This window comes from Streptomyces globisporus C-1027, from assembly GCF_000261345.2.
In the GTDB taxonomy this organism is placed as follows: Bacteria; Actinomycetota; Actinomycetes; order Streptomycetales; family Streptomycetaceae; genus Streptomyces; species Streptomyces pakalii.
Window position 1 is genome coordinate 461,371 of sequence record NZ_CP013738.1, and the last position, 57,671, is coordinate 519,041.

Below are 57,671 nucleotides of genomic sequence, written 5' to 3' on the forward strand. Positions count from 1 at the left end.
CCGGGACTCCGCTGGGCCGTGATGGGGCCGATGCTCACGTTCGCGCTCGCGGGCGGCGAGGGCGGGATGGCCCACATGCTCGACCACTTCGGCCCGTCGCTGAAGTCGCCCTGGACCCGGCTCGAAGCACCCGAGCTCGACCGGGCCCTGTACGAGGCGGTGGTGGCCGGCTGCGACGAGGCCGCGGACGGCCGGAGCATCGCGGACCTGGTCGCGACACGCGACCGGGGCGTCATCGACATCCTGCGGGCGACAGGCCGCCTGCCCCGTTCCGCCGAGGAGGCGACCCGATGAGCGAGCAGCCCACGCACGCGGAGACCGCCGTGACCGAGCAGACCGCCGCGGCCGCCGACGACGACATCTCGCTCCCCCTGTTCCACCGGACCGTACGGCCCGAGTGGATCGACTACAACGGCCATATGAGCGAGGCGTTCTACGTCCTGGTCTTCGGGTACGCCACCGACGCGATGATGATCGAGACCGGTCTGCACGCCGGCTACCGGGAGAGCACCGGCTGCTCGCTCTACACCGCCGAGGCGCATGTGCGCTATCTCCGCGAGGTGGCCGCGGGATCCCATCTCGCCGTCCGTACCCGGCTGTTGGGCGTGGACGCGAAGAAGGCGCGCTTCTGCCACGAGCTGTACGTGGTCGGCGCCCCCGACGACGTACCGGAGCCGGAGGCCGTCCCGGTGGCGACGACCGAACTGCTGGCGCTCCATGTGGACCAACGGGCGGGCCGCACCGCCCCGTTCCCGGACACCGTACGGGAACGGCTGGCCTCGCTCGTCGAGCCCGCGCCCGCGTGGGCGGGCCGTTCGATCGCCGAGATCCCGGCGGTCCGCTGAACGCGCGCGCATGCCACGCCCCGCCCCACGGCCGGGGCATGGCATGCGCGTTGCCGCCGTATTGCGGGCCATGACGGGCCGTTGCGGGTTCGTGGCCAAGCGGGCGACACGCTTCCGAGGGTGCGGAGTGCGTCCTACGGTCCGTATTCAGCCCGTCACCGCCCCGTGCGAGGAACCACATGAGCCAGCCCCTCGACTCCGTCACCGCAGGCCACACCCCCGAGGACCAGGACCGGCAGGATCCCGGCGCCGCCTGGTCGTTCGAGACCAAGCAGATCCACTCCGGCGCGGCCCCGGACCCGACGACCGGCGCCCGCGCGGTGCCGATCTACCAGTCCACGTCCTTCGTCTTCCGCGACACGAAGCACGCCGCCGACCTGTTCTCGCTGGCCGAGCCGGGCAACATCTACACCCGCATCCACAACCCCACCCAGGACGTCCTGGAGCAGCGCGTCGCCGCGCTGGAAGGCGGGATCGCGGCCGTCGCGCTGGCCTCGGGCCAGGCGGCGGAGACGCTGGCGCTCCTGACCCTGGCCGGGGCGGGCGACCACGTCGTCTCCTCCTCGTCCCTCTACGGCGGCACCTACAACCTCTTCCGCCACACGCTTCCCCGCTTCGGCGTCGAGGTGACGTTCGTCGAGGACCCGGAGGACCCGGCGGCGTGGAGGGCGGCGGTCCGGCCCAACACGAAGGCGTTCTTCGCCGAAACGCTCGGCAATCCGCGCGGCGACGTGCTGGACGTCCGGGCCGTCGCGGACACCGCGCACGAGGCCGGGGTGCCGCTCATCGTCGACAACACCGTGCCCACGCCCTATCTGCTCCGGCCGATCGAGCACGGTGCGGACATCGTGGTCCACTCCGCGACCAAGTTCCTCGGCGGGCACGGCACGACGATCGGCGGCGTGGTCGTGGACGCCGGTACGTTCGACTTCGGGGCGCACGCCGGGCGTTTCCCCGAGTTCCACGAGCCCGACCCCAGCTATCACGGGCTGCGCTACTGGCCGGACCTCGGCCCGAGCGCGTTCGCGGTGAAGCTCCGGGTGCAGCTGCTGCGCGATCTGGGGCCCGCGCTCTCGCCGCACTCGGCGTTCCTGCTGCTCCAGGGCATCGAGACGCTGAGCCTGCGGCTGGAGCGGCACACCTCCAACGCGCTGGAGCTCGCCCGCTGGCTGGAGCGGCGCGACGAGGTGGCGGCCGTGCACTACGCGGGCCTGGAGTCGAACCGCTGGTACGAGGCCGGGCAGCGCTATCTGCCGCGCGGGGCCGGGGCCGTGCTGGCCTTCGAGCTGAAGGGCGGGGCCGACGCGGGCCGGCGGTTCGTGGACGCGGTCGAGCTCTTCAGCCACCTCGCCAACATCGGTGACGTCCGCAGCCTGATCATCCACCCGGCCTCCACCACGCACAGCCAGCTCACCGAGGAGCAGCTGATCGCCACCGGCGCCACACCCGGTCTTGTCCGGCTGTCGGTGGGGCTGGAGAACGTCGACGACCTCAAGGCCGACCTGGAGGCGGGTTTCCGGGCGGCGAAGGCGGCGTCCTGAACCGGAAGGACCCGCACCGCGCACTCCCCCTCCCGCCGGCCTCCGGTGGCCGGCGGGAGGGGGATCCGCCCGGTCGTCGCCGCTGGGCGGCGATCGAGGACCCGCTGCCCCTGGAGTCCGGGATCAGGCTGCCGGGGGTGCGCCTGGCGTACGAGACCTGGGGGCGGCGGGCCGCGGACGGGTCCAACGCCGTGCTGGTGCTGCACGCGCTGACGGGCGACAGCCATGTGGCCGGTCCCGCCGGTCCGGGGCATCCGACGCCCGGCTGGTGGGACGCGCTGGTCGGTCCGGGCCGGGCGCTCGACACCGACCGCTGGTTCGTCGTCGCACCCAACGTCCTCGGCGGCTGCCAGGGCAGTACCGGCCCCTCCTCCCCCGGGCCCGACGGCACTCCGTGGGGGTCCCTGTTCCCGTATCTGAGCGTGCGGGACCAGGTGACGGCGGAGGCGGCCTTCGCCGATGTGCTGGGCATCGACCGGTGGGCGGCCGTCATCGGCGGGTCGATGGGCGGCATGCGGGCCCTGGAATGGGCGGTGAGCAGGCCCGAGCGCACCGGTTCGCTGCTCGTGCTCGCCGCCCCGGCCGCCGCATCCGCCGACCAGATCGCCTGGGGTTCGGCGCAGATCGGCGCGATCCGCTCCGACCCGGGGTGGCGGGGCGGCGACTACCACCGCGCGCCGCCGGGCGAGGGACCGCACCGGGGCCTCCGGCAGGCGCGCCGCATCGCCCACATCACCTACCGGAGCGCACCCGAACTGGACTCCCGCTTCGGCGGCGAGGCGCAGCCCGGGGAGGAGCCCGCGCACGGCGGCCGCTACCGGGTGGAGTCCTATCTCGACCACCACGCGGACAAGCTGGTGCGCCGCTTCGACGCCGGGAGCTATGTGACGCTCACCGCGGCGATGAACGGCCACGATGTCGGCCGGGGCCGGGGCGGGATCGCCCGCGCCCTGGCCCGCGCGGAGCTGCCCGCCCTGGTCGCGGGCGTCGACTCGGACCGGCTGTACCCCCTGGCACAGCAGGAACGCCTGGCCGCGCTGCTGCCGGGGGCGGGCGCCGCGCACACCATCGCCTCGCCGTACGGGCACGACGGCTTCCTCATCGAGACGGAGCAGGTGGGGGCGCTCGTACGGGAGTTGCTGGCGCCGCTCCCGCAGCCTCGTGCCGCCCACGCCCCTTCCTCCACCCCCACATCACCCCTGAGCTGACCCACGAGGAGTTTTCATGAGCCCGGTGACGACCGAGGACGTCTACGACCGGATACGGATGCGGCAGTGGTCCCGCGGCCGGGCGCGTTCGGCCGGGATCGACCGCCGCGATCTGCTGAAACTCGTGGCGGCGGCCTCCGCCGCCGTGCCGCTGGCCTCGGTCGCCGCACCCGCCCGCGCGGCCGACGGGCTGCCCGGCGTGGTCAAGCCGCTGCCGTCGGAGCTGTTCACGCTGCGCGGCACCAACGCGGAGACGAACTTCGACGCCCTGCACGGCACCGGGCTGCTCACCCCCGCCGACCGGTTCTTCGTCCGCAACCACACCGCCACCCCGCGCATCGACCGGGCGGACTGGAAGCTGACGGTGTGGGGCGACGGGCTGCGGGGCGGGCCGGTGGACTTCACGTTCGGGGATCTGCTGGCCCTGCCGCAGGTGGCCCGTACCGCTTTCGTGGAGTGCGCGGGCAACGGCCGGAGCTACTTCACCTCGCAGCAGGGCCAGACGGTCAGCGGCACCGCGTGGACGCTCGGGGCGATCGGCACGGCGCGCTGGCGCGGGGTGCGGCTGGCGGACGTCCTGCGCCGGGCCGGAATCCGGCGGCACGCGGTGGACGTGCTGCCGCGCGGGCTGGACGCCGAGGTGGTCACCGACGGGGTGAACCTGGGCCGGGTGCGCCGCCCGCTGCCGGTGGCCAAGGCGCTGGACGACGTCCTGCTCGCGTACGAGATGAACGGCGAGTCGCTGCCGCCCGACCACGGCCATCCGGTCCGGCTGATCGTGCCGTCGTGGGTGGGCATCGCCAACATCAAGTGGGTAGGCGACATCGAGGTGAGCGCCGAGCCGCTGCTCACCCCGTGGAACACGGGCCTCTACCGGCTGTTCGGCCCCGGGCATCCGCCGGAGGGCAGCCCGCCGCTGACCCGGCAGTCGCTGAAGAGCGCCTTCGAGCTGGCCCCGGGGGCCGCTTTCCCCGCCCACCGGCGTGCGCTGCTGACCGGGCGTTCCTGGTCGGGCGGGGCGCCCGTACGGGCCGTGGAGGTCAGCACCGACGGGGGTGTGCGCTGGCGGGCGGCCCGGCTGCGGGACGAGCCGCGGGCCGGGAGCTGGGTGCGGTGGACGGCCGACTGGGTGCCGAGGGAGCGGGGGTCCACCGTGCTGCTGGCGAGGGCGACAGATCGTTCGGGGCGCAGGCAGCCGGTGGCCACCGCGCACAACACCCAGGGCTATCTGTTCGACGCGGTGGTGCGGCACCCGGTGACGGTGACCTGAACCCCTTCGGTGGTGGACCCGGCCCGTCACACGGCCGGGCGGGCTCCCGCCAGTACGGCGCTGTGCACGGCGCGGGCGATGCGCGCGCCCCAGGTGGAGCGGGGTCCGGCGAAGGGTTCGCCGCCGTCGGGCCCCGGTTCGGGGGCGGCGACGCACACGGCGTCGGTAGGGGTGCCCGAGCAGTCGAGTCCGGCGTCCAGGAGGGCCTGGACCTTGGCCTCGGTGGCGGTGGCGACGGCGTTGACGAGGGCGGCGTCGGAGAGCGCGGCGGGCAGGGTGACGACGATGTTGACCGTGCCCGGCCGCAACGCGGGCGCCCGGTCGTCGTCGGGCGCCGCCGCCCAGCCCCGTACGCCGAGGCCCGCCGTGACGGTCGCCGTGACGCCGCCGTCCCGGGCGGTCGTGTACGCGGCGACGTCGGCGGCGGTCATCAGCCCGGCGCCCGGGCCCGAGAGCCCTTCCGCCGCGGCGATCTCGGCGAGGTGACGGTCCGGGTCGAGGCGCGGGTAGCCGCCGGGGACCTGGGCGTTGAGAATCCAGTCCCGGGGGCCGATGCCCCCGCCGAGGACCGCGCTGCTGCACACCCGCACGCCCGGCCCCAGCCGCCACACGAGGTGGTGGAGGTGGTGCCCGTCCTCGCGCCGGTCGCGCAGTTCGCCGCGTTGCGCGGGCAGCCCGAGACGTACGGAAGAGATGGCGCACCCCTGGTGGCTCGGCGGGTCGGCGGTGGTCCGCCCTGCGGCCGCCGCGGTCCGCCGATCCTATGCGAGCCCCGGCGGCTCACCCGATTGGCCTAATGCCGTCCGGAGCGGCCCGGTACCGCCGCACGGGGCCGGGGCCCCGCACCGGGCTTGCCGGAGCCACGATCGGGGCGAGCGGGCGGTTGCAGCGTCCAAGCGGGTGAGGCGCGATGGAATCCGGACGCGCCACCTCCGGTGGAGCCAACCACAGGGCGTGCCCGAGAGGAGGAATCGGTTATGGGAGCCGCTGACGGTTTCACGGATTCCGGAGAACTCGACGGTCTGACCGTGTACGACAACGACGGCGAGAAGGTCGGCAGTGTGGGCCGGGTGTACGTCGACGACGACACCGGCAAGCCCGACTGGGTCACGGTCAAGACCGGCATGTTCGGTATGAAGGAGAGCTTCGTCCCGCTCGCCGGAGCCCGTCGAGTGGGTTCCGACCTGCACGTCGCCCATCCGAAGGAGAGCGTCAAGGACGCGCCCCGGGTGGACGCGGACGCGCACCTCTCCGTGGCCGAGGAAGAGGAGCTGTACCGGCACTACGGCCTGAGCAGGAAGTCCGGCAACCTCGGTGACAACCGGCCGGGCGGCATGGACGCGCCGACCGTCGCCGGGACCGGGGCGATGGGCGCGGCGGGTGCCGCCGGCGCCGCGGGCGCGGCCCGGGGTACCGGAACACCCCCCACCGCCAAGGCGACCGGGAAGGCGACCACCGCCGGGACGAGCGCCGGGACGGCCGGCGCGGGAACGACAGGAGCTGCGGGCATGGCAGGAGCAGGCAGCGGTACGGGCAGGCACCGCGACACGGAGGCCTCCACCACGGAACGCCCGCTGGCGGGCGCGGGTGCGGGCACGTCCCGGGCGGCCGACATGAGCGGCAAGGAGGAGATGATCCGCTCCGAGGAGCAGCTGCACGTCGGCAAGGAGGAGTACGAGAGCGGCAAGGCACGGCTGCACAAGTACGTGGTGACCGAGGAGGTCACCCGGACGGTGCCGGTCTCCCACGAAGAGGTGCGAGTGGTCCGTGAACCGCTCCAGCCCGGCGAGAAGACCACCGGGACCACGGACTTCGGCGAGCAGGACGTCGAGGTCACGCTGCACGCGGAGCGCGCCACCGTACGCAAGGAGGCCGTGCCGGTGGAGCGGGTCCGACTGGAGACCAACCGGGTCACCGAGCAGAAGGAAGTCTCCGCCGAGATCCGCAAGGAGAAGATCGACTACGCGGACGGCAAGGACATGGGCACCGGCAAGGACGCCGGTGGCGAGTTCGGCCAGGGGCGACGCCGCTGACCCGCACGACCTCAGGTGGCCGGAAGGCCGCTCCCACGTCCTCGGCCGCCGGGCGGGCTCGTAGCTTCGAGTCCGCCCGGCGGGCTGTCCGGGGGCGTTGTCCTTGTGCCCAGCCGGTCAGCGGCGCCGCAGGAACCGTACCGAGGGGCGGCCGTCGGGACCTTCCGGGGTGACGACCGCCCGCACTCCGTAGACGTCCCTGATCAGTTCCTCGGTGAGGACCTCGGCCGGGGTGCCTCCGGCGACGACGCGGCCGGCCTTCATCACGGTGATCCGGTCGCAGAACATCGCGGCCAGGTTGAGGTCGTGCAGCGCGACGACGCTGGTGACGGGGAGGTCGGCGACCAGGGCGAGCAGGTCCAGCTGGTGCTGGATGTCGAGGTGGTTCGTCGGTTCGTCCAGGAGGAGTTCGCGGGGCTGCTGGGCCAGGGCGCGGGCGATCTGGACGCGTTGGCGTTCGCCGCCGGACAGGGTGTGCCAGGACTGCCCGGCGCGGTCCGTGAGCCCGGTGCGCCGCAGCGCGTCGGAGACGGCGTCCTCGTCGGTGCTGTCGGGGGCGGACCAGGCGCGCCGGTGCGGGATGCGGCCGAGGCGTACGACGTCCAGGACGCTGAGGTCGACCTGGGTGACCGCGTGCTGGTCGACGACGGCGATCCGGCGGGCGACGGTGCGGCGGCCGAGACGGGCGAGGGGGTCGCCGTCCAGGGTGACGACGCCGGTGTCCGGGGCGAGGAGGCCCGCGAGGATCCGCAGCAGGGTGGATTTGCCGGAGCCGTTGGGGCCGAGGAGCCCGATGGTGGAGCCCGGCGGCGGGGTGATGTCGACGCCGTCGAGGATGAGCCGGCCGCCCGCCGCCCGGCCGACGCGCTCGGCGCGCAGGCCCGTGGAAACGCTCATGACGTGCTCCTGGTGCGGTACAGGACGAGGACGAAGGCGGGGACGCCGATCAGGGCCGTGACGACGCCGACCGGTACTTCCTGCGGGTCGAGGACGGTCCGGGCGAGGGTGTCGACCCAGACCAGGAAGACGGCCCCGGCGAGCGCGGTGACCGGGAGGAGCCGCCGGTGTCCGGAGCCGGTGAGGGCGCGGGCGGCGTGCGGCAGGACCAGGCCGACGAAGCCGATCGCCCCGGCCGCGCTGACCAGGGCGGCGGTCAGCAGGGCGGTCGTGCACAGCAGCACGATCCGGGTGCGGGCGACGTTCACGCCGAGCGCGGCGGCGGCGTCCTGCCCGAAGGCGAAGGCGTCGAGCGTACGGGCGTGGGCCAGGCAGACCACCAGGCAGACGGCGAGGACGGCGGAGCACAGGGCGACCTCGCTCCAGCCGACGCCGCTGAGCGAGCCGAGGAGCCAGAACAGCACCCCGCGGGTCTGCTCGGCGTCGGCGGAGGTCATCACGACGAAGGAGGTGAGGGCGGAGAAGAGCTGCATCGCGGCGACGCCGGAGAGGACGACGCGGTCGGTGGAGCCGCCGAGGGTGTGGCTGAGCAGCAGCACCAGGGCGAAGGAGAGGAGCGCCCCGACGAACGCTCCGGCCGACAGCGACACCGCTCCCCCGCCGACCCCGAGGACGACCACGACGACCGCCCCGGTGGAGGCGCCGGAGGAGACACCGAGGACGAAGGGGTCGGCGAGCGGGTTGCGCAGCAGCGATTGCATCACCGTGCCGCACACCGCGAGCCCGGCGCCGCACACGGCGGCGAGGAGGGTACGCGGCATCCGCAGATTCCAGATGATGCCGTCCCGGATCGGGCTGAGGTCACTCGCGCCGAACCCGAGGTGCGCGGCGACGGTCGACCAGACGTCGGGGACGGAGATCCGGGCGGGCCCGATGGTGACGGCGACCGCGACGGAGGCCAGGAGGAGGAGTAGTCCGCCGCCCCACAGCAGGACGGTGAGCGGCGCGCCGACCCGGGCGGGAACGTCCGGGCGGGCGGCAGGCGGCGCGTCGGCCGTCTTCGCGGCCGTACGGCTGTCGGTGCTCACCCCGCGAGCCCGAAGTCGCGCAGTCCGGCCGCGACACGCTCCAGTCCCTCGACGGTCCGGATGGTGGGGTTCATGGCCTGGCCGCTGAGCAGCACGTAGCGGCGGTTCTTGACGGCGTCCATCGTCTTCGTGACCGGGTTGGACTCCAGGAACTCGATCTTCTTCTCGGCGCTCTCGGCGGTCTGCGTCGTGCGGCTGAGGTCGCCGATGACCAGGACGTCGGGGTTGCGGTCGGCGACGGTCTCCCAGCTGATCTGGGGCCATTCGTCATGGGTGTCGTCGAAGACGTTCTTCGCTCCGAGCTCCTTGGTGATGACGCCGGGGGCACCGCAGCAGCCCGCGAGATAGGGGGCCTTGGAGTCGGAGAACCAGTAGAGGAGGGAGGCGTCGGAGGCGTCGATGCCGTCGGTGGCCTTCTCCACCCGGGCCCGGAGCTTCTTCACCAGGGCGTCGCCGCGTTCGGGGACACCGAACACCTGGGCCAGTTCGCGTACTTCGGTGTAGACGCTGTCCATCGTCAGGGGTGCGGTGCGGGCCCCGTCGCCGCTGCCGCTGTTGTCCTTGCCGACGCAGTCGGCGGGCGAGACGTAGGTCGGGACGCCGAGCTTCTCGAACTGTTCGCGCGGGGCGACGCCGCCCTTGGCGAGGGTCGAGGCGAAGGAGGCGGAGAGGAAGTCGGGCTCCTTGTCGAGGACCTTCTCCGAGGAGGGCCGGTTCTCCGATATCCGCTCGACGCCCGCGTTGGCCTTCTCCAGCCCCTTCATCACCGGGTCGCTCCAGGTGGCGGTACCGGCGAGCCGGTCGGCCAGGCCGAGCGAGAGGAGGATCTCGGTGGACCCCTGGTCGACGGAGACGGCCTGCTGGGGCGGCGCCTTCACCGTGACGGTGCGCCCGCAGTTCTTCAGGGTGAGCGGGAAGCCCTCGGCCTTCTTCCCGTCGGTGGCTCCGGTGCTCCCGCCCTCGCCGCAGGCGGTCAGCAGGAGGAGTCCGGCCGCGAGCAGGGCGGCGGTACGTATCGGAGCGGGGGTGGCCGTGGACAGCACGAAGGACCTCTGTGTCTCTGGGCCCAGCCGCGGAGCCCGTCGTACGGTTCCCGTGCCCCGGTGCGGGCGCGGGTGCCAGCAGGTCTTCGGACTCGGGTTCGTCCGGGCGGGACGCCTTCCCGGAGCACGCGTGTGCTCCAGTGGCCGTGGCCCCGCCCGTCCCCCTCACCGCTGCGCGTCAGTTCCGGATTCGCACCGGATTCCCTGACCCCGTCGCTGGGGTTCGACTGGCCCCGGCAAGCTATCACGCGTCTTCTCGCAGCTCGGGCGCGGTGCGGTGGGTCACGGCCGCGGGGCCGGTACGGCGCGGGGCCGGTACGGCGCGGGGTCGGCCCGCCGTACCGGCTGTGCGGATTCCGCTCGGGCAGGCCCAGGGCCTGGCGCCACCTTCCCGTCGTCGCCCGGCAGACGGGAAGGTGACGCCGGCCCCTACGGAGCCTGGAGGGCGATCACCGCGTTCTGGCCGCCGAAGCCGAAGGAGTGGCTGACGGCCCGTCGTACGGGGACCTCGCGCGGGGTCTTGGTGACACAGTCGATGGCGAACCCGGGCTCGGGGGCGTCCAGGTTCGCGATCGGCGGGATCACCCCGTGCTGGAGCGTGAGGATCGTCAGGCCCGCCTCGATGGCGCCGGCCGCCCCCATGCAGTGGCCCAGTACGCCCTTGGGGGCGGTGACGGGCGGCCGGTGCGGGTAGGCCCGGCCGATCAGGGCGGCTTCTGTGGCGTCGCCCTGCGGGGTCGACGTGCCGTGCGCGTTGACGTGGTCGACGTCCTCGGCCCGCCAGCCCGCGTCGCGCAGCGCGGCGTCGACGGCCGCCCGTGCGACCTCCCCGGCAGGGTGCGGGCTGGTGGGGTGATGGGCGTCGGTGGTGGCCCCGGCGCCCGCGATCAGCGCTCGGGGAGAGGCTCCTCGGGCGCGGGCCTCCTCGGCCCGCTCCAGGACCATGATCGCCGCGCCCTCGCCCATGACGATCCCGGTCCGGTCGGCGGCGAAGGGGCGGCAGAGGCGGGCGGGGTCGCCGTCCCGCGGTGCCGCGGCGCCGGAGCGCGCGAAACCGGTCATGGCGACGGGGAAGACGATCGACTCGGTGGCCCCGGCGATGGCGATGTCGCACTGGCCCAACGTGAGCATGTCCCGGGCCACCGACAGCGCGGTCACCCCGGACGAGCAGGCGGTACACGGGGCCAGACTCGGTCCGGTGGCCTTCATCGCGATGGCGATCTCGGCCGCAGGCATGTTCGGGATGGTCAGCAGGATGCCCGAGGGCGAGGTGGCCTCGGGGCCGCGTCGCTCCAGGGCGACGGCCTGTTCGGTGAGTCCGGCGGATCCTCCGCTGCTGGTGCCGACCACGACGGCGACCCGGGTCCCGTCCCAGTGCGCCGGGTCGAGCCCGGCGTCGGCGACCGCCTCCCGGGCGGCCAGGAGGGCGAACTTGACGTACCGGCCCATCCGGAACGCGGACCTGCCGCCGACCGCGTCGTCGAGGTCGATGCCGGAGACCGTACAGGCGAAGTCGACGGCGCAGCCTTGCAGTTCGGGGACGGTGCGGGCGGGTGAGAGGCCGGCGCGGACTCCGCCCCAGGTGGTGTCGGTGGTGTGGCCGACCGGGGTGATCATCCCCAGTCCCGTCACGGCGATGGCGGGTCGTTTCATCGGGTGTTGCTCACCGGCACCGTCGCCTCGGCCGCCGTGCTGCCGACGGCTTCGTCGATGTACGCGGAGATGTCGGCCAGCGTGGCGTCCTTGTAGAGCTTCTCGGAGTCGGCGTCGACGCCCAGGGTCTCCTTAATGATGACGGCGAACTCGGCGACCGCGAGGGAGTCCATCTCCAGGCTGTCCATGGTGGACTCCGGCAGGACCTCGTGGGCGGGCACCTTGAACGTCCCGGTCAGCACCTCGGTGATCTTGGGGTGAATGGTCTTCATGGTGATTCCTCTCATCGGGTTCGTCGAGATCGTCCGAGCGGCGGGGGAAAACGGTGCTGCCCACCTCCCGAAATAACTGGATGACGATCTTCCGGTTACGCCTTCCGGTGAACCGATTCATCTACGCTCACCTGCGGCTTCTCGAACCATCGGGAGAGCACCGATGTGGTTCCCCAGTACGCCAGGAGGACCCCACGGGTGCCGAGCGCCGCGACCTTCTCACGCAGCGGACGCCTCCGGCTGCCGCAGACGGGCCGCCGGAACTCCGCCGCCCGCCCCCGGATTCCCGCCCTGCGACTCCGGTGCCAGGCCGCATCGGGGTCGTCGTAGACGTCCGCGTAACGCGGTCCGGCGATCGGCCAGTCCGACATCAGCCGCTCGGGCAGGGCGAAGGACGCCACCAGGGCGGGGGTGTGTTCGGCCACGACGACGGTCGCCGCCTCCACCGCGTCGGGCAGAAAGGTGACCTGATCGGCGGTCAGCCGTCCGGCGGCGAGCAGGTCGCCGCCGTTGCGGGCGATCCACCGGAGGGCGAAGAGCCGGCGCAGCTCGGTGAGCCGTTCGCGCGCCGCGCCCTCGGGCAGGGTGGCGACGGCCTCGGCGTACGCTTCGTCCGCCTGCCGGTAGGCGTACGCCTCGACGCCGCGCAGCGCGGCCGACGACGCGGCGTTCCAGCGGCCGAGCGGGTCGCCGGGCGGGGCGGCGCTCATCCGCGCCCGGGCGCGGGCGAACCAGAGGTCCTCGACGGCCGCGAACAGCCGGCCGAGGAAGGCGGGGTCGTCCAGGTCTCCGGGGCCGTCGCCGTCGGCCGTGTCCCGGTCGGTGGCGCTGAAGAGCATCTCGGCGGCGGCCTTGGCGTGGACGGCGAGGTTGTCGCCCTCGGCGGTGATCGCGCCCTCGATGCCGGTGACCAGCTCGGTCATTCCGTTGTTCTCCAGAAGACCCTGGGCTCCGCATCGTTCGCGGCACTCGACGATGACGTCGCGGGCCTGCCAGGTGATCCACCCCTTGGTGACGGCGACCAGGCGTTCCGCTTCGTCCCGGTCGGCCCCGGAGGCCGACTCCCAGCCGTCCAGGGCCCTGCGGTGCAGGAGGCTCATCGCGTAGACGGTGGCCATCGCTCCGGCCAGCGGGCCGTGGTGGGTGCGGTGCGCGTACACCGGGATCCGCCGGGCGGCGCGCGATCCGGAGATCATCCGGTGGCCTGCGTACCGCACGGCGATGGCCAGGGTGACCCGGGCGGAGCCGACCGCGCAGGCGCTCATGGAGAGCTTGCCGGGGGTGACCCGGCCGATGGAGGTGAGGAACCGCCTTCTGCGGTTGGGGACTTCGCTGTGGAACCGGCCGTCGTCGCCGATCCGCCCCTGCTGTCCGGCGAGCAGCGCCTCGCGGGGGACGAAGCAGCGGTCGAAGGAGGTCAGGCAGTGGTCGACCGGGGAGCCCATCCGGGCGGGCAGCCGCCGCACCCGGACGCCGGGCAGGGCGCGGTGGGCGTCGGTGAGCGGGGCGAGGAAGAGGAAGACCCCGTGGTCGGCGCCGTCGGCGAGCAACCGGGCGGCCACGACACCGGACTTGGGGCCCCCGGCCGGGCTGGTGTTGGGCATGAACTTCTGCGCCCCGGCGTGCGGGGTGTGCAGGACGAAGCCGTCGCGTTCACGGTCGTACGTCGCGGTCGTCTCGATGGCCGCGGCGTCGTTGCCGTGGGCCACCTCCGTACAGAGGAAGGCGCCCACCCGCCGCAGCGCGAGGAAGTCCGACAAGTCGCGCCTGGTGTCGGCGTCGTGGTCGAGGAGGCTGCCGAGGAAGAGGTTGTAGTGGATGCCCGCCACGGTGGTCAGCGCCGGGTCGACGGGGCCGAGCCACTCGTGGAGGGCGGCCAGCGCCCGGGGGTCGGCGGCCAGCCGTGCGCCGCTGTCGAGCGCGTTGTTGAGGATGCGCAGCCGGTGGTAGGAGAGGGCGAGCCGTTCGTCGGGGGTGCCACCACCGGGGCGGCGAAACGGTTCTGTTGTCAGCAGGCGGCGCCAGAATCCGTGCTCCCGACGGAAATTCGGCCCGAAGAGCACTGCGGTGAGCAAATCGTTCGTGGACGGCGAGGCCGCGTCGTTCGTGGGTACGGTCACAACAAAGTAACGATCAAGGAACGGCGAGGACACCCCCGCCGTCCCGAAATGCCCCCGTATATCAAGCGCGTTGGAAGGCCAGTACGACGTTGTGGCCACCGAAGCCGAAGGAGTGGCTGAGCGCCGTCTCGACGCGCCGGTGACGGGGCTCCTTCGTCACGCAGTCGAGCGGAAAGGCGTCGGGGAGCGCGTCCAGGTTGGCGATCGGCGGGACGGCGGAACGTTCCAGCGTCAGGACCGTGGCCACCGCCTCGATCGCGCCCGCCGCCGCCAGGGTGTGTCCGGTGACGCCCTTGGGCGCGGTGACCGACGGCCGGTGCGGGAAGAGCCGGGAGATGAGGGTGGTCTCCATGGCGTCGTTGAGGGGGGTGGAGGTGCCGTGGGCGTTGATGTGGTCGACATCGCCGGGTGTCCAGCCCGCCTGGTCGAGCGCCGCCCGCACCGCGCGCTGGGCACCGTGTCCGTCGGGGGCCGGGGCGGTGGGGTGGTGGGCGTCGGTGCTGGAGCCGGCCCCGGCGAGCAGGGCGCGCGTCCGGCCGCCCCTGGCGCGTACCCCCTCCTCGCGCTCCAGGACGAGCATGGCGGCGCCCTCGCCGATGACGAAGCCGTCCCGGTCGGCGGCGAACGGGCGTGAGGCGGCGGCCGGTTCACCGGTGCGGGTGGACAGCGCGCCCATCCGGGCGAACGCGGTGACCACCAGCGGGGTCAGCACCGACTCCGCGCCGCCCGCGACCACCACGTCGCAGCTGCCGCCGAGCAGCAGATCGCGGGCGACGGCGACGGCCGTGGCCCCGGAGGCGCAGGCGGTGGCGGGGGCGAGGCTCGGGCCGCCCGCCTTCAGCGCGATGGCGACCTCGCCCGCCGCCGCGTTGGGGATCATCATCGGCACGAGGAGCGGGGAGACCGCCTCGGGGCCCGAAGAGGCCAGCTTGGCCGCGTTGTCGACGAGTACGGAGACGCCGCCGACGCCCACGCCGAGCACCACGCCGACCCGGGTGCCGTCCCATCGGGCCGGGTCGAGGCCGGCGTCGGCGACGGCCTGCCGGGCGGCCACCAGCGCCAGCTTCACGAACCGGGCCATCCGCCACACCGACCGGCCGCCCACCGCCGCGTCCAGGTCGATACCGTCGACCGGACAGGCGAAGTCGACCGGCAGGCCAGCGAGTTCCTCGATCCGCCGGGCAGTGGACCGCCCGGAGCACAGCCCCTCCCAGAAGCTGTGCTCGTCCGCCCCTGCGGGTGTCACGAGGCCGACCCCCGTCACCGCGACGGCGGTGCCGGCTCGGGCCTCGGTGCCCTGATCAGCGGGGAGCGACATGCTGTGTTCCTTCCATAGATTCCGTGCACATGGTCTGCGGGGTCCCGGGCCAGCGAAGTGCCGCCGAGCCCCAGGTCAGTCCGCCCCCGAAGGCGGTGAGCAGCACCCGGTCGCCGGGGTGCAGAAGCCCGTCGTCCGCCGCGTCGGCCAGGGCCAGCGGGATGGAGGCGGCGCCGGTGTTGCCGACCCGCTCCAGGTGGGTCACGCAGCGCTGGGGCGCGATGCCGACCCGCTCGGCGACGGCGCGCAGGATCCGGGCGTTGGCCTGGTGCGGCACGAAGCGGTCGACCTCGGCCGGGTCCCAGCCCACCCGGTCCAGGAGCGTCCGGCAGGAGCCGGTCATCCGCTCCACGGCGTGCTGGTAGACGGTGCCGCCCTGCATCCGGAAGAAGCCGTCGGTCAGGCCCGGCGGCTTCCCGTACGCCCGCGCGCGGGCCCCGCCGCCGGGGACGGTGATCAGGTCGTAGCCCGTACCGTCGCTGCCCAGGTCGAACGCGAGCAGTTCCCCGGGATCGCCCCGGCGCCCGGCCGCGACCAGGGCGGCGCCCGCCCCGTCGCCGAAGACGACGCCCGCCGAACGGTCGGCGGGGTCGAGCCAGGTCGAGTAGACGTCGGCCCCGACGAGCAGGATCCGCTCATAGAGGCCCGAGGTGACGAGACCGTGGCAGACGGCGAGTCCGTAGACGAAGCCGCTGCACACGGCGGCGATGTCCAGCGCCGGTACGGTGCCGAGCCCCAGCCGGGCCGCGAGCGCGGGAGCGGTGCCGGGGCAGAGGTGGTCGGGCGTCGCGGTGGCGAGGACCACCGCGTCCACCTCACCCGCCGCCGGGGCGCGGACCAGCAGCCGGGAGGCCGCCTCGAACGCGAGGTCGCCGGTGGCGACGCCCTCTCCGGCACGGTGCCGGCTGCCGATGCCGGTGCGGCGGCGGACCCAGGCGTCGTCCACGCCCCAGTCGGCGGGCAGCCGTTCGTTGCCGACCGGCTCCCCCGGCACCCAGCCCGCCACGCCCTGGAGCACCGCCGTGCGTGTCCCGGCCGCTAAGACGCCCGCCCGCGTCCCCTGCTCCGTCCCGCTGTCGGCCGCCCGTCTCCTCGCCACCCGTCGCCCCGTTGCCACCCGTCGCCCCGATCCCGTTGTCGTACTGCATCAGGTTGACGAACGGTGGAACGTCTCACGAGGGTGCGTTCGACTGCGCCGAACGGGTCATGACGTGGCGTCAGTTGACGCCGAGCGCCGTGCGGAGCTCGTCGGGCCCCGGCGGGTTGGCCCCGGCCCGGGAGACGGTCACGGCCGCGGAGGCGACCGCGTGGCGCAGGACGTCGGCGACGGTGTCCCGGCCCACGGCGTGCAGCCGGTCCCGGGCGTCCGGGCCCAGGAGCCCGTGCGCGGCGAGGGCGTGGAGGGTCCCCGACATGAAGGCGTCGCCCGCGCCGACGGTGTCGGCGACCTCGACCGCCGGGGCCTCGACGGTGATCCGGCCACCGGGGAACAGGGCGGACGCGCCCGCCTCGCCCCGGGTGACGAGGACGAGCGCGGGTCCGGCGGCGAGCCACCGCCCGGCGATCCGCTCCGGCTCCTCGTGCGGGTGCAGCCACCGCAGGTCCTCGTCGCTGGCCTTGACGACGTCGCTCAGCGCGACGCAGCGCTCGACGCGGGCCACGGCCGGGGCGCGCTCGCCCATCAACTCGGGCCGTACGTTGGGGTCGTAGCTGACGGTGGCGGCGGCCCGCAGCGACTCCAGGGCCGCCAGGACCGTCGCCGCCCCGGGTTCGACGACGGCCGCGATCGAGCCGGTGTGCACATGCCCCGGCACCCGGTCGAGCGGGACCGGGCCCAGGGTCCAGCCGACGTCGAAGGCGTACGTCGCGTGCCCCTGGCCGTCCAGGGTGACCACGGCCGAGGGGGTCGACCCTGCGGCGTCGTCGGTCCGGACCTCGACCCCGGCGGCGGTCAGATGGTCCCGGATGAGCCGCCCGTGGCCGTCGGCGCCCAACTGGGTGTGCAGAGTGGGGTGGTGGCCGAGCCTGGCCAGTCCGTACGCGACGTTCGCGGGGCTGCCGCCGGGGTGGACCCGGTCGGCCTGGTCCGGCTGCCGGACGATGTCGGCGACGCATTCGCCGATGACCAGCGGCTCAAGTCGGTCGGGCATGGGGGTGGATCTCCTCGGGTGCGGTGTCGTGGAGCGGTCCGGCGGGAACGGGGGCGGCGACCGGGCCCCCGGTCGCCGAGGAGCCGGGGTGGGGCGGGACCGGGGCCGGGGCGGCACGCCTGACCCAGAGCAGCGCGCCGGCCAGTACGGCCGTGGCGGCCAGCAGCCAGGGCAGCGGGCCCGGGGGCAGGGCGCCAGCGCCCAGTCCCGCGCCGGCGGCGACCAGCTGCAGGCAGAGCGACTGGACGGAGAGGGCGGTGGCGCGGCCGGAGGCGTCGACGCGGCGGTGCAGCAGATCGTTCTCGTTGGGGCCCGCCGCTCCGAGGCCCAGGTAGACGAGTCCGTAGCCGGTGACGGCGATCGTCGTGGCCAGCGGGCTCATCGTGTGCGTGGTGAGGCCGAGCAGGGTCAGCCCCAGCGTCACCAGGCCAAGGCTCGTGAGCACCGCGCGCTCGCTGCTTTCGGTGAACCGGGCGACGAGCGGGGCGAGTTGACTGCCGAGGGCGGAACAGAGGAACCCGGCGCAGGCGAGCCCGGCGAAGACCAGGGCCCCGGATTCGGCGGTGCCCATGAGGGCGGCGGCCCGGCCGGGCGTGAGGAGTTCGACGGCGGCGAGGGCGGCCCCGGCGGCGCTCGCGGTGAGCAGGATGCGGCGGATCAGGGCGTCCCGGGCGCCGAGCCGGAGCCCGGCGGCGATGGCGGCGGGCACACCGCCCATGACCCGGCGCAGGGTGGTCCGGGGCCGGGGAGGTTCGGGCAGGGAGCTGAGCACGTACAGCACGAAGACGCCTTCGACCAGGGCGCCGAGCAGGGCGGGTACGGAGAGCGGGATGGCCAGGCCACCGGTCGTGTTGGCCAGCCACTCCCCCGCACCGGGGGCGAGGCCGAGCAGCCAGGGCAGCCCGCCGCCGAGGAGGGTGCCGAGCGCGAGGGCGGCCGAGGTGGCGGAGCTGCCGCGCGCCAGGCCCGTACGCAGGTCGGCGTCGGGTCCGGCGTGGGCGTGGACGGTGTCGACGTACCAGGCCTCGGCGGGTCCGCTGGACAGGGCGCGGGCGAGACCCATCAGGCCCATGCCGAGCGCGATGGCCCAGCCCGCCGCACCGAGGCCGATGAGGGTGAAGGCGGTGAGGTTGAGCAGCCCGGCGACGGCCAGGACGGGGCGCCGCCCGATGACGTCGGAGAGGCCGCCGGTGGGCAGCTCCAACGCGGCGGCGGTGAGGGAGTGCACGGCGTAGAAGCCGGCGATGGCGGCGATACCCATGCCGCGTTCGGTGAAGAGGAGCACGCCCGTCGCGATGGACATGCCGATGGGGAGCCAGAAGAGGAAGGAGACCGTGACGTAACGGCGGCGCGCGGTCGCGCCGTCCAGGCCGCCGTGGCCCGCGGAGACGGCGGCGGGGACCGGCCGGCTGGTCATGAGCCTTCTCCGGCATCCGCGGCCTCCGGAGCCAGCGGGAGTCCGGCGGTGAACAGCACGACCTGCTCGGCGCGGGGGTCCTCGGCGTCACGGGCGGTCAGCTCGGCCGTCTTCGCGCGGAACACCTCCCACAGCTCGGCCAGGGACTCCGGGGTCAGCCGGGGCATCAGGTCGCTGAGCCCCGACGGCTCCTGCCATTCCTCACCCAGCCGGCCGCTGTCCAGGTCCGCCTCGTGGCGGTCCAGGGACTGCTGGAGGTGCTCGATCTGGCGGCGGTGCAGAACGCTGAGGACCACGCTGCCGCCGGGGCTGGCGTGCATCGCCTCGTTGCTCCACGAGGTGACGTCGTGCACGGACTTCCAGCGGCGTTCCCGGCTGTCGCGGTGGTCGGCCTCGGCGACGAACGCGTACTTGGCGAGCACCCGCAGGTGGTAGCTGGTGGACGCCGAGGACTCCCCGGTCCTGACCGCGAGCTCGCTGGCGGTGGCCGGGCCGTGCTGGCGCAGCAGTCCGAGCAGGGTGAGGCGCAGGGGGTGGGTGAGAGCCTTGAGGGCGGCACCGTCCTGCGCCGGATCGAGTACGCGACGGCTGTCTTCGCTATCCATGGCAGCAGCGTAGGCAGACGGAAGCACTTTCCCAAAGAGTTTTTGCAGAATATTTTTGGGAAACTCGAAGAGTCGGCCGTCAGGCCTCTTCTCCGGCCGTTTGCCGCGCTCGCAGCACCTCCATCACATCCCGGCACCAGTCGCGGTTGGCGCGTTCGAAGTCCCGCCCGCGGCGGCAGGTGAGATACGGGCCGACGCGTGCCCCGCGGAGCAGGAACTCCGCCTCGTCCAGGCTGCCGCGCATCCTGCGCAGCAGCTCCTCGAACAGCGCGGCCTTGGCTTCGGCGAACGCGTACCGCTCGGCGAGCCGTTCGATCAGTACATCGGTGTGGAGATGGTCGGCCGCCTGGACCTGGACCAGCAGGTCCTCCCGCAGGAACGCGGGCTTGGCGGCGGCGGACGCGAAGTCCTCCAGCTCGGCCAGCCCCTCGCCGGTGACGCGGAACAGCCGCTTGTTGGGACGCCCCTCCTGGACGACCTCGCGCCCGGCGACCAGCCCCTCCTTCTCCAGTCTGGCCAGCTCCGCGTAGACCTGCTGCGGCAGGGCGTGCCAGAAGTTCGCGACGCCCGCCGCGAACGCCTTCGTCAGCTGGTAGCCGCTCAGCTCCTCGTCGAGCAGCGCCGCCAGCACCGCATGGCGCAACGCCATCGGACCGCCTCCCTCTCCACCGGGCCGGGACGGATCCCCGTCCACCCCTGTCCGGAACGCCGACCCTCATGATAGTCATGAAACTGACTAGTCACTTTCTTGACTACGAGGAGGACACATGACCACCGCAGTGGACCGCTTCCGTGCCGCCGTCGACAGCCGCGACCTCGGCGCCCTGGACGATCTGTTCACCGAGGACATCCGGCTCTACAGCCCGGTGAAGTTCACGCCGTTCGAGGGCCGGCCGGCGGTGCTGGGGCTGTTCGGCGTCCTGCTGCGCACCTTCGAGGACTTCCGTTACGTCGGTGAGTTCGCGGGCTCCTCGCAGACGAGCGCCGACGGGACCGAGGCCCCGTCGGCGGTCCTGCTCTTCCGGGCGACGGTCGCGGGCAAGGAGATCCACGGCATCGACCTGGTGCACCTGGACGAGGACGGACGCATCAAGGAGTTCACCGTGATGGTCCGCCCCGCCTCCGCCGTCCAGGCGCTGGGCGAGGCGGTGCTCGCCGGACTGGTCGCCGACGGCCTCGCCCCCGCCCCGTAGAACCGGGGAACGCTCCGTCGAGCCCGGGACTCAGCTCGCCCGCGCCGCCTCCAGGGCGTCCGCGACCAGGCCCAGGAAGCGGGCGTGGTCGCGGGGCCCGTAGAGGGGCTCGGGGTTCCACGGGACGACGGGCGTCGGCGTGCCCTCACTCCCCCGCAGCTCCTCCAGGGGCGTGGCGTGGGCGCGGATGTCGGTCAGGATCACCTCGGGGCGCAGCGCGAAGGTGTCGGCGCGGTCGAGCGTGGACCAGTTGGCCCCCGGGCCTTCGGCGGGCTCGACGAGCCGGACGCCCAGTTCGGTGAGGACCCGCAGCTCGGGCCACATCCTGGGGCGTGCGACATGCGCCTGGTCCGGGCCGGCCGGGGAGAGGGCGAGCACCCGGGGCGCGTCGGCGGAGGTGGCGGCGACCACGGCGCGCAGCCGCTCCCGGGCGGCGTCGAGGTCCTGGTCAGCGTCCGGCCGCCCGGTGGCGCCGAGCGAGCGGGCCAGCTCGGCGAACCGGTCCCCGATCTCACCGAACGTACGGGCCTGGCTGACGTCGAGGACGACCACCGGGACCCGCTCCTCCAGGGGCTTGGCCGTCTCGGGGGCCAGCCCGTAGACATGGCCGCCGCCGTAGCTGACGGCCACCACGAGGTCCGGCTCGGCACTCAGTAGCCGCTCGACGTCCAGGGCGCTGCCCGCCCCGACGTACTCGACGCCGGTGAGCGGCAGGGTGCCGGTCTTCGCGGTGTCGGGGTCGGGTCCGTCGTGGTCGGAGCCGAAGACGGCCACCGGCCGGATCCCGAGGTCCCACAGGGTCGCCCCTGCCTGGATGTAAGCCAGCACCCGCCCGGGCGGCCGGGGCGCCGTCGACTGCTGACCCCGGTCGTCGGAGAACCGCCATTCGCTCTGTTCCGTCACGTCACACACGCCCCTCTGCGCCGACTGCCGTTCCATTCGTGCGAGTTCGTACACGTGTACCTGCCCACCTCCTCGCCGCCACACCCCTCTGGCCAGCGAATAGACGGCCCGTCGGCGATTGCGGGCACAACAGGCGCGCAACGTCACGGAGTGTTAAAAATGAGTCACTCTCAGCTATCGGGCGGCGCCCCTTCCGGACGGAGTCGACTCCCCATGCGCGCGAACCTTGTGAAGGCAGTCCTGGCCGTCGGCATCGGTGCGTCGCTCTGCGCGGCTTCCGCCACCGGGCGCGCCTCGGCGGAAGCGACGAGGGCGGCCCCCTGCCCCGTGGTCGACGTGCTGGTCCTCTACACACCGAAGGCCGCGCGGCAGGTGGGCGGCGAGCACCGGGTGCCCGCCTCGGCCCAGCGGATCGCGACCCGGATGAACCGGTCCCTGGCGGGTGGCGGACTCTGCGGCATCATCCGCGTCGTCCACCCGCACACGGTGACCGGCTACGAGGGGCCGGAGGAGTTCCGTGCCGCGCACGCTCTCCTCAAGGACCACACGTCGGCGGGGGTCGGACGCCAGGCGCACGAGCAGCGGGCGCGGTACGGGGCCGATCTGGTCACGCTGGTCGTGGACCGGCCGGAGCGGGGCGGCGGCACGGCGGACTACACGCCCGCCCTCGGCAGCACCACGGACGAGTACGCCTACGCGGTCGTCGACGTCGACGGGATCGACCTGGATTCGGCGAGCCACGAGATCGGCCACAACCTGGGCCTCGCCCACGACCGTACGACGCTGGCGGGCAACCCGGACGGCTCGATGAGCGTGAGCCGGAACCGCCCGTACAACACCGGCTGGGTCACCGAGGACGGCAAGCGCTACACGATCATGGCGTACCGCTCCGCGTGCGGGGACCACTGTCGCCGCATCAGCCGGTTCTCCAGCGCGACGGGGACGTGGCAGGGCCACCGGCTGGGCGACGCGGACAACGACGGCGTACGGGTGCTGCGCGAGACCATGCCGGTCGTCGCCGGGTACCGCACCAAGGTCTGAGCCGAGGAAGGCCCCGGGTCCCCGGCCCGGCTCAGCCTGCGGGGGCGGACCCGTCCGCGTCCGTGCCGGGATCCCGCTGCGGTTCGGGCCGCCGCAGCTCGACGTTGAACTGGGCTCCGGCCAGCAGGGAGAGATTGGCGAACCAGACCCAGATCAGGAAGACGACGAGCCCGGCGAGCGATCCGTACAGCCGGCTGTAGCTGCCGACCTGGGTCGCGTAGAGGGCGAACAGCGCCGATGCGGTGAGCCAGCAGAGCGCGGCCAGTATCCCGCCGGGCAGGCCCCGGCGGACACCCCGGGCGGAGCGGGGGCCGGTGCTGAAGAGGACCATGATCAGGCAGGCGACGAGGAGGACCAGCAGCGGCCACTTCAGCGCCGCCCACAGGGTCTCCCCCTCGCGCGGCAGGCCCACGCGACGCCCGAGCCAGCGGGCCAGCGGGCCGGTCATGACGAGGGCGAAGGCGCTGGTCATCAGCAGGAGGAGCAGGCCGATCGCCGAGACGACGATGATGTGCGCCTGGCGCAGGGGCGGGCGGTTGTCCCGGACGCCGTGCATCGCGTGCATCGCCCGGCGGAAGACCGCGAGGTAGCTGCACGCGGACCAGACGGCGCTCACCGACCCGGTGGCGACGAGCAGCCAGACGGCGGAGCGCTGCTCGGTCGCCGCCTCCAGCGGCCTGCGCAGCGCTTCCCCGGACTCGGCGGGCGCGAACGCGGTGATGTCGGAGATCAGGGCGCTGGTCGCGTCGGGGTTGGCGAGGCCGATCACGGACACGGTGACCAGGAGTGCCGGGAGCAGGGCGAGGATGGCGTAGTACGTGAGGGCCGCGGCCCAGTCGGTGATGTCGTCGTTCCACAGCGAGACCGGGGTACGGCGCAGAGCGGTGAGCCAGGAGCGGGGCGGCGTGGCATGCCCGTCGGCGGGGGCGGTGCTGTCCGCGGCGGACGCGGTCTGGGTGGGCAAGCTGGCACTCCGGGGACGTGGGTGGCTGCGGTGACCGGGGTGACCTGCCCGTTCCCGGACGTGCCGACCCCTCTCGATCCTCTCCTGCCACGTCGTGGCCGGGGCACACCTGGGGGTGTCCGGCGATCGGTGTCCGGTCAGTCGTTGACGGCGGTGAGGAGGACCACGGCGTCGCTGAGCGCCAGCAGCCCGTGCCGTTCCTGCGGGATCGGGTGCAGGGTCCCGGCGGGCAGTTCCGCGTCACCGGACGCGGCGGTGAGGCGGACGCCGCCGCGCAGGACGAGGAGCGAGGCGGCGGGCGGCGCGTTGTGCTCGTCGAGCGCGGTCCCCTCGGTGAGGGCGATCACCGTCTGCCGCAAGGGGGGCTCCTGGAGCACGAGGTGGGCGCTGCGGCCGTGTGCGGAGGCGCGGGCGGCGGTCAGGTGTTCCTCGGCCAGTGCGTTGAGGTCGTCCATGTGCCCACTGTGCCGCAGCCGCACGCACCCCGCGATCCTGGCGTGCCCCGACGGCGGCGGATGGACCGGCGGCCCGGGCTCAGCGGGGCGCCTGCGCGGTGGAGCCCCGGACCACCAGCTCCGGCTCGAAGAGCAGCTCGTCCGGCGGGAGCGATCCGCCCTGGATGCCCGCGCAGAGCAGTTCGACGGCGGCCCGGCCCATGGCCTCGATGGGCTGGCGGATGGTGGTGAGCGGGGGTTCGGTGCAGTTCATGAACGCCGAGTCGTCGTAGCCGACGACGGAGACGTCGGACGGCACGCCGAGGCCGCGCCTGCGGGCCGCGCGAACGGCGCCGAGGGCGAGGGGGTCGCTGGCGCAGATGATGCCGGTGACGCCCCGTTCCAGCAGCCGGGAGGCCGCCGCCTGGCCGCCCTCCAGGGAGAACATCGAGCGTTCGGCGTGCGCCTCGGTCAGCTCGCCTCCGGTGGCCGACGCGACGGACCGGGCCGCGGCGAGTTTGCGGCGGGAGGGCACGTGGTCGGAGGGGCCCATCACCACGCCGATGCGCTCGTGGCCGAGGGAGGCCAGATGACGCCAGGCGCGCTCGATCGCGACGGCGTCGTCGCAGGAGACGCAGGGGAAGTCCAGCCCCTCTATGGGGGCGTTGATCAGTACGACGGGGATACGGCGCTCGGCGAGCCGGTGGTAGTGCTCGTGGGCCTCGTCGGCCTGGGCGAACAGGCCGCCGGCGAAGACCACCCCCGAGACCTGCTGCTGGAGCAGCAGGTCCACGTAGTCCGCCTCGGACACCCCGCCCTTGGTCTGGGTGCACAGCACGGGGGTGAGCCCCTGCTGGGCGAGGGCACCGCCGATCACCTCGGCGAAGGCGGGGAAGATCGGGTTCTGCAGTTCGGGCAGGACGAGGCCGACGAGCCGGGCGCGCTCGCCCCGCAGTTGGGTGGGGCGCTCGTAGCCGAGGACGTCCAGGGCCGTCAGCACGGACTGCCGGGTGGCCCGGGACACCCCGGGCTTTCCGTTGAGCACCCGGCTCACCGTGGCCTCGCTGACCCCAACCTTCTTGGCAACTTGAGCAAGTCGTCGCGTCATGCCGCAAGGTTAGCGCAAGCAGCGCAAACAATTGACTTATGAACGCAAGGAATGCACACATAGGGGGCACTTCCCGGCCATCAGGAAGTGCCCCCTTGCGATCACTCCGCTACTCCTCTCCTCGCTTACGGGTTGATGTTGATCTTGAAGCCGGGTGTGGTGTTCTTGATGTCCTGCGCGTTGTCGCTGAACTTCAGCCCGTTGAAGGTGACTTCACCGACAGCCGGGCCCTGTCCGGCCTCCGGCATCTCGTTGGCCCACAGCCCGAAGCCGGACTTGGCGTCGAACGCGTCACCGCTCTTGCGCGCCCCCGAGATGGAGATGTCGCTGAGCACGGTGTCCTTGATCGGGAACTGGGGCTGTCCGCCGACGTAGTTCGTCTGGAACATGATCCCGCTGTAGGTGGGATCGACGATGTCCACGTTGTTGATACGGATGCCCTGGAACACCTTCGACGCCGAGAACAGCCAGATCCCGGGGAAGGTCTGCGATCCCCAGAAATGACCGCCCGCGCGCACGATCGAGACGTTCTCGATCGTCGTCGGTGCGGTCCCGAATCCGTTCATCGGGTAGCCGAAGTCCAGCGAGCTGACCGTGATCCCGGAGTACACCAGGGTGTCGGCGATATGGATGTTGCGGAAGGTGTTGTCGTACCCGCCGTAGACGGCGATGCCCGCCGCACGCCAGGTGAGGATCGAGGTCAGGTTCTCGTACACGTTGTTCTTCATGTCCGCTCCCCCAGCGTCGATCGCCGAGAAGAGCGCGAAGCTGTCGTCACCCGTGGCCCGCGCCTCGTTGTTGGTCACGAGGTTGTCGGTGGACCCGTTGGTCATGTTGACGCCGTCGGCGAACATGTTGCGGATACGGGAGTTCTTGATGGTGACGTTGTCGGTGTTCGCGCCCCAGTAGAGGCACACCATGTGCTCGTTCCAGATGTTGTCGATCACGATGTCCGAGACGTTCGAGAAGTCGAAGACCTTGCCCGGCCCGTCGATCCGGGACGTGTAGTTGCCGAAGTACGCGAAGTTCGCGAACGACGACCCCTTGGCACTGGCCTCGGCCCGGAAGCCGACATCGGTGTTGTCCTGCGTGGCCGGTGCGTTGAAGCGGGTGTACCAGGGCCCGGCCCCGACCACCTTCACGGCCTTGCCGTAGACCTGGAACTTACTGGCCGTGCTGTACTCCCCCGCCGGGAGGTAGACGCCCACCAGGGTGCCGGTGGTGTCCATGCGGACCTTGTCCAGGGCGTTCTGGACGTCCTGGTGGGTGAAGCCGGCCGGTACGGTGTACGTCGCCGGGTTCGGGTTGGCGACCGGGGCGACCTGCTCCAGGTTGATGAAGTCGATCGCGTACGTGGAGGTGTTGGCGCTGTCCTTCTGGAGCCTGATCTTCGATCCCGCCGGGACGGTCTTGCCCAGCATCACGTTCGCCTCGTCGTAGATGTGACGGGGCGCCCCGGAGCCCGGGGAGTTGCCGGGAGCGGTCTCGTTCCCGTACAGCCAGGCGTACTTCGAGGTGAGGTCGATCGCCCTGAGGAAGACGCCGTCGACGTAGACGTTCAGTGTGGAGTCGATGCCGCCGCCGCCCGGGGCGTCGGGGATGGAGAACCGGGTCACCAGGGTGTTGGTGGAGGCCCGGGTGGTGAACTCGACGTAGTTCCCGTTGTTGTTGAGGGTGACGGCTTTGCGGCCGGACGCCTCGCCCGCGATGTCGCCGACGGTCCGGTTGGGGCCGACGACCTGGGCGCCGCCGCCGGTCGTGCCGTCCTCCGCCTCGTACATGGCGTACGGCATGTTCGCGCCGCGTCCGACGAAGAGGGCCTGGGTGGAGGTGTTGTTCTCGCGCTTGACCGGGAGTTCGTTGGCGTCGGCCGCGATCACGGTCCGTACGGTGTACGAACCGTTGGCGGCGGTCCAGGTGCCCAGCGGGACCGGTGCGGTGGTGGCGCCCGCCGCGATGGCCCCGTTGTGGGCGCCGGTCAGGGTCTTGACCGTGGCGCCCTTGCTGTCGACGAGGGTCAGCGTGATGCCGTGCGCACCGCTCGCCGAAGCCACCGTGCCCTGGTTCTTCAGGGCGACGGAGAAGGTGACCGTGTCGCCGGTGGAGGCGGCCGACGGCGAGGTGGTGACCGCGGCGGCCACCAGGTCGGAGCTGGAGACCGGCTTCACGACCAGCGGGGAGGCGCTGGTCCAGGTGTTGTTGGTCTCGTTCTGCTCGATGATCTCACCCGCCGGGTCGGCGACCGCGCTCAGTTCGTAACTGCCCGCGTTCCGTGCCCCGATGGAGGCGCTGACCTGGGTGGAGGCGCCGGACGCGAGGGCGCCGACCGAGGCGGTGGCGACTTTGGTGGAGCCGAGCCGGAGCTCGACCTTGCTCGCCGGGGCGGCGAGCGCTCCGGTGTTGCGGACGGTCGCGGTCAGGGTGATCTCGTCCGTCTCGACCGGGGCGGCGGGAGCTGCGGTGATGCCGGTGACCTGGAGGTCGGGGTTGGCCGCCGGGGCGCCCAGGACCTGGAACTCGGCGACCTGGCCGGCGCCGGAGCCGCTGTTGGCGGTGAACTTCAGCTGGACGTCCGCGACGCGGGCGGAGACCGGGATGGTCACCGTGTTCCCGGACGCGGGGCTGAAGGCGTAATCCTTCGCGACGGAGAGGGAGTTGAAGGAGGAGGAGCTCTGTTCCCGGCCGAGCACCTCGATGCGCTGGGTGCGCGGTCCCCAACTGCTGTCGGGGTTGAGCTTGACGACGACGTTCTCGGTGTCGGCGTTGGAGCCGAGCTTCACGGTGAGCGTGTTGGGGTAACTGCCGCCCGCGCCCTCCCAGTAGGTGGAGGTGCTGTTGTCGTTGGCGTTCTCGGCGACGTAGGTGTGGACCACGGAGGAGGCCGTGATCGGCTTGTTCACGGCGAGGTTGGACGCGGAGCCGCTCTGCCCGTTGCGGGTGACGGTGTTGCTGTCGCCGGAGACGTTGCCCGCCGCGTCCTTCGCACGCACGAAGTAGCTGACCGTGGTGGACGCCGACCGGGTGTCGGTGTAGGTCAGCACGTTGCCCGCGACGCTGCCGCGCAGCACGTTGTTGGCGTAGACGTCGTAGCCGGTCACGCCCTTGTTGTCGGTGGACGCCTGCCAGGTCAGCTTGACCGAGCCGGCGGACGGCTCGGTGAACGCCAGCGCGGAGGGGGCGGTGGGGGCCTGGGTGTCGCCGGTGTCGCCCGCGCGGGTGACGGTGTTGCTGTTGGCGGAGACGTTGCCCGCCGCGTCCTTGGCGCGGACGAAGTAGCTGACGCTCTGCCCGGCCGGACGGGTGTCGGTGTAGGTGGTGACGTCCCCGCCCACGCTGGTGAGCAGGGTGTTGTTCGCGTAGACGTCGTAGCCCGTGACGCCCTTGTCGTCCGTCGACGCCTTCCACGTCAGCCGGATCTGGCCGGTGGCGGGCTCGGTGAGGGCGAGGTTCGCCGGCGCGGTCGGAGCCCGGGTGTCGCCGGTGGTGGGCCCGTAGATCTCCAGCTCAGCCAACTGGGCAGCCTGTGCACCGGTGTTGGCGGTGAACAGGACTCGGACGTACCGCGTCGTCGTGGCGTCGAAGCTGATCGTCGCCGACTGTCCGCCCGTCGCGTCGAAGCGGTAGGCCTTGGACGCGGTGAGATCGGTGAAGTCCGTGCCGTTGGCGCTGCCCTGGAGCTTCAGGGTCTGGCTGCGCGCCGCCCAGCCGTCGGGCAGCCGCAGCACCACCCGGTCCACGCCCAGCGACGCGCCCAGGTCCGCCTGGACCCACTGCGGGAACTGGTCGTTCCGGCTCGCCCAGTGGCTGTCACGATTGCCGTCGTTGGCGTTGGCCGGGGTCTGTGAGCCGTTGCTGCTGCTGGCGGTGAGGGTCTTGCCCTGGGCGAGGTCGGCCGAGGAGTCCGAGGCGCCCCGGACCTCCAGCTCGGAGAGCTGGGCGGCCGGCCAGCCGGTGTTGGCGGTGATGTTGACGCGTACGAAGCGGGTCAGGGTCGCCGGGAACGGGATGGTCACCTCGTTCGCGGCTCCGGGGGCGAAGGTGTACGTCGCGGAGTTCTTCAGGGTCGCGAAGCTGGTGCCGTCCGCGCTGCCCTGGAGGGACAGGGTCTGGGTGCGGGTCTCCCAGCCCGCCGGAAGGGTCAGCTTCACCTCGTCGACGCGGGTGCCCGCGCCCAGGTCGGTCTGGACCCACTGGGGCAGTCCGCCTCCGGCACTCTCCCAGTACGTCGACCGGTTGCCGTCGGTGATGTTGGCCGCGCCGTACTCGGCGTGGGCGCTGCTCGCGGCCGCGGCCCGGCCCGCGGCGAGGTTGGGTCCGTCGGCTGCCGCGGCGGCGAGCGACGGTATGCCGATCATCAGAAGACTGGTCGTGACGAGGGCGGATATCGCCCGCCATCTCCAGCGTTGGGCTCTCATAGCTCCCCGATCTTCGGCCTCGGCGCGGGGCGCGCCGAGGGCGCGGCTCTGCGACCGCAGCCAAGGAACACGGATTTCTGCGTATGCTGCGGTCTGTTTTGCGTTGTGCCGTCAGAGAGTTGCAGAGAAATGAGAGACCGTCCACCGTTCCGACAACAGCCGGACGGCCTGTCCGGCCCGCTTTCGGGGAACCGGACAGGCCGTTCGACGGATCGTCAGAGGCCGCCGGTGTACAGCAGCCGGTCGGGCGAGCCCTGGCCGAGGCCGGAGAGCACGTCAGGGGTGGCCGTGTCGTTGAGCCACCGCGCGACGGCGGCGGGCGAGGCGGAGGGGTTCTCCTCCTTGTAGAGCGCGGCGACGCCCGCGACGTGCGGGCTGGCCATGGAGGTGCCGTTCAGCGAGACGGTGCCGCCGCCGAGCCGGGCGGAGACGATGTCGGCCCCGGGGGCGTACAGCGCGAGGCAGGAGCCCCAGTTGCTGAAGGAGGTCTCCCGGTCCTGCCGGTCGCTCGCGCCGACCGTGACCACGCCGTCGGCTGCGGCCGGGGAGACGTCGCAGGCGTCCCGGTCGTCGTTCCCGGCGGCCACGACGGGCAGCACGCCCGCGTCGGCGACAGCCTCGACCGCCGCGTCGACCGCGCTGGAGCGGGCCCCGCCCAGCGAGGCGTTCAGCACCCCGGGGGCCTTGGTGCGCTCGGCGTCCTTGGCGACCCAGTCGAACCCGGCGAGGATGCCGGCCCAGGTGCCCCGGCCCTCGCAGTTCAGGACGCGGACGTTCACCAGCGAGGCGTCCTCGGCGACGCCGGAGGTCGCGCCGCCCGCGGTGCCGGCGACATGGGTGCCGTGTCCGTTGCAGTCCATGCCGTCGCGGCCGTCGCCCACGGCGTCGTACCCGTTGACGACCCGGCCGCCGAACTCGCTGTGCGCGGCGTCGATCCCGGTGTCGACGACGTACACCTTCACGCCGTCGCCGGTGGCCGTGGTGGTGAAGGTGTCGTCCAGCGGCAGGGCGCGCTGGTCGATGCGGTCGGTGCCCCAGCCGGCCGCGGGGGCCCGGAAGAGGCTTCCCGTCCGGGGAGCCTCCACGGCGACCTCGGCGTTCTCCTCGACGGCGAGGACGCCGGGGACGGTGCGTACCGCTTCGAGTTCGGCGGCGGTGAGCGTGGCGGCGAAGCCGTGCAGGACGTTCCCGTAACGGAACAACGGGTCGAGCCCGAGCTCCCGCAGGACGGTGTCCGGCGAGAGCTCGGGCTCCAGGGTGACGATGTACTGCCCGGGTACGGCCCGGGTGGACTGCTCCACCACGACCCCTTCCGGTCCGCTGTCGGCCGAGGCCGGGGCAGGGATGGCGATCATCGGGGCGATCAGCAGCAGGGCGGCCGTGGCCCATCGGGCGGGCAGGCGCATGCATTCTCCTCGGGATGGGGATCCGTTCGCGGAGCGAGTGCATCCGCGAAGCGCGAACACCCGTTCCTTCGTCCCCGCCCGCCGGTCGCCTTAGCCGGTTCAGCCGGACAGCGCAACGCCGGCGGTCAGCTCCAGCTCGTCGATGCCGGCCGCTACGGACGGTCGGAGGTCGTCGTTGGTCCAGGTGCCCACGGCCGTCTCGGCGGTGATGCCGGGTCCGAAACCGGCGATGAGGCCCTGCGCGGACTCGGCGGCTCCGCCGTCGTCGAAGAGCCGGGCCAGCGCGTCGAAGACGACGGAGCTGGCGATGTTGCCGCGTTCGGTGAGGGTGGCCCGGCTGTAGCGGAACATCTCGGGCGGCAGCTTCAGGAAGTGGCAGAGGTCGTCCAGGATGCGCGGCCCGCCCGCGTGGACGATGAAGAAGTCCATGTCCGGGACGGACCAGCCGTGCAGGTCGACCAGATCCTGGAGGACCGGGGCGAGCATCTCCATCGTGCCGGGGACCCGCTTGTCCAGCAGGAAGTGGAATCCGGTGTCGCGGACCGCGTAGGAGATCCAGTCCTCGGTGTCGGGCACCAGGTGCGACCCGTTGCGCTCCAGCCGCATCCCGGTGCCGCCCTGGCCCCGGACGACGGCGGCGGAGAGGGCGTCCCCGAACAGCCCGTTGGAGAGCAGCGAGCCGACGCCGATGTCGGTGGGCTGGTAACAGAGCGAGCAGAACTCGCAGGAGACGATGAGGACGTTGGCCTCGGGGTAGGCCACGCAGAAATCGTGCGCGCGGTTGATGGCCGCGCCGCCCGCCGCGCAGCCGAGCTGGGCGATGGGCAGTTGGCGGGTCCCGGGCTTGAAGCCCATGGTGTTGATGAGCCACGCGGTCAGCGAGGGCATCATGAAGCCGGTGCAGGAGACGTAGACGATCAGATCGATCTCGGACGCGTCGGTCTCGGCGTGGGCGAGGGCCTGCCGGACGACGTCGGGCACCCTCCTCTTCGCCTCGGCCTCGTACACCCGGTTGCGGAGCTCGAATCCGGGGTGCTTCAGGGTCTCCTCGATGGGCTGCACGAGGTGCCGGGTCTGGACGCCGGTGTTCTGGATGAGCCGCAGGACGAGATCGCGCTGCGGGTGCCCGGCGTGGGTCTCGCGGGCCAGGTCCAGGGTCTGCTGCATCGTGATGACGTGCTCGGGCACAGCGATGGCGGGTCTGCACAGGGTCGCCATGGGTTCTCCTCGTATCTCGGAGCGGAGGCTCCCGTCACCACGTGACGGGCAGGGCGAGCGGGTAGCGCCAGATGGACGTCGTGTTCCACTCGATGTCCTCGGGCGGCACGTCCAGACGCAGGGCCGGGAAGCGGGTCAGCAGCGTGGAGAAGGCCACTTCCAGCTCCATGGTGGCGAGCGGCGCGCCCAGGCAGTGGTGGGCGCCCCAGCCGAACGTCATATGGGGGATGGACGGGCGGTCGGGGTCCAGCTCGTCGGGGCGGTCGAACTTGGCGGCGTCCCGGTTGGCCGTCAGATAGGACACGTGCACCACGTCCCCGGCCTTGATGAGGACACCGCCGAGCTCCACGTCCTCCAGGGCGATGCGCGGGATGCCGACGCCCTTGCGGAAGGGGATGTGGCGCAGCAGCTCCTCCAGGGTGCGGGGCAGCCGCGCCGGTTCGGCCTGGAGGGAGTGGAGGAGTTCCGGACGGGTGAGCAGGGTGTAGGCGATGTTGCCGAGCTGGTAGGTGGTGGTGTCCTGGCCGGTGATGAGCAGGACCATCGCCATGACGGCCAGTTCGTCGTCGTCCAGCAGTTCGGCGCCGTCCCGCGCGGTGGCCAGGGTGCTGATGAGGTCCTCGCCCGGGGAGCGGCGCCGGTCGGCGGTCAGCTCCTGGAAGTAGCCGCGCAGCTCCGCCTTGGCGCGTACGGCGTCCTGCTTGCCGGCGGCCCCGACGTTCATCATGGTCATGGCGTGGGCGCGGAGCCAGGGGCGGTCGGCCTCGGGGATGTCGAGGGCCTCGCAGATGGTGATGAGTGGCAGCGGTGAGGAGACCCGGGCGACGAAGTCGGCCGGTGCGCCCTCCTCGGTCATCTCGTCGAGCAGCCGGTCGACGACGCGCTGGGTCCCGCCGCGCATCTGCTCGACGCGGCGGGGGGTGAAGCTCTTGGCGACCAGGCTGCGCAGCCGGCTGCTGGCGGGTGGGTCCATGAGGTTGATGGACTCGGCCTGGACGATCGGCTCCGGGGTCATCCGGGGGAAGTCACGGCCGAGGACGGCACTGCGGCTGAACCGCCGGTCGGTGGTGACCGTCCGGACGTCCTCGTAGCGGGTGACGAGCCAGGCCTCGCCCTCGCCGTACGCCATCCGGATGCGGGAGACCGGCTCCTCGGTCAGCAGTTGCCTGAGCTGGGGGTCGAACTCGAGCCGCTGCGCGTAGTCGAACGGGCAGGTCCGTACGGATTCCTTGTGATGCACCGAGGTGTTCTCCACCGAGGTTCTCCCCATGGCCGGTTCGGGGTGTTCAGGACATCCCGGTGCCAGGCCCGGGAACAGACCTCCCCTGTGTCCCCCGTCGGATCGCGAAACATGTCACTCACTGTTCGCAGTCAGCCGATCAGGGGGGGCGCACGCCCCGGCGCTCGGCCTCCCGGCCCAGGCGAACCGCCCCGCACGGAGGAAGCGGCGCTGATCTGGTGCTCCGCGCGGTAGAGGTGAGGGGGACAGAGCAGCCAGTCCGCCTCGCGAAAAGGGAACGACCATGACGGAAAGTGACCAATACCGGGACGCGCGTCTCGGCCGACGAACCTTCGTACGGGGTGCCGCGAGTGTCGTGGGAGGCGCGGGGCTGGCCGGCACGGTGTCGGCGGGTGCGGCTTCCGGCGTCCCCTCGGCGGCCCCGGACGAGGACCGGGTGCCGTTCCACGGAGCGCACCAGGCGGGGATCCTGACCCCGCAGCAGCGGTTCGGCGGTTTCGTCGCGTTCGACGTGCTCGCACGGGACCGGACGGAGCTGGCGGCGCTCTTCCGGAAGCTGACCCTACGGTCCCGTGTCCTCACCGCCGGGGTCACCCCGAAGGATCCGGACGTGGCGGCGGTGCGGGGCCCGGAGGACCGGCTGACCATCACGGTCGGGGTGGGCGCCTCGCTGTTCGACGGGCGTTTCGGGCTGGCGGGGGCGCGGCCGCCCGGCCTCACCCGGATGCCGCGCTTCCCCGGGGACCGGCTCGAACCGGGAGGCTGCCACGGAGATCTCTCGGTGCAGGTCTGCGCGCAGCACCCGGACGCCGTCCTCCATGTCGTACGGGATCTGGCGCGGGAGACCACGGGGCTGCTGCGGGCCCGGTGGCGGGCCGACGGGTTCGTGAACCCGCCGCGCCCCGAGGGCAGCCCCCGGTCGTTCACCGGCTTCAAGGACGGGACCGCACACCCGGACACGACGTCGGCGCGGGAGATGGACCGGCTGGTCTGGGTCGGGCCGGAGGGGCCGGACTGGGCGCGGGGCGGGAGCTACCAGGTGCTGCGCACGATCCGGTTGGAGGCGGAGGCGTGGGACCGGGTCCCCTTGGGCGAGCAGGAGCGGATCTTCGGCCGGCGCAAGTCGACCGGCGCGCCGCTCGACGGGAAGAAGGAGAGCGACCCGCTCGACTACGGGCGCGATCCGCAGGGCCGGGTGACGCCGCTGGACTCCCACATCCGCCGGGCCAACCCCCGTACCCCGGGGAGCGAGGACTCGGTCCTGCTGCGCCGCAGCTACAACGTGGACCGGGGCCTCGCGCCGGACGGGTCGCTCGATGTGGGGCTGGTCTTCTGCTGCTACCAGCGGGATGTCGACCGGCAGTTCGCGACGGTGCAGAAGCGGCTGGAGGGCGAGCGGTTCGCGGACTTCAGCACCACGACGGGCGGCGGCTACTTCCTCGTGCTGCCGGGGGTGGCCGACACCTCCGACTGGTACGGCTCGGCTCTGCTCGATTCCTGAGCGACCGGTGCCGTGGTCCGGTCCGCGCCGTCGAGCACGTGGTGGCGGCCGATCGGGAGCATCAGGGGCCGCCCGGACACGGGGTCCTCGATGATGCGGCTGTCGAGGTCGAACACCGCCCGGACGGTCTCCTCGGTCAGCACCTAGGAGGGGGTGCCGGAGGCGTGGAGGCCGCCGTCGGCGAGGGCGATCAGGTGGTCCGCATAGCGGGCGGCGAGGTTGAGGTCGTGCAGGACCATGACGATGGTGGTGCCGCGCGAGCGGTTCAGGTCGGTGAGGAGGTCGAGGACCTCGATCTGGTGGCTGGCGTCGAGGAAGGTGGTCGGCTCGTCGAGCAGCAGCAGGTCGGTCTGCTGGGCGAGCGCCATCGCGATCCACACCCGCTGGCGCTGGCCGCCGGAGAGCTCGTCCACCGCGCGCTCGGCGAGCGGTTCGGTGTGCGTGGCCTCCAGGGCGGCGGCCACGGCCGCGTCGTCCTTCTCGTTCCAGCGGGAGAAGATCCCCTGGTGCGGGTGGCGGCCGCGGCCGACCAGGTCGGAGACGGTGATGCCCTCGGGTGCGACCGGTGACTGGGGCAGCAGGCCGAGGGTGCGGGCCAGTTCCTTGGCGGGGAGCCGGTGCACCTCCTTGCCGTCCAGGACGACCCGGCCCTCCCGGGGTGCGAGCAGCCGGGACATGGAGCGCAGGAGGGTCGACTTGCCGCAGGCGTTGGCGCCGACGATGACGGTGATCCGGCCGGGTGGTACGGCGAGGTCGAGGGAGTCGACGACGGTGCGGTCGCCGTAGCCGAGGGTGAGTCCTTCGGCGGTCAGTCAGTGGTGCATGGTCATAGCGAGCCTCCCGCCCGGTTGGTGCGGATGATCAGGTAGACGAGGTAGGGGGCTCCGAGGACGCCGGTGACGACGCCGACGGGGTAGCGCTCGCCGAAGGCGAACTGGCCGGTGAAGTCGGCGACGAGGACGAGCAGCGAGCCGACGAGTCCGGCGGGCACGAGCAGCGAGCCGCCCGCCCCGACGATGCGGGCGGCGATGGGCCCGGAGAGGAACGCCACGAACGCGATGGGTCCGGCCGCCGCCGTGGCGAAGGCGATCAGCCCGACGGCGGCGACGATCACGGTGATCCGGGTGCGTTCCACGCGTACGCCGAGGGCGGAGGCGGTGTCGTCGCCGAGCTGGAGCGCCAAGAGGTTACGGGCCTGCCCCAGCAGCAGCGGGGTGAGGACGGCGGCCGCGGCGAGGGCGGGGACCACCTGGTCCCAGGTGGCGCCGTTGAGGCTGCCGGTCAGCCAGCGCATCGCCTCCTGGAGGTCCCATTCGGCGGCCTGGGACAGGACGTAGGAGGTGATGCTGTCGAGCATCGCGGAGATCCCGATGCCGATGAGGATGAGCCGGGTGCCGGCGACTCCGCCTTTGAACGCCAGCGAGTACACCAGCAGGGCGACGCCGAGTCCGGCGGCGATGGCGAGGACGGAGACCTGCACCTCGCCGAGGGAGAGGGTGACGATGGCGATGGCCGCGGCGGCGCTCGCCCCGGAGCTGATGCCGATGATGTCGGGGCTGGCGAGCGGATTGCGGAGCATCGTCTGGAAGGTGACGCCGGCCAGGCCGAAGCTGAATCCGGCGACCAGGGCGAGGACCGCGCGCGGCAGCCGCAGCCGTCGCACGGTGAAGGACGCGCCGGGCACCTGTTCGCCGAGGATCACCCGGAGCACGTCGCCGGGCGGGTAGTAGGTACGGCCCGCCATCAGGGTCACGGCGAACGCGGCGACCACCAGGAGGACCAGCACCAGGACGACCCGGCGGCGGCGCGAGGCGCCCCGGACGCGGCGGCGGGTGGCTGCCTCGACGGAGGCGGGCCGGGTGAGGACGGGCGCGCTCACAGGGCACGTACCTTCTGTCGGCGGACGATGTAGATGAAGAACGGGGCCCCGATCAGGGCCGTGACGATGCCGACGTCGATCTCGGAGGGGCGTGCCACGATCCGGCCGACGACGTCGGCGGCGGTGAGCAGGACCCCGCCGAGCACGGTGGAGAGCGGCAGGAGCCAGCGGTGGTCGACGCCGACGAGGAGCCGGCAGGTGTGCGGGACGACGAGGCCGACGAAGCCGATCGGTCCGGCGACGGCGGTGGCTGCTCCGCAGAGCAGTACGGCTCCGAGGGCGGCCACCGCCCGTGCCACGGCGACCCGTTCACCGAGACCTGCGGCCAACTCGTCGCCCAGGGCGAGGGAGTTGAGGGCCCGGGCGGAGAGCAGGCAGACGGCGAAGCCGACGGCGAGGAACGGCGCGACCTGGGAGATGCGTTCGAAGGAAGCGCCGCCGACGCCGCCGATCTGCCAGAGCTTGAAGCTTCCGGCGATGTCGTTGCGCGGCAGGATGACCGCGCTGACGAGCGAGGCGAAGGCGGCCGATGTGGCGGCCCCGGCGAGCGCCAGCTTGAGCGGGGTGGCCCCTCCCCTGCCGAGCGTACCGACGGTGTAGACGAACAGGGCGGACAGCGCGGCGCCCACGATGGCGACCCAGATGTAGCCGGTCGGCGAGGTGAGCCCGAAGAACGCGACGGCCGTGACGACGGCGAGGGAGGCCCCCATGTTGACGCCGAGGATGCCCGGGTCGGCGAGCGGGTTACGGGTCACGCCCTGCATGACGCCGCCCGCGAGGCCGAGCGCCGCGCCGATGACGACGGCGAGGACCGTACGGGGGATGCGCTTGGTCGCGGCCGCCTGCCCCAGGGTGTCGTCCGAGCCGCCGAACGCCGCGACGACATCGGACCACGGCACGTCGCGGGAGCCGAAGGCGACGGAGGCGACCATGACGGCGGCCAGGGCGAGCACGGAGAGCAGGACCCACAGCAGGCGCACGCCCGCCGGACGCCTGGTGGTGACGGCGTCCGGCGGGGTGCGGGTGTCGAGCGTGGTCACTTGACCTTGTCCGCGGCCTTGGCGAGGGCGGCGGCGTAGTCGTCCAGCACGTAACTGATCGACAGCGGCGTCGGGTTGGCGGCGGTGGCCAGCGGGCTGCTGCCGGGCAGGAGGTAGGTGGAGCCGCGCCCGACGGCGGGGATCTTCGAGAGCAGCGGGTCCTTGGTGATGGTCTTCAGCAGCTCACCGGTGTCGTCGCCGTAGCCGGTGATGATGTCGACGTCGTCGAAGGCGTCGATCTGCTCGGCGCTCTTGGTGAGGGCGAACTTGTCCGTGCCCTCGGACGCCTTCGCGATGGAGCCGGGGATCTTCATCCCGAGGTCCTGGAAGAACTGGGTACGGGTGTCGTGCGTGGTGTAGAAGCCGACCTCGCTGACGTCGTTGGGGTCGACGTGCGTCATGAACATCGCCGACTTGCCCTTGAGCTGCGGGTACTTGGCGGCGGTCTTGGCTATGTCGCCGTCGAGCTTCTTGATCAGCTTCTCGCCCTCGTCGGCCAGCCCGATCGCCTTGCTGTTCGTCCGGATGATCTGGCGCCACGGCGTCGCCCAGGCGGCGTCCGGGTAGGCGACGACGGGGGCGATCTCGCTGAGGGTCTCGTAGTCCTTCTTGGTCAGACCCGAGTAGGCGGCGAGGATGACATCCGGCTTCGTGTCGGCGACGGCCTCGAAGTCGATACCGTCCGTCTCGTCGAACAGCACCGGCGTCTTGGCCTTCAGCTCGTCGAGCTTCTCCTCGACCCAGGGCAGCACACCGTCGTTGTTGTCGTCGCCGAAGTTGGCCGCGGCCATGCCGACCGGTACGACGCCGAGCGCGAGCGGGACTTCATGGTTGGCCCAGTTGACGGTCGCGACGCGCTTGGGCTTGGCGGGGATGGTGGTCTTGCCCAGGGCGTGCTCGACGGTCAGGGGGAACGCGCCGCCGGAGCGGCTCTCGTCGTCCTTGTTCCCGGTGTCGGAGGACCCGCCGCAGGCGGACACGCCGACGAGGGCGGCCGCCACGACGAGCAGGCGAAGGCGGTGTGAAGACATGGGTGTGTACCCGGCTTTCCGGATGTCGGGGCCGCGGCGGGACGCGTACGTCAGTGGCTGACGCGATCATCGCTGGCTTAGGTAAGGCTTGCCTTGGAACCTTATGAGAGGGGCCGAGCTGTCGCAATCAAGCGTTTGAGACATCCGCTGTAGCGATACGGACATCCAGGTCGGCGGTCAGGCCGGTCGGAAGGTCCCCGGTGTGAGTCCCGTCGTACGCCGGAAGGCGACACCGAACGCGCTCGCCGAGCGGTAGCCGACCTGTTCGGCCACGCTCTCCACGTCCCATCCGCGGGCCAGCAGGCCGATCGCGTGCTGGGCGCGGACCGCAGCGACCCAGCGGACGAAGCTCATGTCGGTCTCGGCGGTGAACGCCCGGGCGACCGTACGGGTGCTGGCGCCGAGGGCGGACGCCCAGTCGGTCAGCGTCCGCTGGTCGGCCGGATCCTCGCGCACCGCGTCGGCGATCGGGCGCAGCAGGTCGGAGACCGGGATCCGGACGAGCAGTTCGCGGGGCGACGGGGTGAGCACGTCGAGCACCAGCGCCTCGGTCGCGGCCCGCGAGGACACGGCGAGGCCGGGTTCGCCGAGCCGTTCGAGGAGCAGGCGCAGCAGCGGGGTGATCTCGACGGCGACCGGGGTGTCGGAGATCGACGCGGTGGTCCGGAAGCCGAAGAAGCTCGCGCGCAGCCAGGTACCGGCGGTCGCCGCGCCGGTGTGGAGGGTGCCCGCGGGCATCCAGAGGCCGAGCGTCGGCGTGATCGTCCAGACGCGTTCACCGACCACCGCCGTGGAGGCGCCGCGCTCGTTCCAGAGCAGCTCGTGAAAGGGGTGGGAGTGCGCGTCCCAGTGCGTGTCGTGGGAGACGACCTCGCCGTAGTCCTTGATGACGAACGGCGTCTCCACCGAGCCGGGCGCGAGCGCGGGAAGCGTGCGGGTCTCCCTGGTCATGGGAGGCGGCCCTGGAGGATACGGGAACCGCTCGCGGCGGACGGGTGGTGCATCCGCCCAGGATAGAGCCTTCCGTTCGGCCCGCACCGGGGGGCGTGCGGGAATCGTGAGCCCCTCCGTCTGCCTCGACTCGACGTTTACGCGGGCCCGGGTACGTCCTTCAGGTGAAGGGGTCACCGCTTTCGCCGCGTACGCCTTCGCCCGGCCGGACAGTGGGTGGGCCGGCCCGGCAACAGGGCCGTGGCCGGTGGAACGTGACGTGCGGAGAAGGGTGACGGATTCATGGGCACTGAGGCCACCAGGCGGGTCGCGCTCGTTTTCTCCCTGTTCGACGCCAATGCCAACGGCGTCCTGGAGCAGGACGACTTCGATCTCATGGCCGAGCGGGTCGTCCGCGAGGCACACGCGTCGGACCAGGCGGCGAAGGACGCGATGCGCGCGGCGTTCAGGCGGTACTGGACGACCCTGCTGACCGAGCTGGACGCCGACGGGAACGGCGAGATCAGCTTCGAGGAGTTCACGGCGTGCGTGCTGTCGCCGGAGCGGTTCGACGCCACCATCGCTGTGTTCGCCGAGGCGCTGGCCGCCCTGGGCGACCCGGACGGCGACGGCCTGATCGAACGCCCGCTGTTCATGGCGCTGATGCGGGCGATCGGGTTCGAGGCAGAGAACATCGACGCGCTCTTCGACGCCTTCGAGCCGACGGACGGGGACCGGATCCGGGTGGAGACCTGGGTCACCGGGATCAAGGACTACTACGCCCCGGGCAAGGCCGGTATCCCCGGGGACCACCTGGTCGTCGGCACGCCCGTCTGACCGGGCACCCCTGACCGGCTGGTGGAGGGCGCCCCGCCCGTGACGGGCGGGGCGCCCTCCCTTCGTGCGCGCGAGGAAGCGGCCTCCGCCCTTCCCGCCCGTGCTCAGCCCGTCAGCAGGTCCGGGTTGCCCGCCAGCGCGGCCAGGCGGCCCTGCGGGTCCGGGACGAGGCGGCGTTCGGTCAGGTCGAGGACGCCGGCGACTCCGGTGATCTCCGCGGCCACCGTGCCGTCCTCCTTGATGATCTGCTGCTCCATGGTGAACGTCCTGCCCGTGCCGTAGTCGAACCGGCAGGTGACCCGTACGCGCTCGCCGCCGCGCAGCTCCCGACGGTACTTGACCGTCACCTCCAGCTGCACCGGGCCGATTCCGTCGGCCAGCAGCTTCTCCTGGGGCAGTCCGGCGGCGCGCAGCAGCTCCCAGCGGGCGTGCTCCGCGTACTGGAGGTAGACGGCCTGGTTCAGGTGGCCCTGGGTGTCGAGCTCGTAGCCGCGCACGGTCACATCAACGGAGAAGGTCATGACCGTGCGAACAACCGGGCCCGGCCGTCCATTCCGGGCGGACCGGGGGTGCCGGATCCCTTTACGCACCTGTCATGTACCGGTAACTTCCACTCGCAAGGAATTGCAGCAACATTCCGGCAGAACTTGCCGGATCGCGTTCACTCACCGAACCCCGAGGCGCGTCAGGGTTCTCCCCTCCCCTGGAGACACGCATGAGACGCACTCCTCACCGGCTGCTGCGCCGTCCGCTCGCGGCGGCCGTGGCAGCGGCCGGGCTGCTGGGGCTTCTGACCGCCGTACCGCAAGCGCGTTCCGCCCCGGCGAGCGAACCCGTCGCCTCCTCGGCCGCCGCCGCGACCACGGCGACCGTCTTCTACTCCACGAAGACCCGCAACTGGTCGGCGTACTACCTGCATTACTCTCCCGACGGCGGTTCCTGGACCACCGTCCCCGGCACCCGGATGGAGGCCGCCTGCACGGACTGGGTGAAGCTGACGGTCCCGCTCGGGAGCGCGGGCGGGCTGAAAGCGACCTTCACCAACGGCTCGGGCACCTGGGACAACAACGCGGGCAGGAACTACGACCTGGGCACCGGGAACATCACGGTCCAGGACGGGACCGTGGCGCACAGCGACCCGTGCGCGGGTGCGGGTCCCGAGGAGCCGGAAGAGCCGGGCGGGGCGAACACGGCCTCCGTCTACTACGCGACCTCCACCGTCGGCTGGTCCACCGTCAATCTGCACTACCGCCCGCACGACGGAGCGTGGACGGCCGTCCCCGGCATCGGTATGGAAGCCGCCTGTACGGGCTGGGTGAAGCGCACGGTCGACCTCGGGAGCGCCGCAGGGCTCCAGGCGGCGTTCAACGACGGCAACGGCGTCAGGGACAACAACAACGGCAGCGACTACACCCTGGGATCCGGGCTCACCACGGTGAAGGACCGTAAAGTGACGGCCTCGGCGAAGGACCCGTGCGCCGCCGAGGAACCGGACACCGAGGCGCCGTCCGTGCCCACCGCGGTGAAGGCCACCGCCGACGGGGTGGCGGCCGTGGTCACCTGGGAACCCGCCACGGATGACCGAGGTGTGACGAAGTATCAAGTCACCAGGACCGGTGGGACGAAGGGCACGGTGGTCACCGACACCACCTCGACCGTCTTCTCCGACACGGAGCTTGAAGCGAAGACCGCCTACCGCTACACCGTCCGGGCCGTCGACGCAGCCGGGAACGTCTCGGCCGAGTCCGCCCCGGCCTCCGTCACCACCGGCGAGAAGCCCACCGCCCCGGCCACGGGCACACCGCTGGGCACCGATCCCCGCAAGGACCCGATCTACTTCGTGCTCACCGCCCGCTTCAACGACGGCGACCCGACGAACAACCGCGGCGGCAGCCAGCACGCGAAGTCCGGCAACGCGGCCAACGACGATCCCATGTTCCGGGGCGACTTCAAGGGGCTGGTGCAGAAGCTCGACTACATCAAGGGGCTCGGCTTCTCCGCGGTCTGGATCACCCCGGTCGTGCTCAACCGCTCGGACTACGACTACCACGGCTACCACGGCTACGACTTCTACAAGGTCGACCCTCGACTGGAGTCGGCCGGAGCCTCCTACCAGGACCTCATCGACGCGGCCCACGCCAAGGGCATGAAGATCTACCAGGACGTCGTCCACAACCACTCCTCGAGGTGGGGCGCCAAGGGCCTGTTCACCCCGAAGGCGTACGGCGTGCGCGACACGCAGTGGAGCTGGTACTACGACGAGAAGAACGAGGGGTTCACGTACGACGGCCTCACCGTCGAGCCCAAGTCCGGGAAGTCGTACTACAACGGCGACCTGTGGTCCACGGCCGAGCCGACGGGCAACACCTGCGTGGGCTGGGGCGCGCCCACCGGGCACACCTCGCCGGAGGGCTACCGGATCTACAACTGCCAGTGGCCCAGCCCTACTTCGGGCATGTTCCCGAAGGCGCTCTACCACACCTGCTGGATCGGCAACTGGGAGGGCGAGGATTCCCGCTCCTGCTGGCTGCACGACGACCTCGCCGACTTCAACACCGAGAACGCCCAGGTCCAGAACTATCTGATCGGCGCGTACAACAAGTACATCGACATGGGTGTCGACGGCTTCCGGCTCGACACGGCGGTGCACATCCCCCGCACCACCTGGAACCGCCGTTTCCTGCCCGCGATCCAGGAGCGCGTCACGCAGCGGTTCGGCGCCTAGGCGGCGAAGAACTTCTTCGTCTTCGGTGAGGTCGCTGCCTTCGTCAACGACAAGTGGAACCGCGGCTCGGTCAATCACTCGGCGCAGTTCTTCACCTGGAAGGAGCGGGGGGAGTACAGCGCGGAAGACGAGAAGGCCGCCCTGGAGATGTACGACTACGAGCAGCAGCAGGGCACGGCGGCCCAGCCCGTCTCCGACAACGCGTTCCTCAAGGGCAACGCCTACCACGCGCCCGACCGCAGCCGGTTCTCCGGGATGAACATCATCGACATGCGGATGCACATGAACTTCGGTGACGCGGACAACGCGTTCCACAACGGCAGGGACTCCGACGACGCGGTCAACGACCCCACGTACAACGTGGTCTATGTCGACAGCCACGACTACGGCCCCAACAAGAGCAGCGAGCGCTACGCCGGCGGTACGGACGCCTGGGCCGAGAACATGTCGCTGATGTGGACCTTCCGGGGCATTCCGACGCTCTACTACGGCTCCGAGATCGAGTTCCAGAAGGGCAAGAAGATCGACTGCGGTCCGACGTGTCCCCTGGCGACGACCGGACGGGCCTACTTCGGGGAACACCTGGCCGGTGAGGTGACGGCCTCGGACTTCGGAAAGGTCTCCTCGGCCACCGGCAAGGTCGCCGACACCCTGGCCGCGCCGCTGGCCAGGCACCTCCAGCGGCTCAACGAGATCCGGCGGGCCGTGCCGGCACTGCAGATGGGCCAGTACTCCACGGAGGGCATCAGCGGCTCGATGGCGTACAAGCGCCGCTACACCGACGCGGCGAGCGGCACGGACAGCTTCGCCCTGGTGACGGTCTCCGGGAGCGCCACGTACACCGGCATCCCCAACGGCACGTACAAGGACGCCGTCACGGGCGACACCAAGGTGGTCACCGGCGGCACCCTCACGGTCCCGGCCCCCGGAAAGGGCAACCTGCGCGTGTACGTCCTGGACCTCGGCGGAAAGAACGCGGCGCCGGGGAAGATCGGCGCGGCGGGACCGTATCTGAACTAGCGGACCCGGCCGGCCCGGCCGCCCGGGTGCGCGGCTACCGCGCCCGCAGGTGCGGGAAGCGCCATTCGGTGCGGCTGCGCAGGGTTTCACCGGGGCGCAGCACCGTGCTCGGGTGGCCGGGACGGTTGGGTGAGTCCGGCAGGTGCTGGGTCTCCAGGCAGAGCGAGCCGTGGCGTTGGTGGCGGCGGCCGGTGCCGTCGGTGAAGGCGCCGTCGAGCTGGTTGGCGGTGTAGATCTGGAGGCCCGGTTCGGTGGTCCACAGCTCCAGGGTGCGACGGTCGCCGGGCGCGGTGAGGCGGGCGGCGCGGCGCAGGGTGCCGGGGGCGGCGGGGCGCAGGACCCAGCAGTGGTCGTAGCCGCCGGCCTGGTCCAGCTGGGCGTCCGGGTGGGCGAGGCGTTCGCCGATGCGGTGCGGGGTGGTGAGGTCGAAGGGGGTGCCGGTCACCGGGGCGGGCGGGCCTTCGGGGATGGAGCCGGCGTCGACGGGGAGATAGGCGTCGGCGTCGACCTCAAGGGTGTGGCCGAGGATGTCGTCGTCGCCGAGGTTGAGGTAGGAGTGGTTGGTGAGGTTGACGACGGTGGGCCGGTCGGTGGCGGCCGTGTAGTCGACGGCGAGGGTGCCGGTGGTGTCCAGGGTGTAGGTGGCGGTGACGTCGAGCGCTCCGGGGAAGCCCATGTCGCCGTCGGGGCTGTGCAGGGTGAGCCGGAGGACGGCTGCGGTGTCGGTGCGGTGCCCGGCGGCCTCCCAGATCTTGGTGTGGAAGCCGTCGGGCCCGCCGTGCAGGGCGTGACCGCGGTCGTTGGCGGGGATGTGGTGCGTGGTGCCGTCGAGGGTGAAGCGGCCGTGGGCGATCCGGTTGGCGTACCGGCCGACGATCGCCCCGAAGTACGGGTTCTTGTCGGTGTAGTCGTCGAGCGCGGGCAGCGAGCGGACGACCGGGCCGGGTTCGCCCGCGGTGTCCGGCACGGTGAGACTGTGCAGGACACCGCCGTAGGTGAGGACCTCGGCCCGGACGCCGGTGCCGGATTCGAGGGTCCAGAGGTCGGTCTCGCTCTGCCCGTGGGCGCGGCCGAACGGTTTGCGGTGCACGGTGGGCATGAGGAGTTCCTTGGGGGTGCGGAAGGGGCCTCGCGAGGGTGCGTCAGCTCGCCGGGCCGGAGGCCTCGCGGGGCGTGGTGGATTCGCGGACGACGAGGCGGTAGCCGGGGCGGGGCCGCCGGGGTTCGGCGACCGGGGTGCCGGCGAGGCGTTCGACGAGGCTGTCGACGGCGAGCCGGGCGATGGCCGTCTTGTCCGGCGCGATGGTGGTGAGCGTGGTGGCCCCGTACCGGCTCTCCTCGATGTCGTCGAAGCCGACGACGGCGATGTCGTCCGGGACGGTGAGGCCGCGTTCGGTGATGGTGCGCATGGCCCCGATCGCGATCAGGTCGTTGTACGCGAACACCGCGTCGGGCCGCTCGCCCCGGTCGAGGAGGGAGGCCATCGCGGCGGCCCCGTCCTCACGGCCGTAGCCGTCGGTGACGACGACCAGGGACTCGTCGGGGGTGATGCCGGAGGCGGCCAGCTCCTCACGCCAGCCGCGCAGCCGGAGATGGGCGGGCTGGCGTTCCCGCCCGGTACGGGAGCCGAGGAAGGCGATACGCCGGTGGCCCAGCGCGATCAGGTGGGCGACGGCCTCACGGGCGGCGGCCACGTTGTCGATGGCGATGTGGTCGTACGGGGCCTCGTACTCGCGTTCGCCGAGCAGCACCAGCGGCGCGGTCTCGGTGCGGGCCATCAGGTCCTCGGTCTCCAGGTGGATGGGGCTGAGGATGAGCCCGTCGATGACGTGGGAGCGGAATCCCTGGCAGACCAGCAGCTCCTTCTCGCGCTGGCCCGCCGTGTGGTCGACCAGGACGGTGTAGTCGTGCCGCGCCGCCGCGTCGACGACCTCGCCGGCCAGCTCCGCGAAGTACGGGTTGCCGAACTCGGGGACGGCCAGCGCGATGATGCCGGTGCGGCCCTTGCGCAGATGACGGGCGGTGAGGTTCGGCCGGTAGCCGAGCTCGTCGATCGCCTGCTGCACCTTGGCCCGCATCTTCGGGGTGACGTGCTGGTAGTTGTTGACCACGTTCGACACGGTCTTGATGGACACGCCCGCCCGTTGAGCTACGTCCTTGAGGCTGACGCCCACGGCACTCCTTGTTTTTCCTGGTTCGACTGGGCCCGATCCGTACGGCTCAGGTGGTTCTCCGGCTGCGTGCGAGGTAACGCTGCGCCACCACGACAACGATAAGGAAGCCGCCGCTGACCACCGACTGGTACGAGGAGTTGAGCGAGCCGATCTGGTTGATCAGGTTCTGGATCACGGCGAGCAGCAGGACGCCCCAGAGGGTGCCGCTGATCGAGCCCGCGCCGCCGATGAGGAGCGTGCCGCCGATGACGACGGCGGAGATCGCGTCCAGCTCCATGCCGACGCCGACGATGGTGACGCCGGAGGAGAGGCGAGCGGCGTTCAGCGCTCCGGCGAGTCCGGCGAGCAGCCCGCTGAGGGTGTAGACGAGGATCTTCGTGCGGGCGACGGGGAGTCCCATCAGGGTGGCCGCGTCGCTGCTGCCGCCGACCGCGAACAGCGTCTGTCCGAACGAGGTCCGCTGGAGGAGCAGGCCGCCCGCTCCGAAGAGGGCCAGCGCGATGAGGATCGGGTAGCCGAAGCCCCAGACGCTGCCCTGGCCCAGCTCGGCGAAGGCGGAGTCCTTGGGCACCAGATAGGTGGTGGCGCCCTCGTCGGTGAAGGCGAGCAGCATGCCGCGCGCCGCGAGGAGACTGGCGAGCGTCACGATGAAGGGGGCCATGTTGGCGCGGGCGATGAGCAGCCCGTTGACCAGGCCGATCGCGCCGCAGACCACCAGAGGCACGAGCAGGGCGGCGAAGAAGCCCCATGGGGAGGCCCAGGCGGCGAGGACGCCGCCGAGGGCGAAGACGGAGCCGACGGAGAGGTCGATACCGCCGGTGATGATGACGAGCGTCATGCCGAGCGCGACGATCGCGAGGAACGACGCCTGGACGGTGACGCCCCGGGCGTTGTCGAGGCTGGCGAACGTCGGGTAGACGAACGAGGCGATGAGGATCACGGTCAGCAGGACCGCGAGGACTCCCTGGCGCTGGACGAGTTCCCCGATGCGGGAGCCGGTGGAGCGCTCGGGGCGGGGTTCGGGGCGCGAGGGGGCGCTTTTCAGCGGCGCCGGGGCCTCGGCCGCGGGCACGGTGGCCGGTGTGGTCTTGTTCATCGGGACCTACGCTCCCGGGCGACGTAGACGGCGGCGATGATGATGGCCGCCTGGGCGATCTGTGCGGTGGAGTCGGGCAGGTCGTGCTTGACGAGGGTGGCGCGCAGCAGCTGCATCAGCAGGGCTCCGGCGACGGTCCCGAGCACGCGGATGGAGCCGCCGTTCAGCGGGGTGCCGCCGACGACGACCGCCGTGATGGCGGACAGCTCCATGAGCGTGCCGAGGGAAGACGGGTCGCTGGCGGTGAGCCGTGCGGTCGCGAGGATGCCGGCGAGGGCGGCCATCACCCCGCAGAGGATGTAGACGCCGATCAGGACGCGCTTGACGGGCAGTCCGGACAGGGCGGAGGCCGAGCGGTTGCCGCCGATGGCGACGATCTGCCGGCCGAAGGTGGTGCGCTGCACCAGGAACGCGACGGCGAGCGCGAGGACGCCCGCGATGAGGACGACCGTCGGGATGCCGAGGAAGGAGCCGGTGCCGAGCGCGAGGATGTCCGGGTTGACGATCTGCTTGAGCTGGCCGTCCGCCATCACGAGGGCGAGCCCCCGGCCGCCGACGAACAGGGCGAGCGTGGCGACGATGGGTTGCAGCCCGACGAGGGAGACGAGCGTCCCGTTGATCGCGCCGACCACCGCCCCGGCGAGCAGGGCGATCAGGAGCGCGGGGACAAGTCCGTAACCGAGGTAGAGCGGCAGCAGGGCGGCGGCGAGCGCCATGGTGGAGCCGACGGAGAGGTCGATGCCCTCGGTGCCGATGACCAGGGCCATGCCGAGCGCGACGATCACGATGGGCGCGACCTGGACGAGCTGGGTGCGCAGGTTGTCGGCCGTCAGGAAGTGTTCGGTGAACAGGGCGTTGAACAGCAGCACGACGGCGACGGCCGCGTACACCCCGTACTCCTGGTACCAGGCGGGGTCGCGGAGCCGGGCCAGCGGCTTCGCGGGGCGTGGCAGGGTGGCCTGGGTGGTCATCGGGGGTCCTCCTGGCCGGCCGGGACCTTCCCGCCGGGTTCGGGCGTGTGATCACCGGGCGCGGTGCCGGGCGTACGGTCGCTGAGCACCGCGTCGGGCCTACCGTCGGCGGCCTCGGGGTCGGACGTGTGGTCGCCGGGCGTGTGGTCGGCGAGCACTTCGAGGAGGCGGCTCTCGTCCACCTCGTCGCCGGCGAGTTCACCGGCGACCGCGCCGCCGCGCAGGACGACGATGCGGTCGGCGCCCTCGATCAGCTCCTCGATGTCGGAGGAGATCAGCAGCACGGCGAGCCCTTCGCGGGCGAGTTCGTCGATGAGGGACTGCACCTCGGCCTTGGCGCCGACGTCGATGCCCCGGGTGGGCTCGTCGAGCAGCAGGACCTTGGGCTCCAGGCAGAGCCAGCGGGCGAGCAGCACCTTCTGCTGGTTGCCGCCGGAGAGTTCGCCGACCTTCTGTTCGGGGCTGGACGCCTTGATCCGCAGTCGCTTCATGAAGACGTCGACGATGCGGTCCTGCTTGGCGCGGGAGACGATCCCGGCCTTGGAGAGCCGGGGCATGGCGGCGAGCACGATGTTCTCGCGGACGGAGAGTCCGGGGACGATGCCCTCGGCCTTGCGGTCCTCGGGGAGCATGCTGATGCCCGCGCGGATGGCGGCGGCGGGTGTGGGCCGGCCGATGCGCTTGCCGTCGACGGTGATCTCCCCGCCGTCCAGGGGCAGCGCGCCGGTCAGCGCCTTCGCGGTCTCGCTGCGCCCCGAGCCCAGCAGACCGCCGAGTCCCAGCACCTCCCCCGCGTACAACTCGACGGATATGTCGTGCAGTTGGTGACGACGGTCGAGGCCGGTCGCGGTGAGGACGGGGGTGCGGGCGGCGTCGTGGCCCTCGGCGGCGAAGCCGGTGAGGCCGTCGCGGCGGACCTCGGCCATGTCGCGGCCGAGCATCATCGACACCAGCTGCATGCGTTCCAGCGGGGCGAGTTCGCCGGTGTGGATGTGGCGGCCGTCCCGCAGCACGGTGACCCGGTCGCAGATGCGGTAGAGCTCGTCCATACGGTGGCTGACGTAGAGGACGGCGATGCCCTGGCCGCGCAGGTTCTCGATGACCCGGAACAGGGTCTCGACCTCGCGGGGCTCCAGCGACGAGGTCGGCTCGTCCATGATGACGACCTGCGCCTGTACGGAGACGGCCCGGGCGAGGGCGACCATCTGCTGGGTGCCGATGCCGAGGGTGTGCAGGGGGCGCTTGGGGTCGACGCGGACGCCGAAGCCGTCGAGGAGTTCGGTGGTCTCGCGGTTCATCCGGGGGAAGTCGATGAGCCCGAAGCGGTTCTTCGGCTCCCGGCCCAGGAAGATGTTGCGCGCCACGCTCATCAGCGGGACGAGGTTCACCTCCTGGTAGATGGTGGAGATCCCGGCCTGCTGCGCCTCGAAGGGGCGGGCGAAGCGGACGGGTTCGCCACTGACGCGCACCTCGCCCTCGTCGCTCTGGTAGACGCCGGTGAGCACCTTGATGAGGGTGGACTTGCCGGCCCCGTTCTCGCCGACGAGCGCGTGGACCTCGCCCGCGCGCAGGGCGAAGGAGACGTCGTCCAGGGCGACGACGCCCGGGAACCGCTTGCTCACGGAGCGGGCTTCGAGGACGGGTTCGGCGACAGCGGCCCCGGCCCCGGAGGTCTCCGGGTGCGGGGGTGTCGCGTGGGTGGGTGCCATGGATCCTGGCCTTCCGGTGGTACGGGAACGGTCCCGGGCCGCCGCGTCGCCCCGGGGGGGGATGCCCGGGGTCGAGGCGGCGGCCGGAGTGCCGGTCGGAGTGCCGGTGCGGGTTCCGGTGGGAGCGCCGGCCGGGTCAGTACGCTCCGTTGAGCGATTCCTTGGCGTTGGCCTCGTCGTACTCGCGGTCGGTGATGATGACGTTCTCGGGGATCCCCTCACCGGCGTAGAACTTCTGCGCGGTGGCGAAGGCGAGCGGACCGAAGCGCGGGTTGGACTCGATGACGGCGTTGTACTCGCCGTTGACCAGGGCCTGGACGGCGTTGCGGGTGCCGTCGACCGACACGATCTTGACGTCCTTGCCGGGCTTCTTGCCGGCCGCCTTCAGCGCGGTGACCGCACCGAGGCCCATCTCGTCGTTCTCGGCGTAGACGGCGGTGATGTCGGGCTTGGACTGGATGAGCTGCTCCATGACCTGCTGGCCCTTGTCGCGGGCGAACTCGCCGGTCTGCTGGGCGACGATCTCCAGTCCGGGAGCCTCGGCCTTCACCTGGTCGACGAAGCCCTTGGTGCGGTCGGTGGTGACGTTGTTGCCGGAGGCGCCGAGCAGGATCGCGACCTTGCCCTTGCCGCCGGTGACCTTGATCATCGCGTCGGCGGCGCGCTTGCCCTGCTCGACGAAGTCGGAGCCGAGGAAGGCGACGTAGTCCTTGCAGGCGGTGGAGTTGACCTTGCGGTCGATGGTGAGGACGGGGACCTTCTTGGCGGCTGCCGCCTTCAACGCGGGCTCCAGACCGTCGGAGTTGAGCGGGGCGACGATGAGGAACTGCGCACCCTGGGAGAGCATGTCCTGGATGTCGCTGATCTGCTTGGACAGCTGGGACTGGGCGTTGGTGGTGAGGAGCTTCTTGACGCCGATCTTCTTCGCCTCGTCCTTGATGGACTGGGTCTCGGCGATCCGGAAGGGGTTGGCCTCCTTCTCCGACTGGGAGAAGCCGACCACCGCGTTCTTGAGGTCCAGCTTGGGCGCGCCGTAGGTCTCCAGCGTGCAGCCCGAACCGGACGAGGTTTCGGGGGTCTTGGCCTCCTGGGCCGCCTGACTGCTGTCGCCGCCCGCGTTGTTGGAGGTCTCCGACTTGGCGCAGCCGGCGGCGGCCAGCGTGGTGGCGGCGAGGACGCAGGCCACGGCGAGGGTACGGGATCGACGCTGGATCATCATGCGCGGAACGCTCCTTGGCGGGTTGACGGCACGCTGATCGGCGTGCGGTCGGGCATGCGGGACGAGGCATCGGCCACGGGGCAGCTGATGCCACTGCATTCCTCACACCCCTGCTCCGGACTGCGGGAACAGCGGTCGTGAGAGCCTGCGCAGCCTGTCGGCGGCTCGGTTTACAACGTTATATAGGCGGTGCGGCACGGGCGGCAAGAGCGTTGTCGATGCGTTTCCAAAAAGTGTCGGCCGACCGCCCGGGCGCTTCCACGACCGGCGGCCCACCGGGCGGCACAGGCTCTGCGCGGGGTCTGGACACCCGCCCGACACCGTGCTGTCATACCGCCGGACGCCTGATTTCTAACGTTGCAAGAACGGCTCTCGTCCGACCGCCCCGCGCGCGACGGCGGTCCTCGGCATGCGCCCGGCCGTTCGGCCCGCCGCTCCGCCCCCGCACCTCAGGTCACTTGCGTACCACCGGCAGCCCCGCCCTGCACGGCCTCGGTGCCGTGCAGCCACCCCCACCGAGTCCGGCCGCGGCACAGGCGGTCGCGGCCGAGAGCAGGAGCCGCACCGATGCCCCTGAACCGCAGGCAGCTCATCACCACCGCGGTGGCCACCGCCGTCGCCACCGGCGTCACGAGCCGGTGGGCGACCGCCGCGACGCCCGACCGCCACCGGGTCCCGGGCGCCCGCGGCGGCCACTACTCCCCCAATGCCGCCCCGTTGCACCCCACCGCTTTCCTGAAGCTGCCCCCGGGCAAGGTGACGGCGCACGGCTGGCTGGCCGGACAGCTGAAGCTCCAGCTGGAGGGGCTGTGCGGCCGGTACGAGGAGTTCTCGCACTTCCTCGACTTCACGGCCACCGGCTGGGTCCGCCCGGACCGGGGCGGCTGGGAGGAAGTCCCGTACTGGCTGCGCGGTTACGCCGATCTCGCGATCGTCACCGGTGACGCGACCGCTCTGGCCACCACTGGCCGCTGGATCGACGCGATCCTCGCCACCGGCCGGAGCGACGGCTTCTTCGGCCCGCAGGCGCTGCGGACCTCGCTCAACGGCGGGCCCGACTTCTGGCCGTTCCTCCCCCTGATCCAGGCCCTGCGCTCCTGGCAGGAGTACACGGAGGACGACCGGATCATCCCCTTCCTCAGCCGCTTCTTCCGCTACATGAACGCCCAGGGCCCGGGCGCCTTCGACACCAGCTGGATCGCCCTACGCTGGGGCGACGGCCTGGACAGCGTCATGTGGCTCTACAACCGGACCGGCGACGCCTTCCTCCTGGACCTCGTCGACAAGATCCACCGGTACGGGGCGGACTGGGGCGACAACCTGGTCAACCCGCACAACGTGAACATCGCCCAGGGCTTCCGGGAGCCCGCCCAGTTCGCGCTGCGCAGCGGCTCGGCCACCGACACCCGCAACACCTACGGCACGTACGCGAAGGCCATGGACGCCTACGGGCAGTTCCCCGGCGGCGGCTTCGCCGGGGACGAGAACGCCCGGCCCGGGCACGGCGACCCCCGCCAGGGCTTCGAGACCTGCGGAATCGTCGAGTTCATGGCGAGCCACCAGCTGCTCACCCGGATCACCGGGGACCCGCTGTGGGCCGACCGCTGCGAGGAGCTGGCGTTCAACTCGCTGCCGGCCTCGCTCGACCCGTCGGGCAAGGCGGTGCACTACATCACCGGCGCCAACAGCGTGGACCTGGACAACGAGCCCAAGCGGGACCGCCAGTTCCAGAACCCGTTCGCGATGCTGGCGTATCTGCCGGGCGTGGACCAGTACCGCTGCTGCCCCCACAACTACGGCATGGGCTGGCCGTACTTCACCGAGGAGCTGTGGCTCGCCACCCCCGACGGCGGGCTCGCGGCGGCGATGTACGCGCCCAGCGAGGTCACCGCGAAGGTCGCGGACGGAACAGAGGTGACGTTCGTCGAGGAGACCGGCTATCCCTTCACGGACACCGTCACCCTGTCCCTCACCGCACCGATGCCGCTGGCCTTCCCGCTGGTCCTGCGCATCCCGGCCTGGTGCGCGGACCCCGACGTCCGGGTCAACGGACAGCGGGTCGCCGCGCCCGTCGGCCCGGCCTTCACCCGGATCGAGCGGACCTGGTCCAGCGGCGACCGGGTCACCCTGCGGCTGCCGCAGCGCACCGCCGTACGCACCTGGGCGGAGAACCACGACTCCGTCAGCGTGGACCACGGGCCGCTCACGTACTCGCTGCGGATCGGGGAGGAGTACGAGCGGATCGGCGGCAGCGACAGCTTCCCGGAGTACGCGGTCCACGCCACGACCCCGTGGAACTACGGCCTCGTCCTGGACCCCGCCCGGCCGGCGGCGTCCCTGCGCCGCCGCTCCACGGGCCGGGCCCCCGGCGACAACCCGTTCACGCTGGACGGCACCCCGCTCACCATGACCGCCCGCGCCCGCCGCATCCCCGAGTGGACGGCGGACGACGAGCACGTGGTCGCGCCCCTCCAGCCGAGCCCGGCGCGCTCGACGGAGCCGGTCGAGGAGGTCACGCTCGTGCCCATGGGCGCGGCGCGGCTGCGGATCACGTCGTTCCCGACGGCCGCCCCGGAGGCCGAGCCGTGGCTCGCGGACCGCTGGTACCGGATCGCGAACCGGCACTCCGGCAAGGTGCTCGGCGTGGACGGCATGTCGACCGCGAACAGCGCCCACGTGGTGCAGTTCGGCGACACCGGCACGGCGGACCATCTGTGGCGGCTGGTCGCCAACGGCGACGGCTGGTACCGGATCCGCAACCGGCACTCCGGCAAGGTGCTGGGCGTCGACCTGATGTCGACGGCGAACAGCGCGCACATCGTCCAGTTCGACGACAACGACACCGCCGACCACCTGTGGCAGCTCGTTCCGGACGGGGGCGGCTGGTACCGGATCCGCAACCGGAACTCGGACAAGGTGCTCGGCGTGGACGGGATGTCCACCGCGGACAGCGCGCACGTCGTGCAGTACGACGACAACGGGACGGCCGACCATCTGTGGCGGCTGCTGCTCTGAGCGCTCCTCTCCCTTCCCTCCCCGACGTACCCCCTTCCAGCCCCGTACGACCGTAGAAAGGGATGTCCATGCGACCAGCACCCGCACCCCGCCGCCGCACCTGGTGGCGGAGATTGACGGCCACCACCGGCCTTCTCGCCCTGGTGGCCACCGCCCTCGTGGGGACCGGCACCGCCCCGGCCGCCGCCGCGCCCGCCGCCTGGGAGCCGAAGCCCGCGCCCATGACGACGCCGTGGACGGACAGCGTCCCCGTCGACAAGCCGCTGCCGGAGTATCCCCGCCCGCAGCTGACCCGGCCCGACTGGACGAACCTCAACGGAATCTGGGACTTCGCGGTCACCGGCCGTGACGCCGGGCAGCCGGCCACGTTCCCGGAGCAGATCCGGGTCCCGTTCGTCGCCGAGTCGGCGCTCTCCGGCATCCAGCGCCGCATCACCGAGAACGACAAGCTCTGGTACAAGCGGACCTTCACCGTCCCCGCGAACTGGAATAACCGCCGGGTCAAGCTGCACTTCGGGGCCTCCGACTGGCAGACCACGGTCTGGGTCAACGGCACCCAGGTCGGGGCGCACAAGGGCGGGTTCGACTCGTTCGCGTACGACATCACGCCGCAGCTCAACGGCGGGACGAACACGGTCGTGGTCTCCGTCTACGACCCGAGCCAGACCGGCGGCCAGGCGGTCGGCAAGCAGCGCATCAACGATGTGAAGCCGCACCCGGGCGGCGGGATCTTCTACACCGCGGCCTCCGGCATCTGGCAGACGGTCTGGCTGGAACCGGTGGCCTCCGCGCACATCACCCGCCTCGACATGACGCCGAACCTGGGCGACAACACCCTGCGGGTGAAGGTCCAGACGGCGGGCGCGGCGGGCCGGAGCGCCCGGATCACCGTCTCCAGCGGCGGTACGGTCGTGGGCACGGCGACCGGCGCGGTGAGCGGCGAGATCTCCGTACCCGTACCGAACCCCCGGCTGTGGACGCCCGAGGATCCCTTCCTGTACGACGTGAAGGCGGACCTCCTGGACGGTTCGGCCGTCACCGACACCGTGGGCAGCTACACCGGCATGCGGTCGATCGGGATCGCCAAGGTCGACAACATCCTGCGGCCGGTGCTCAACGGGAAGTTCGTGTTCCAGACGGGCACCCTGGACCAGGGGTACTGGCCGGACGGCATCTACACCGCGCCGAGCGACGCGGCGCTGAAGTACGACCTCCAGGCGCACAAGGACCTCGGGTTCAACATGGTCCGCAAGCACATCAAGGTGGAGCCGCAGCGGTGGTTCTACTGGGCGGACAAGCTGGGTCTGCTGGTGTGGCAGGACATGCCGTCGATGGACACCGGCAAGGTGCCGGACGGACCGGCCCGCACCCAGTGGGAGGCGGAGTACCGCACCATCATCGACCAGCACCGCAGTTCACCCTCGGTGGTGATGTGGGTCAACCAGAACGAGGGCTGGGGGCAGTACGACCAGGCGAGGATCGCCGACGAGGTGAAGGCCCAGGACCCCTCGCGTCTGGTCAACAACATGAGCGGGGTCAACTGCTGCGGCTCGGTCGACGGCGGCAACGGCGACGTGGTGGACAACCACATCTACGTCGGCCCCGGGAACACCGCGCCGAGTGCCACCCGGGCGGCCGTGCTCGGCGAGTTCGGCGGGCTCGGCTACAAGGCGCCGGGCCACGAGTGGTATCCGGGCGGCGGCTTCAGCTACGAGGACCAGCCGAGCATCGCCGCGCTCAACAACCGGTTCGTCGGTCTCCTGGACGCCATCCGGATCGGCCAACTGCCCGCCGGGCTCTCCGCGTCGGTCTACACGGAGATCACGGACGTCGAGAACGAGGCGAACGGGCTGCTGACGTACGACCGCCAGGTGGTGAAGGTCGACACGGCCCGGGTGAAGGCCGCCAACCAGGCCCTCATCCAGGCGTCCCGCAACCCCGCCCCGCCGGTGAACCTCCCCACCGGGCAGAACAAGTCGCTGCGGGTCACCACCCCCGGCCACACCACCAAGCACCTGCGCCACTACGACGGGCTGGCCTTCACCGAGGTGGTGAACAGCGGAAGTCCGGCCGTGCTCAAGGCGGACGCCACCTGGAAGATCGTCACCGGGCTCGCCAACAGCAACTGCTACTCCTTCGAGTCCCGGAACTACCCCGGCGAGTTCCTCCGGCACCGGGAGTTCCGGGTCCGCCGCGACGCCAACGACAACTCCGCGCTGTTCAAGGCGGATGCGACGTGGTGCGCGGTCGCGGGCACCGGCGGGGTGCGGTTCACCAGCGCCAATCTGCCGGGCAGCTATCTGCGCCACATCGACTCCGAGGTGTGGCTCGCCACGCCGGGCGGGGGGCAGCCCTTCGACAGCCCTGCGCTGTTCACCGAGGACACGACGTGGGCGGTGGACGCTCCGTGGGCGCCGTGACCTGACCTGACCAGGGGCACGGGCAGGGGCCCGGCTGCGGCGGAGGACACTCCCTCCATCGCCGCCGGGCCCCTTTGCGTGAGCCGTACGGCCGGGCTCAGCGGATCAGAAGCGGTTCGGGGCGCGTTCCGGGACCGGGGACCCGGGGAGCGCGTCCGGCTTCTCGTTCTGGCGGGCCTGCGCGTTCGACGCGGCGGTCGCCTTGCAGGTCACGTCCTTCGCGGGCAGCTTGCCGGTGGACAGGTAGCGGTTGACCGCGCCGTCCGTGCAGGCGTTGCCGCTCGGGTAGACGCCGTGGCCCTCGCCGCCGAGGACGGTGACCATCTTCGAGCCCTTCAGCTGCGCGTGCAGGGCCTGGCCGCTGGGCAGCGGGGTCTGCGAGTCCCACTCGTTCTGGACGACCAGGGAGCCGGCCTTGTTCTTGACCACGGTCACCGGCTCGGCGGACTTCCCCCAGAAGGCGCAGGGCTTGATGCTGGACGCGAAGTCCCCGAAGAGCGGGTAGCGGCCCTTGTCCTCGATGGCGTCCCGCCGGTAGGTCTCCGAATCGCGCGACCACACGGCCGAATTGTCGCCGCACACCACGGCCCAGAAGCTGGCCGTCCCGTTGTCTGCGGGGGTCTCGGCGGCGAGTGCGGCCTTCCCGGCCCACTCGGGCGCCGGGTTCCCGCCGTCCTCGGTGATCCTGGCGAGCTTCTTCGCGGAGGCTGGCTTGCCCGCCG

Annotated in this window: 45 protein-coding genes, 2 pseudogenes and 1 riboswitch (2 of these 48 only partly in view); of the genes and pseudogenes, 13 read left to right on the forward strand and 34 right to left on the reverse strand. The window is 71.8% G+C overall.

Annotation, left to right across the window (positions count from 1 at the left end):
* The 5 genes from WQO_RS01850 to WQO_RS01870 all read left to right on the forward strand — a co-directional run.
* Positions 1-294: the final stretch of a 3-hydroxyacyl-CoA dehydrogenase NAD-binding domain-containing protein gene (locus WQO_RS01850; RefSeq protein WP_058953840.1), read on the forward strand. It extends 714 nt beyond the left edge of the window; only the last 294 of its 1,008 coding nucleotides appear in the window; the start codon falls outside the window, past its left edge; it ends in the stop codon at positions 292-294.
* Positions 291-845, forward strand: a complete 555-nt coding sequence (locus WQO_RS01855; RefSeq protein ID WP_010061690.1) for a thioesterase family protein — start codon at positions 291-293, stop codon at positions 843-845. The genes WQO_RS01850 and WQO_RS01855 overlap by 4 nt, the downstream gene beginning before the upstream one ends.
* 179 nt (positions 846-1,024) lie before the next feature.
* Complete coding sequence (locus WQO_RS01860) at positions 1,025-2,386, forward strand: bifunctional o-acetylhomoserine/o-acetylserine sulfhydrylase (RefSeq protein ID WP_010061691.1); 1,362 nt, start codon at positions 1,025-1,027, stop codon at positions 2,384-2,386.
* The gene (metX, locus tag WQO_RS01865; RefSeq protein WP_032748691.1) at positions 2,383-3,594 is read left to right on the forward strand and encodes a homoserine O-acetyltransferase MetX; all 1,212 of its coding nucleotides are present in this window, start codon (positions 2,383-2,385) and stop codon (positions 3,592-3,594) included. The genes WQO_RS01860 and metX overlap by 4 nt, the downstream gene beginning before the upstream one ends.
* A 16-nt stretch (positions 3,595-3,610) precedes the next feature.
* Positions 3,611-4,864 carry a sulfite oxidase gene (locus WQO_RS01870; protein ID WP_058953841.1) on the forward strand — a complete coding sequence of 418 codons (1,254 nt, stop codon included), beginning with the start codon at positions 3,611-3,613 and terminating at the stop codon, positions 4,862-4,864.
* A 26-nt stretch (positions 4,865-4,890) separates the two neighbouring features.
* Here WQO_RS01870 and WQO_RS01875 read toward each other — a convergent pair whose 3' ends face one another.
* Positions 4,891-5,559, reverse strand: a complete 669-nt coding sequence (locus tag WQO_RS01875) for an adenosylcobinamide amidohydrolase (protein WP_079055508.1) — start codon at positions 5,557-5,559, stop codon at positions 4,891-4,893.
* Between the two features lie 282 nt (positions 5,560-5,841).
* Here WQO_RS01875 and WQO_RS01880 point away from each other — a divergent pair, with 282 nt between their 5' ends.
* Complete coding sequence (locus tag WQO_RS01880; protein WP_010061696.1) at positions 5,842-6,897, forward strand: PRC and DUF2382 domain-containing protein; 1,056 nt, start codon at positions 5,842-5,844, stop codon at positions 6,895-6,897.
* Between the two features lie 117 nt (positions 6,898-7,014).
* Here the strand turns inward: WQO_RS01880 and WQO_RS01885 are convergent, their stop codons facing one another.
* From WQO_RS01885 to WQO_RS01940, 12 genes are all read right to left on the reverse strand, one after another.
* Entirely contained in the window at positions 7,015-7,794 is a 780-nt protein-coding gene (locus WQO_RS01885; RefSeq protein ID WP_010061698.1) for an ABC transporter ATP-binding protein, read from the reverse strand.
* Positions 7,791-8,882: a FecCD family ABC transporter permease gene (locus WQO_RS01890; RefSeq protein ID WP_010061700.1), complete on the reverse strand. Its 1,092-nt coding sequence runs from the start codon at positions 8,880-8,882 to the stop codon at positions 7,791-7,793. Before WQO_RS01890 ends, WQO_RS01885 begins: the two co-directional genes overlap by 4 nt.
* Positions 8,879-9,925 (reverse strand): ABC transporter substrate-binding protein, encoded by a 1,047-nt coding sequence (locus WQO_RS01895; RefSeq protein WP_010061701.1) that lies wholly within the window; start codon positions 9,923-9,925, stop codon positions 8,879-8,881. The genes WQO_RS01890 and WQO_RS01895 overlap by 4 nt, the downstream gene beginning before the upstream one ends.
* Positions 9,926-9,985: 60 nt before the next feature.
* A riboswitch (cobalamin riboswitch) is annotated at positions 9,986-10,172 on the reverse strand.
* Positions 10,173-10,354: 182 nt separating this feature from the next.
* Positions 10,355-11,578, reverse strand: coding sequence for a beta-ketoacyl-[acyl-carrier-protein] synthase family protein (locus WQO_RS01900; protein WP_010061702.1), 1,224 nt, complete (start codon positions 11,576-11,578; stop codon positions 10,355-10,357).
* Positions 11,575-11,850, reverse strand: coding sequence for an acyl carrier protein (locus tag WQO_RS01905; RefSeq protein WP_010061703.1), 276 nt, complete (start codon positions 11,848-11,850; stop codon positions 11,575-11,577). Before WQO_RS01905 ends, WQO_RS01900 begins: the two co-directional genes overlap by 4 nt.
* A 95-nt stretch (positions 11,851-11,945) precedes the next feature.
* Complete coding sequence (locus WQO_RS01910; RefSeq protein ID WP_058953842.1) at positions 11,946-13,970, reverse strand: acyl-CoA dehydrogenase family protein; 2,025 nt, start codon at positions 13,968-13,970, stop codon at positions 11,946-11,948.
* A gap of 61 nt (positions 13,971-14,031) precedes the next feature.
* Positions 14,032-15,288, reverse strand: coding sequence for a beta-ketoacyl-[acyl-carrier-protein] synthase family protein (locus WQO_RS01915; RefSeq protein WP_010061705.1), 1,257 nt, complete (start codon positions 15,286-15,288; stop codon positions 14,032-14,034).
* On the reverse strand, positions 15,272-16,387 hold the full coding sequence (locus WQO_RS01920) for a beta-ketoacyl-ACP synthase 3 (RefSeq protein ID WP_418082097.1): 1,116 nt from the start codon (positions 16,385-16,387) through the stop codon (positions 15,272-15,274). The genes WQO_RS01915 and WQO_RS01920 overlap by 17 nt, the downstream gene beginning before the upstream one ends.
* Positions 16,388-16,505: 118 nt before the next feature.
* The gene (locus tag WQO_RS01925; RefSeq protein ID WP_010061709.1) at positions 16,506-17,438 is read right to left on the reverse strand and encodes a carbohydrate kinase family protein; all 933 of its coding nucleotides are present in this window, start codon (positions 17,436-17,438) and stop codon (positions 16,506-16,508) included.
* On the reverse strand, positions 17,422-18,855 hold the full coding sequence (locus WQO_RS01930; RefSeq protein WP_010061710.1) for an MFS transporter: 1,434 nt from the start codon (positions 18,853-18,855) through the stop codon (positions 17,422-17,424). The genes WQO_RS01925 and WQO_RS01930 overlap by 17 nt, the downstream gene beginning before the upstream one ends.
* Positions 18,852-19,460 carry a helix-turn-helix domain-containing protein gene (locus WQO_RS01935; protein WP_010061711.1) on the reverse strand — a complete coding sequence of 203 codons (609 nt, stop codon included), beginning with the start codon at positions 19,458-19,460 and terminating at the stop codon, positions 18,852-18,854. The genes WQO_RS01930 and WQO_RS01935 overlap by 4 nt, the downstream gene beginning before the upstream one ends.
* Positions 19,461-19,539: 79 nt before the next feature.
* Positions 19,540-20,109: a PadR family transcriptional regulator gene (locus WQO_RS01940; protein ID WP_010061712.1), complete on the reverse strand. Its 570-nt coding sequence runs from the start codon at positions 20,107-20,109 to the stop codon at positions 19,540-19,542.
* A 118-nt stretch (positions 20,110-20,227) separates the two neighbouring features.
* Here WQO_RS01940 and WQO_RS01945 point away from each other — a divergent pair, with 118 nt between their 5' ends.
* The gene (locus WQO_RS01945; RefSeq protein WP_010061713.1) at positions 20,228-20,653 is read left to right on the forward strand and encodes a nuclear transport factor 2 family protein; all 426 of its coding nucleotides are present in this window, start codon (positions 20,228-20,230) and stop codon (positions 20,651-20,653) included.
* A gap of 30 nt (positions 20,654-20,683) precedes the next feature.
* Here WQO_RS01945 and WQO_RS01950 read toward each other — a convergent pair whose 3' ends face one another.
* A complete protein-coding gene (locus WQO_RS01950; protein WP_029182393.1) occupies positions 20,684-21,556 on the reverse strand; it encodes an ABC transporter substrate-binding protein in 873 nt (290 codons plus the stop codon).
* A gap of 213 nt (positions 21,557-21,769) precedes the next feature.
* Here WQO_RS01950 and WQO_RS01955 point away from each other — a divergent pair, with 213 nt between their 5' ends.
* Positions 21,770-22,597 carry a M12 family metallo-peptidase gene (locus WQO_RS01955; protein ID WP_010061716.1) on the forward strand — a complete coding sequence of 276 codons (828 nt, stop codon included), beginning with the start codon at positions 21,770-21,772 and terminating at the stop codon, positions 22,595-22,597.
* Between the two features lie 31 nt (positions 22,598-22,628).
* Here WQO_RS01955 and WQO_RS01960 read toward each other — a convergent pair whose 3' ends face one another.
* The 7 genes from WQO_RS01960 to WQO_RS01990 form a co-directional block, all read right to left on the reverse strand.
* Positions 22,629-23,561: a YihY/virulence factor BrkB family protein gene (locus WQO_RS01960; protein ID WP_010061718.1), complete on the reverse strand. Its 933-nt coding sequence runs from the start codon at positions 23,559-23,561 to the stop codon at positions 22,629-22,631.
* 137 nt (positions 23,562-23,698) lie between these two features.
* Complete coding sequence (locus tag WQO_RS01965) at positions 23,699-24,016, reverse strand: cupin domain-containing protein (protein ID WP_029182394.1); 318 nt, start codon at positions 24,014-24,016, stop codon at positions 23,699-23,701.
* 79 nt (positions 24,017-24,095) lie between these two features.
* Positions 24,096-25,103: a LacI family DNA-binding transcriptional regulator gene (locus WQO_RS01970; RefSeq protein WP_010061720.1), complete on the reverse strand. Its 1,008-nt coding sequence runs from the start codon at positions 25,101-25,103 to the stop codon at positions 24,096-24,098.
* Between the two features lie 125 nt (positions 25,104-25,228).
* On the reverse strand, positions 25,229-29,518 hold the full coding sequence (locus WQO_RS01975) for a discoidin domain-containing protein (protein WP_050992315.1): 4,290 nt from the start codon (positions 29,516-29,518) through the stop codon (positions 25,229-25,231).
* A 215-nt stretch (positions 29,519-29,733) separates the two neighbouring features.
* A complete protein-coding gene (locus WQO_RS01980; RefSeq protein WP_010061722.1) occupies positions 29,734-30,924 on the reverse strand; it encodes a S8 family peptidase in 1,191 nt (396 codons plus the stop codon).
* 99 nt (positions 30,925-31,023) lie between these two features.
* Entirely contained in the window at positions 31,024-32,142 is a 1,119-nt protein-coding gene (locus WQO_RS01985; RefSeq protein ID WP_010061723.1) for a type III polyketide synthase, read from the reverse strand.
* A gap of 34 nt (positions 32,143-32,176) precedes the next feature.
* Positions 32,177-33,412 carry a cytochrome P450 gene (locus tag WQO_RS01990; protein ID WP_050992316.1) on the reverse strand — a complete coding sequence of 412 codons (1,236 nt, stop codon included), beginning with the start codon at positions 33,410-33,412 and terminating at the stop codon, positions 32,177-32,179.
* A gap of 325 nt (positions 33,413-33,737) precedes the next feature.
* Between WQO_RS01990 and WQO_RS01995 the strand changes: the two genes are divergently transcribed.
* Positions 33,738-34,883: a Dyp-type peroxidase gene (locus tag WQO_RS01995; protein ID WP_010061725.1), complete on the forward strand. Its 1,146-nt coding sequence runs from the start codon at positions 33,738-33,740 to the stop codon at positions 34,881-34,883.
* Here WQO_RS01995 and WQO_RS02000 read toward each other — a convergent pair.
* From WQO_RS02000 to WQO_RS02020, 5 genes and pseudogenes are all read right to left on the reverse strand, one after another.
* Positions 34,814-35,695 (reverse strand): annotated as a pseudogene (locus WQO_RS02000) (ABC transporter ATP-binding protein). The gene WQO_RS01995 and the pseudogene WQO_RS02000 overlap by 70 nt on opposite strands.
* A gap of 14 nt (positions 35,696-35,709) precedes the next feature.
* Positions 35,710-36,762, reverse strand: a complete 1,053-nt coding sequence (locus WQO_RS02005; protein ID WP_058953844.1) for a FecCD family ABC transporter permease — start codon at positions 36,760-36,762, stop codon at positions 35,710-35,712.
* Complete coding sequence (locus WQO_RS02010) at positions 36,759-37,802, reverse strand: FecCD family ABC transporter permease (protein WP_010061729.1); 1,044 nt, start codon at positions 37,800-37,802, stop codon at positions 36,759-36,761. The genes WQO_RS02005 and WQO_RS02010 overlap by 4 nt, the downstream gene beginning before the upstream one ends.
* A complete protein-coding gene (locus tag WQO_RS02015) occupies positions 37,799-38,833 on the reverse strand; it encodes an iron-siderophore ABC transporter substrate-binding protein (RefSeq protein ID WP_010061730.1) in 1,035 nt (344 codons plus the stop codon). The genes WQO_RS02010 and WQO_RS02015 overlap by 4 nt, the downstream gene beginning before the upstream one ends.
* 177 nt (positions 38,834-39,010) lie before the next feature.
* Positions 39,011-39,784 (reverse strand): helix-turn-helix domain-containing protein, encoded by a 774-nt coding sequence (locus WQO_RS02020; RefSeq protein ID WP_010061731.1) that lies wholly within the window; start codon positions 39,782-39,784, stop codon positions 39,011-39,013.
* 282 nt (positions 39,785-40,066) lie between these two features.
* Here WQO_RS02020 and WQO_RS02025 point away from each other — a divergent pair, with 282 nt between their 5' ends.
* Positions 40,067-40,600 carry an EF-hand domain-containing protein gene (locus WQO_RS02025; RefSeq protein ID WP_010061732.1) on the forward strand — a complete coding sequence of 178 codons (534 nt, stop codon included), beginning with the start codon at positions 40,067-40,069 and terminating at the stop codon, positions 40,598-40,600.
* Positions 40,601-40,704: 104 nt separating this feature from the next.
* On the opposite strand, the gene WQO_RS02030 is transcribed toward WQO_RS02025, so the two are convergent.
* A complete protein-coding gene (locus WQO_RS02030; RefSeq protein WP_010061733.1) occupies positions 40,705-41,121 on the reverse strand; it encodes an acyl-CoA thioesterase in 417 nt (138 codons plus the stop codon).
* A 194-nt stretch (positions 41,122-41,315) separates the two neighbouring features.
* Here WQO_RS02030 and WQO_RS02035 point away from each other — a divergent pair.
* A pseudogene (locus tag WQO_RS02035) lies at positions 41,316-44,345 on the forward strand (carbohydrate binding domain-containing protein).
* A gap of 34 nt (positions 44,346-44,379) precedes the next feature.
* Here the strand turns inward: WQO_RS02035 and WQO_RS02040 are convergent.
* From WQO_RS02040 to WQO_RS02065, 6 genes are all read right to left on the reverse strand, one after another.
* A complete protein-coding gene (locus WQO_RS02040; protein ID WP_010061734.1) occupies positions 44,380-45,444 on the reverse strand; it encodes an aldose epimerase family protein in 1,065 nt (354 codons plus the stop codon).
* A gap of 43 nt (positions 45,445-45,487) precedes the next feature.
* On the reverse strand, positions 45,488-46,519 hold the full coding sequence (locus tag WQO_RS02045) for a LacI family DNA-binding transcriptional regulator (protein WP_010061736.1): 1,032 nt from the start codon (positions 46,517-46,519) through the stop codon (positions 45,488-45,490).
* Between the two features lie 46 nt (positions 46,520-46,565).
* The gene (locus tag WQO_RS02050; RefSeq protein WP_010061737.1) at positions 46,566-47,615 is read right to left on the reverse strand and encodes an ABC transporter permease; all 1,050 of its coding nucleotides are present in this window, start codon (positions 47,613-47,615) and stop codon (positions 46,566-46,568) included.
* Positions 47,612-48,586 carry an ABC transporter permease gene (locus WQO_RS02055; RefSeq protein ID WP_010061738.1) on the reverse strand — a complete coding sequence of 325 codons (975 nt, stop codon included), beginning with the start codon at positions 48,584-48,586 and terminating at the stop codon, positions 47,612-47,614. Before WQO_RS02055 ends, WQO_RS02050 begins: the two co-directional genes overlap by 4 nt.
* Positions 48,583-50,295, reverse strand: a complete 1,713-nt coding sequence (locus WQO_RS02060; RefSeq protein ID WP_010061739.1) for a sugar ABC transporter ATP-binding protein — start codon at positions 50,293-50,295, stop codon at positions 48,583-48,585. Before WQO_RS02060 ends, WQO_RS02055 begins: the two co-directional genes overlap by 4 nt.
* A 136-nt stretch (positions 50,296-50,431) precedes the next feature.
* Positions 50,432-51,514 (reverse strand): ABC transporter substrate-binding protein, encoded by a 1,083-nt coding sequence (locus tag WQO_RS02065; protein ID WP_010061740.1) that lies wholly within the window; start codon positions 51,512-51,514, stop codon positions 50,432-50,434.
* 567 nt (positions 51,515-52,081) lie between these two features.
* Here WQO_RS02065 and WQO_RS02070 point away from each other — a divergent pair.
* Complete coding sequence (locus WQO_RS02070; protein ID WP_058953845.1) at positions 52,082-54,529, forward strand: RICIN domain-containing protein; 2,448 nt, start codon at positions 52,082-52,084, stop codon at positions 54,527-54,529.
* 68 nt (positions 54,530-54,597) lie between these two features.
* A complete protein-coding gene (locus WQO_RS02075; protein WP_032748696.1) occupies positions 54,598-56,949 on the forward strand; it encodes a glycoside hydrolase family 2 in 2,352 nt (783 codons plus the stop codon).
* A 105-nt stretch (positions 56,950-57,054) separates the two neighbouring features.
* Here WQO_RS02075 and WQO_RS02080 read toward each other — a convergent pair whose 3' ends face one another.
* Positions 57,055-57,671, reverse strand: partial view of an alpha/beta hydrolase gene (locus WQO_RS02080; protein ID WP_029182396.1) — the 3' portion only. The gene runs 1,054 nt beyond the window's last position; 617 of the gene's 1,671 nt are visible here — the last part of the coding sequence; its start codon lies off the right edge, out of view — the gene reads right to left on this strand; the stop codon is at positions 57,055-57,057.

What these genes read in the sequence shown, in the direction of transcription:
- WQO_RS01855 (WP_010061690.1), top strand. Translation starts at nt 291, where the DNA reads ATGAGCGAGCAGCCCACGCACGCGGAGACCGCCGTGACCGAGCAGACC.
- WQO_RS01860 (WP_010061691.1), top strand. Translation starts at nt 1,025, where the DNA reads ATGAGCCAGCCCCTCGACTCCGTCACCGCAGGCCACACCCCCGAGGAC.
- WQO_RS01870 (WP_058953841.1), top strand. Translation starts at nt 3,611, where the DNA reads ATGAGCCCGGTGACGACCGAGGACGTCTACGACCGGATACGGATGCGG.
- WQO_RS01880 (WP_010061696.1), top strand. Translation starts at nt 5,842, where the DNA reads ATGGGAGCCGCTGACGGTTTCACGGATTCCGGAGAACTCGACGGTCTG.
- WQO_RS01885 (WP_010061698.1), bottom strand. Translation starts at nt 7,794, where the DNA reads ATGAGCGTTTCCACGGGCCTGCGCGCCGAGCGCGTCGGCCGGGCGGCG.
- WQO_RS01900 (WP_010061702.1), bottom strand. Translation starts at nt 11,578, where the DNA reads ATGAAACGACCCGCCATCGCCGTGACGGGACTGGGGATGATCACCCCG.
- WQO_RS01905 (WP_010061703.1), bottom strand. Translation starts at nt 11,850, where the DNA reads ATGAAGACCATTCACCCCAAGATCACCGAGGTGCTGACCGGGACGTTC.
- WQO_RS01915 (WP_010061705.1), bottom strand. Translation starts at nt 15,288, where the DNA reads ATGTCGCTCCCCGCTGATCAGGGCACCGAGGCCCGAGCCGGCACCGCC.
- WQO_RS01925 (WP_010061709.1), bottom strand. Translation starts at nt 17,438, where the DNA reads ATGCCCGACCGACTTGAGCCGCTGGTCATCGGCGAATGCGTCGCCGAC.
- WQO_RS01930 (WP_010061710.1), bottom strand. Translation starts at nt 18,855, where the DNA reads ATGACCAGCCGGCCGGTCCCCGCCGCCGTCTCCGCGGGCCACGGCGGC.
- WQO_RS01935 (WP_010061711.1), bottom strand. Translation starts at nt 19,460, where the DNA reads ATGGATAGCGAAGACAGCCGTCGCGTACTCGATCCGGCGCAGGACGGT.
- WQO_RS01940 (WP_010061712.1), bottom strand. Translation starts at nt 20,109, where the DNA reads ATGGCGTTGCGCCATGCGGTGCTGGCGGCGCTGCTCGACGAGGAGCTG.
- WQO_RS01945 (WP_010061713.1), top strand. Translation starts at nt 20,228, where the DNA reads ATGACCACCGCAGTGGACCGCTTCCGTGCCGCCGTCGACAGCCGCGAC.
- WQO_RS01955 (WP_010061716.1), top strand. Translation starts at nt 21,770, where the DNA reads ATGCGCGCGAACCTTGTGAAGGCAGTCCTGGCCGTCGGCATCGGTGCG.
- WQO_RS01965 (WP_029182394.1), bottom strand. Translation starts at nt 24,016, where the DNA reads ATGGACGACCTCAACGCACTGGCCGAGGAACACCTGACCGCCGCCCGC.
- WQO_RS01970 (WP_010061720.1), bottom strand. Translation starts at nt 25,103, where the DNA reads ATGACGCGACGACTTGCTCAAGTTGCCAAGAAGGTTGGGGTCAGCGAG.
- WQO_RS01975 (WP_050992315.1), bottom strand. Translation starts at nt 29,518, where the DNA reads ATGAGAGCCCAACGCTGGAGATGGCGGGCGATATCCGCCCTCGTCACG.
- WQO_RS01980 (WP_010061722.1), bottom strand. Translation starts at nt 30,924, where the DNA reads ATGCGCCTGCCCGCCCGATGGGCCACGGCCGCCCTGCTGCTGATCGCC.
- WQO_RS01985 (WP_010061723.1), bottom strand. Translation starts at nt 32,142, where the DNA reads ATGGCGACCCTGTGCAGACCCGCCATCGCTGTGCCCGAGCACGTCATC.
- WQO_RS01990 (WP_050992316.1), bottom strand. Translation starts at nt 33,412, where the DNA reads ATGGGGAGAACCTCGGTGGAGAACACCTCGGTGCATCACAAGGAATCC.
- WQO_RS02015 (WP_010061730.1), bottom strand. Translation starts at nt 38,833, where the DNA reads ATGTCTTCACACCGCCTTCGCCTGCTCGTCGTGGCGGCCGCCCTCGTC.
- WQO_RS02020 (WP_010061731.1), bottom strand. Translation starts at nt 39,784, where the DNA reads ATGACCAGGGAGACCCGCACGCTTCCCGCGCTCGCGCCCGGCTCGGTG.
- WQO_RS02025 (WP_010061732.1), top strand. Translation starts at nt 40,067, where the DNA reads ATGGGCACTGAGGCCACCAGGCGGGTCGCGCTCGTTTTCTCCCTGTTC.
- WQO_RS02030 (WP_010061733.1), bottom strand. Translation starts at nt 41,121, where the DNA reads ATGACCTTCTCCGTTGATGTGACCGTGCGCGGCTACGAGCTCGACACC.
- WQO_RS02040 (WP_010061734.1), bottom strand. Translation starts at nt 45,444, where the DNA reads ATGCCCACCGTGCACCGCAAACCGTTCGGCCGCGCCCACGGGCAGAGC.
- WQO_RS02050 (WP_010061737.1), bottom strand. Translation starts at nt 47,615, where the DNA reads ATGAACAAGACCACACCGGCCACCGTGCCCGCGGCCGAGGCCCCGGCG.
- WQO_RS02055 (WP_010061738.1), bottom strand. Translation starts at nt 48,586, where the DNA reads ATGACCACCCAGGCCACCCTGCCACGCCCCGCGAAGCCGCTGGCCCGG.
- WQO_RS02060 (WP_010061739.1), bottom strand. Translation starts at nt 50,295, where the DNA reads ATGGCACCCACCCACGCGACACCCCCGCACCCGGAGACCTCCGGGGCC.
- WQO_RS02065 (WP_010061740.1), bottom strand. Translation starts at nt 51,514, where the DNA reads ATGATGATCCAGCGTCGATCCCGTACCCTCGCCGTGGCCTGCGTCCTC.
- WQO_RS02070 (WP_058953845.1), top strand. Translation starts at nt 52,082, where the DNA reads ATGCCCCTGAACCGCAGGCAGCTCATCACCACCGCGGTGGCCACCGCC.
- WQO_RS02075 (WP_032748696.1), top strand. Translation starts at nt 54,598, where the DNA reads ATGCGACCAGCACCCGCACCCCGCCGCCGCACCTGGTGGCGGAGATTG.